This window comes from Candidatus Kapaibacterium sp. (assembly GCA_023957315.1).
In the GTDB taxonomy this organism is placed as follows: Bacteria; Bacteroidota; Ignavibacteria; order Kapaibacteriales; family UBA2268; genus PGYU01.
Map to the genome: position 1 here is coordinate 230,686 of JAMLHE010000004.1, position 57,671 is coordinate 288,356.

Consider the following 57,671-nt stretch of genomic DNA (forward strand, 5'->3'; position numbering starts at 1 on the left):
CGGAGCAAGGACGATAACCACCGGATTGAAAAGGAGTTTCTCAACTTGGAAAAGGCAATAAAAAACTTAGAAACATTGATTCAAGAAGTGCGGCTTTTCGTAGCCCAACAATCAGATAAAAATAACTTTGTAGTAGAGCAATTCAAATTGTTATGGGATAAACATAACGATACTAAAAAAGAAATTGACGATGTAAAAAATAGAGTTTCAGAGTTAGAACATAAGGATAAATATGGAAAATCCAGTAAACAAAACTGATAACATAGGTAAGTTGCTAACAAAAATCAATTCCTTGTTATCATATGCTGATTTGCAAGAACTTGAGGTTGCCGGCAAAGTTGACCTATTGGTATTAAGCAAAGAAATACGCTTGTTGACCATAGCGGCTAAAGAAGAAGCTAAAAACATCACAGATGACCAAGCTGACGAACTTAGTTTGCGGTTTGGCGATGCGTTCTTTAAAATACTGAGAGGCTAACATGACTACGATTGATGAAAGACTAACAGGTCTTGAAGAAAATATTGCCGAAATATTGGAGCATATTAGACCCAAAGTTAGAGCGAAGCAGACCCAAACCAAACATGGATGAAATAGTTGCTATTTCAAACGAGATGGATTTGTTAATTGACGAGGTTAAATCGGTTCGCAAAGATGTTCAAATTGCAATCGAGCAACCGTTTGAGGCATCAGAAGAACTTACCGAAGCTGATAAAAGTTCAACACACGAAGAAACATCTTTGTTATAGGTGGATTAGCCGTAACGGGAGCATTGTCTTTAACTTTTTGGCTCTACTTTCTGCCACTATTCGCGGTCGCAATTGGGTGTTCTTCTCATTTGGGATGTTGGCTCTGGTTTTAGCTTACGATGAATTTGCTTGTATTACCCGGAAACACAATTAAAAGGATAGCACAAAATGCGATTGCTTCCGCTATATTTATTCTTGCTCTTGTTGTCATTATTAGCACTGGCATTCAGGTCGGAAATTCCCTTATCTCTGACAGAAGTCAGAGCGAGAAAGTATCGCCAACCAACTGCTACTGAAAGACAAGCAGAAACAAGAACAGAGCCAAGCATCGGAGACAGCAGGTGAAATACCACTTCATGTTCAGCTTATGCTTGAATGCCTTCATGTTGTTGAACAACCGAAAGGCTCAAATCTGGTGACAGTATTGATGTTTGGCGTAAGTATTTCGGCTTCTTATATCCTGTGCCATGGTGTGGAATTTTTGGGGGATAAAATCAAAAGAGGGCCAAAGCATATCAATCATTATGTCCGCACGTGCAAGAGATTATGCAGTAATTGGGCGTATATGCTTTAAGCGACGTAATTTATGGCAATTATATCCCTAAGCCCGGAGATTGGAGAGTAAAAGAAAGCGAAGAAGACCGGGCGGAGCACACGTTGACACATTTGTTTCATGGGACACTTTAGCACAAGAAGGCATTATTATCGGGGGGAACGTGAATGATGCAGTAAAAATGAGGGAAATCACGCTTAGAGGCATGGTTGCCGATGGCACAACGCATATAACTGATGTTACAAGTTATTATGAATTTTTAGAAGCGGAGACTAAAGATGAGATTCTTGAAACTATGGAAGGCATTGCAACATTCTATTCCGATTATTTCGACGGTCGTAGGACTGCTAATGGAGAAATATATAGGGCAGAAGATTTCACAGCAGCAAGCAAAGAACTCGAATTCGGAACACGAGTTAGAGTCACAAACCTCAGAAACGGAAAAAGTGTCGAAGTCAGAATCAACGACCGTGGACCCTTCGCAAACAATGCAATAATTGACCTTAGCAAAGCGGCAGCCGATTCAATCCAAATACGAAAAGGAAAGGTACTTGTAGAAGTGCTTAATTATTAAAATATATTGGAGTATGTCATGGAATTTATAACAGATTTCTTTAATAATAACATTGTATTGTTTGGCTTCGTGGCTCTCATTGTCATCACATTTGTTGGTATTATGGTGTTGCAATGGTTTAAAAAGAAAACAGGCGTCAATACCGATGCTTTAGTGGATGGATTGAAAGATTTGAACGAAACTGCTCAAGTGGAAACTGCTAAAGAACTGAAAAAGACGGTTGAAAGGATATTGACGAAAAGAGAAGCTATCTTATCTGTAAAAGAAGGCAATCTTGTTGAAATCAAAAAAGATACGAACGGCAATGATTTGTTCATTGAACATACATTTCCTCATGTAGCTGAAAAAACGCTCGACGGCAGTCAAGAACATGAAACTTACGAAAGTTCAAGAGAAGACGGTTCAAAAGTGACTGTCTCAATTGACGGACCAAATGGCGAAACGCAGACTTTCGAGACCGGACCCGATGAAAGTGTGACAATTATTGGCAAAACCAAGAACAAATACGCCGTCCGAGACAGTAATGGAAAGTTTGTCAAAGCTGACGAAACTACTGAAAAGCGTAAAGTAGGACGTCCGAGAAAGGTGAAGCAATGAAAGAACGATTTGTAATATCAAACATACCGACAAAGCTTCCTGTACCAAGTACAATTCTTTACACTTTTTTATTGCATTATTACCAAGTGAGCGGAATATGGTGGGGAGTATTTGTTACGCTGATTTCAATTCTTTGGATAGTTATTGCTGTTGCTAAATGGAACGAAGTAAGCATTGACTTAAATACCGACGAATCAGACAATAAGCGAAATCTTGCAAAAAGCAAATTTATCAAAAAATTGTTGGCACTTACTAAGGCAAAGCAATGAGTAACCGTAAACCGATGCAAACTTGCGTGACTGCTGAAGTTAAAGACAAAGTAGATGAAGCCGCTCGAAAGTTCCAATGCAGTAGAAATGACATTGTGGAAGCCGTGCTTTTGTTCTTCGATACTGACACATATGAACGATGCTTAAAATTTCAAAAATTAGACGAATTTTTAAAGGGAAACCAATGAAATTAATCATATCAATATTGCTATTGTCAGCCATGCTAATAAGTGGCTGTAGCTTGTTTCAATCCTCAGCAGAATACTTAATTGATAACATTGAAATTACATGGAAGCCGGACAAAGCAAAAGAAACAACTCCGGTGGATTCCATTGTTGTGAAGTTTGACCCTGTATATTGGGTGGAAGCACCGTGTGAGGACGGCACAGAAGAAGAAACCGAACTTGAATTTACAAAGAGTGGTTACGGTGTATGGATGCTCGATAATCCTTATGCTAAGAGGTATGAAGTGATTCGCAAAGATACAGTAATATACTTTTATAAGGCTAAGTAAGATGTTAACTGAAATGGTCAGGGGTGCGACTGAAAAGATTCTTTTTGATTACAGTTTGAATGGTGTTCCACAGTCATTGACGGGAACAACAATTGAGCACACTTGGAAAAAGTCACCAAAGGACACCGAGCCTGCTCTAAGCATAGCTAAAACTGAGCATGAAAATGAATACGAATCTCTTATTGTGATAACTTCTGCTATGACAAAAAACTTGGAATTAACGACTTATTATTGGGAGTTTGTCATCATAAAATCTGACGGCACAAGGATTTCACGTAAAAAAGGACTGCAGGGACATCTTGAATTAACTTTTAATTTAGCCCCTATACCGGAATAGAGATGGAACACACTGTATCAGTCAATATAACAACCGAAGTTCACGAAGTTGAATTGAAAGAAACAAAAATCGCTGTTTCGGAAACTGACAGTTCAACTGCAAATAACGATGTTGGTCACAATCATGACGAACGCTACTATACTAAAGCTGTTATTGATGACAAGTTAGATTTGATTCATACAGCAGGCGAAGTAATCAATGGACATAGGTTAGTCTTTTTGAAAAATGGACTTGCATATAAAGCATCAAATGACAATCCTGAATGCTTCAATCGAATTGTAGGGATGTCGGTAAATGCAGCTTCACTTGGGGACGCGGTGACAGTAAGAACCGGAAAGATAGTAAATCCGGGATGGGGATTAACAGCGAACGCAATTTATTATCTTGGGCTTGATGGCAATATTACATTGACTTCACCAAGTACAGGAATATGGCAAATTGTAGGTTACGCATCAGATACAGAAACTTTAATTGTAAATATAGAAATAGGAATAATGAGGTAAATTATGGCACAGAAATATTTAAAAGTAGGTACTACGAACCTTGAAGAAGTAGAAGGTTTAGTTGCAAGTGCAGGTGCAGGAGATGCAGGTAAGATTATAGCAGCGGATGCAACAGGGAAGTTAGATGCAACATTCTTGCCTGTTGGTGTTGGAGCAGATACAAAGTTAATTGCTGCGAGCGAGAATTTAGTAGCAGGTGATTATGTCAATATTCATGATTCTACAGGTGAAAAGGTTCGTAAGGCAGATGCTTCGACAATCACTAAGAAAGCGGATGGTTTTGTTCTTGAAAACGTTACAGCACCCGCAAATGCTACTGTTTACTTAGGTAACAAAACAAACAATGCCAAGTCAGGATTGACAGTTGGAGCGGTGTATTTCCTTGATGCTTCTACTCCGGGTGGAGTTACAACAACTGTTCCTACGACAGCAGGGCATATCAGACAGAGACTTGGGAAAGCTATTAGCACTACCGAGATAGCTACTGAAATCGGTGAACCAATAGTAAGAGCATAAAGTGGCAAAAGCAGTTGGCATAAATGGTAATAATTTGGAAGAGTTTGAAATTGCGTCAAGTGCAGGATTAATAAAATATACTCAAGCCAATTTAACAATTGACTTCAATAATGGGTCTTGGATTGTAGCTACTATAGCAGCAAACGCAAGTTTTTCATTATCGAACGTACAAGAGAATTTTGCATATTTAATTACTGTGAAAAATTCATCAGGCTCCGGTATTGTAATAACCTTGCCAAATACAGCAGATGAATTTCAGAGGGCTACCGAAAGAATTGCACCAACATCGAGTAAAGATTTTTCTCTGATTTATGACGGAACTATTAGAAGATGGTTGGTGAGTGACAATTATTCGTAAAAATATAATTTTTTAGATATGGATGCAAATATAAGAAAAAGGATTTTTGGCAAATCACTACGTATGATGGCATCAGCACATTTAACACGTCTTTGGAGTTATTTGGACGGGGTCTGGACTGAAGAACAACCAACAGGTAATGTGGATAGAAGATGGTTTGGTTGTAGTATAGATGGTGACCAAATGGTTGCTGTCGTGAACAATGTCTATGGCAGAGTGTGGTGCAAATTGGATGGCACATGGGCTGAGCATCAACCGGCTGGGAATGTCAATAAATATTGGATGGGTGCATCAATTCATAAAGGTCGAATATTATTATCAGTAGAGCGGGCCGCCGATGGTAGGTTATATAGTTATGATGGTAGCTCTTGGTCCGAAGAACAACCCGTCGGCGATGTAAGTAGAAATTGGAGACCGGTCGCTATAAATAATGGCCAAATGATAGCAGGGGTGAATGCGACGACAGGAAGATTATATAGTAAATTGAACGGGTCTTGGGTGGAAGAACAGCCTGCAGGAAATGTTGATAGAGTTTGGTGGTCGGCTGATATAAATAATGGTCAAATGATAGCCACTTCAAGGTCCTTGACAAACGGTAGAGTCTATAGTAATTTATCAGGGACATGGGTTGATGAACAAGCGGCAGGCGATGTGAATAGTAATTGGGGGTGTTGTTCTATAAATAATGGTCAAATGATGGCAGGAAATACCACTCGATTATATAGTAAATTAAACGGGTCTTGGGTGGAAGAACAACCTGCAGGAAACGTGAATAAAGATTGGGCAGGATGTGCTATATATGATGATATACTTCTTGCAGGGGTTTGGAACGGTAGGCTATATTATAAATACGATGGCGTTTGGGAAGAAATGCAACCAAGTGGAGATACGAATAGATATTGGCCAAGTGTTTCAATTTCAAAATAAAGAGGAAATAAAATGGTTTGTTACATTATTGATAAGAAAATAATCACCTTTGAAGAAGAGTTGGATTCCATTCTTTACAATTATCAAAAATTGAGTGTAGAAGAAACTAATTTCTATCTTCAAAATCCGACAGCAACAATTGATGAAATTCTAAATCTGGGATTGGCAGTTCAAGTTATAGACTTGAATGAATACAAAGTTTCTTGTATTGCCAAAGTAAGCGAAATGAGTTTCGAGCTAAGGCGAAGAATTTATGATGATTACAAGCTAATGAACGTGCCATTAGGGCTTTATACTGAAGCTGAAAAAAATGAAATTGCTTCAGTATGTGACAGATTCCGAAATGAATTTTACCGACTGAAACAAGCAATTGAAAACGCACAAACAATAGATGAAATTAACACCATAGTTGATAGCCACAAATACTTGGGAATCAGTTAATCATGACCTTAAAACTTGTCATAGAAAAATGGAATATATTGCATCCGGAGAGCGAAATACCTTCGGATATTCCGGCAATAAACTACTTCGATTTTGAAGAAATCTGTCAAGACTTAGGTATAAAGCATTATCCAAGTTTTATGGAATGCAATACCATTTGGAACGAAATGCAGGATAGCATTAAGATTACGGATAAAAAAACATTCGCAATAAAAAGAGCTTCGCAAATGAGTTTTGAATTATGCAAGATTCCAATACACCAACAAATCAATGCAGGTTTAGGACTTTACACCCCCGAACGTTGCTTGTATATCACTAAACGAATTGATAGGTATAGACAGGAATTTTACCGACTAAGAGAGCTTATTCAAAATGCTAGCACTATACAAGAAATTGATAACGTTTTGTTAAATCATCATTACGATAGAATATGAGCGTACCAAAAATACAAGCTGTAAATCCAGAAACAGGCAAACCGTTGTTTCTTGACCCTGCTACAGGTGCACCATCAGGAACAGACGGTCAAACCTTAAGATTCAATTCAGGTGATGAATTAGAAGCAACAAGTGCTATTACGGTAACAATAGCTGAGACATACAAAGAAACGAACCTTACCACCGACATGGACGCTGAAGATAATTACGTGGGTGCATCTTTGCAATTGCGTGGTCAAATCCCCGAAGATTTAGGGTTGGATTTAGAAAACAGCTACAGTAGCGCGAAATTAAAAGTAGAAGTACAAAGACCATTGGAAGGTATTGAAAGTTGTGGCATAGAAATAAAAAGCAGAAATCTTGCAGAACCACAATCCGAAAGTGAGATATTGTTTAGTGGAGACAAGTTCAATGTGAACAATATGCAACTTCATAACGCACTTTTAGAGGCTGTTGAAACTTTGCCGTCAGGCTTGACAATGGACGATGCAGGGCGGATTGTTAGGCTCGGTAGTGGCTTCTATTTCTGGCAAGGATGGCGATGGGTAGGTTTGTCTGATAATAAATATCATTTCAAACCAAGCAATCAAATACTTGCAAAAGACAATATTTGGTATGATGACAACAATATACAGTTTGAAATTGGACCGCTTGAGCTTTATGAGTTTAAGTTGATAGTAGATGTGAAATTGACCACAGAGACGGACATGGTGGCTTATTGGGGGAGGTTTTCATCAAGTGAAACTATAAATGAGATGCGAGGAAGCCGTAGCATGTTCGGTGTAGCAGAATACGACGGAGGTGAAGACCATTGGCATAATATGTTAGCACAGTCCAATTATTTTCACGAGACAAAGAATGCGTTTACCGGGATGCACCATTATATTTTTCATTTCGACGGCATCATTTACGGTGGTAACGCAACAAGCACAATCAAATTACAGCATAAAGCAACGGGAGCGACGGGTATTATTGACGTTCGCCCTTTCACACGCATTATTTTAAAACGAATATATTAGCATTTAGCAATTTATTTTTAATTATTTACAAGGAGAATTATTATGCCAGCTATTCCTTTGCTATACGGAGAACCCACATTTTTAAGACTTGTACCCGGTGTTTTTAGCGCAGGTCAAGCAATTGAAATCGCATCGCTTGGATCGAAAGTTGATTTTCTAAACGCCGTGAAAGTACTTCCGGCTTTTGCAGGTACTTCATCCGGTGATGAAAGTCCAAAATATCATACTACAGAAGGAGCAAACAAGAATCAATATTCTGTTCTGGACGGCTCGAAAAATTATAACATACTTGACGGCAGCGTTATTTCCGAAGATGCCGGAGCAGACAATCAAAACAAATTCGAAGCGAGCGTAATGGCATCACCTGCTCAACGTTCTACTGTAATTACAGCATACGAAAACGGTACACCTGTAATCGCTTCTCGCGAAATTGGAAGAGATTCTGAAACAGGATTGATTGCAGGATACGAGTTCATTCTCGGCAAAGTAACCGATTTCAAAGACAATCCACAGGCAGGACCGCATACAATTGATTTCACAATCATCGGTATTGCGACATTTACTATCAAAGAAACAGTTCCGGGAACACCTGATATTGACCATACGGACTATAACTCGATTGCTACAGGAGCCGGTAATACAATCCAACCAACAAATGAAACTGCTCGTACAATTACTGAAATTGACGGCACGGATTGGACTCGATTATTGGCAGGCAAAGTTGTTACGAAGTTGGTTTAATTAATGCCGGAGATAATAACTTCATATAAACAATCTTACAGTTGGACTGAAAATGATTTCGGTCCAACTGAGATTATTGTTGTTGTTTCCGATGCTTTTGAAGGTCTCTACGCTGAAACATTGACTGCTGTAAATGTTATAGAGTTGGACGGTATTCAGCAGAGCATCAAGGGAAAGAACGGTGGTTTCGAAGAGAATGAGCTCACGATGATAATCAGCGACCTTCTCATTGAAACAGTTGCTGATTCTGACTTCGTACAATTTATGAAAGAAGCTGAGAGTAATGAGGTTCGACGATTTATCGGTGTTTTCTTCGATGATAACACTACTGTAAATTTGTTATTCCATGGTACTGCTCAAAGAGAGATTGAAGCTGAAGATTTAATATGGCATGGTGCCCATTTTAATGCTTCGCCAAATCCTAAAAGAAAGTTGAATTTCAAAGTTTCGCCGTATCGAGAAAGCGTTTTTGGTGCATTTACTGTAACAGAATTGACGGAAGGCAGAGAAACTCCTGCTATTCCGGGCTTCGATAGCTCTTGGGAAGCTGCGAATGTGATAAACGGGAAAGGTTATGCCGATTTCAGTTCATCGCCAAGTATATACGATGTAAGAGTATATCAATTGGTAAACCTAAATGAAGTACTAAGAAAATATGCCGATAATTTGGAAGAAGCAATTTTTAACACGGGCGATGGAACAATATCTATCAAATTTGATTCTGTCGAATTAGACGGTAATTGGCATCCTGCAAGATGGAATCGCCGTACTGCATACGGTTCATCAACTCGCTATGTTTTAACGCCTGGGAACCCTAATTATGTCCCCTTTGAGGTACATAACGATGATTTCAATAGATTAAAAATTAATCCTGACGGCAAACCACTTACTTTTGCAGTAGATGTAGTTGGAATACCGCAAAATTCTGAGACCGCGGCGTATCTCAAAGAATCTCCATTTATTAGTTATGGTTTAGTAAAGAAGATACTTGGAGAGCCACAACCCAGTTTATCAAATGACTTTCGATTCAACAAAATTAAAACGTTTTTTGATTTAATTAGTTCGTTAGCTCAAAATTTTGGACTCTTTACTAAAGCTTATTGGGCTACAAGCACAGAGTTACGAATATCATTTGAAAACCGGAGTGAAAATGTTGGCGATGTGGTTTATCTAAAGACTTCTTTATCCGGAAAATTGCAACCTTCAGGTGACGAAATTAGCGACAAGAAGTATTTAGGCAAAGCCAATTACAACGCACTTGAGGGTTATGATTATTATGACAAAAACAACACCGGAGATTCACCTGTTTACATCAAATCTAAATTTCATGAAAATCAAAGCTTTGAAAACACGAATACTCTATTATTGACAATATCACCAACTGTTGCATTCATATACAAAGCAATCGATAGAGGAATTGATATAGCAGCGGGGCTGCCCCATAATCATTATTTTGTTTCTTCTGCCGATGGTTACTTTTCATCTCGAAATTCTGGACAGGAAACTTTTGGCGTTCATACCGCAATTTACCTTTATGTTGACAAATATGATGCTTTAGACGAGAATGAATCCGAGCATTACTACACTCCGGCAGCTGCAATGTCAATTAAGAACGGTGCTGAAGACTTAACGTTCCATAGACTTGCAGATTTCTTAAACTATTTGTACGGTTTCGATTACGACGCACAATTTTACGAATATACGTTAGAATTGCCGGGCTTTCATACTCTATCAATCAATTCAAGTGGTGTATCGCCTATCTGGAAGAACCATAAACTCCATAATAAGCTATTTCTTGACAATCATTGGTGGAAAATAACCCAAATAAAGTGGAAATTCGCAACAAAAAGTATCGAATTGCTTCTTCATTCTGCTCAAAAATACTCTTTTTCAAACCCGGAGACGCCTGTTTTGTCAACTGATGGCGTTGTAGTGGAGTATTCACCTCCAAATATTGTTGCAAATAGTGGTTATCAATTAATTCTCCTGAATGCGGCAGTCACGAAATTGGAAGTAGTTGCAAGACTTTCAGACGGCACTTACACTAAAGCCTTACCAATCGCCGCGCATTGCCAAAATCTCGCAGGTCTTGCGCTCGTTGATGGTATAACAGACGAGTATATTCAAATCAAAACAGAAGGCGAAATCAGCGATGAATCATTTCCGGATTTGCCGATAAATACTCTTATGTTCTTGCGTAAAAACGACGTAGGTATCAACATATCCAACATTCCTTTGACTGTACCAACTGTGCAAGAGCATCTTTATGCGATAATTGGAGTTTATGTAGGATTTAAAACAATCAAAATATTCGAAGGATTTCCGCAACAATGGATTTATCACCCTATTCCGGTTGAGGCTTAAATGAATTCAATCTTTTTAAAATACGGCAATTTTGTTGACGGCGAAATATCTTGGAGTTCTGCTGTCGAATTCAAGCCTTCGAAAATCGAGGACATATATTCTACAACTCGGATAAGTGGTCGAGACCTGCGAGACATTCCATATAATCATCTCGTTGCTAAGAGGAGCAATTCCATTGCCATAACATTAACTCCAATTGATTTAATGCTATCTGCAAAAATGACTTTCTTGATAGCATTCTACGGCGCCATGGCATGGCAATATAACTTGACAAATACTGACTGGGAAACCGAAGCTGTTCGAGTAGTTCTTGAAGAAAACGGTAATATGCCATACGAAATTATTCAAAAGCATAAACAATTGAAAAAAGTTACTTTAAATCTAATACAAAAAGAGCCTGACTAATGGCATCAACAACATATAATGACTGGCAAAAATGGAAAATCATTCCAATCCAAACACTCCAAATCAGTTTTGCGAATGGTAATGATTATACTTTTGGCACTCTTGAAGCCGGGAGTGCTTTTAGTATTGACTTTATAACTGAAGAAAACGATTCAGGTGGTGAAGATATTCAGTTGGTAGAACTTACGGCATCCGCAATCGTAGTGCAAAATAATTATGGCGATATGTACACATTTTTAAACGATTGCAATAAGCAAAAAGTTACGAATTTCAATCTTAAATTAAAAAACAATCCAGGACAGCTAAACCCAGGTGAAATTTGGATACATCCTCTCGGTTTTGAGCTTGATCCGCCTCTGACATTTACAAATTATCAGTTAAAATGGAATATTAAACAATCAGGCATATCGCCTAAACTCACCCTGAATCTCAGAGCATTGCTAAGTATAGATGCTTTCGATACGGTTGCGGGTGGAATTTTAGTAATACAAACAGGAGCAAGTTAATGACTCATGAATTCCAAGTGATTCGAACCAATAAACAAGGTAAAGCTGTAAAAAATTCAGCAGATGAACCTGTATTTGACAAGTTTATATACGATTTTGAGAAGCTCTCAATTGACCGCATATTGAGTGCAAGAAAGCTGTTTCATCTAAGTACAAAGGATTATGCTCAATCACCTAAGCAAAATGATGAACTTGAAGTTCTTGTCAAGCGCGAAAGCGAACGATTGGCATTCGGGGCTATCATTATCAAGGTTGATGATGAGGGAAATTTAGAACCTTATGACCCATATAACGCAGCATCTAACAAATTTGCTGAACGATTGACTGGTTATGACAACTTCACAAAGTTAATGGAGTGTCAGTCGGATTTTTTTCAGAAAGCGGGGCTGCAATCCGTCGAATTGATGACGCAGTCGGCAGATATAATGCTGCAATCGCTAAACATAATGAAAGAATTCAAAAATCTCGAAGGGTCGTTGGGGGGAAACATGTCGGAAATGATGTCGGGGATTCTGTCGGCAGCTCAAAATATGTCTATAAAACCAGAGAAGAACTCCACAGAGAGTATTACTCAAAAGAATATTTCTCCAGAGAGCAACGAGAACCCTACAATTGGAGAATAGTTTGGTTAGCAGCCAAATTTGAGGGGGTAAGGAGAAACGAAATTCTAAAATACCCGGTTATCGAATTTATTGAAATTATTGAACAGGCACTTGAAGAAAAGGCAGTAGAGTATGGCGCAGGAACTTAGTATTAAATTAAAAGCAGATGTTGACCTTGAGGCAGTTATCAAGCAATTCAACGTTTTATTAACCCAATTACGGTCATCACTTGGCGCATTCGGCGAGACCGTTTCTTTGCTTGATGTAGATAAAATCAAAAGTGAGATGAATTCTATAAAACAAAGCTATGATTTACTCGGCGATAAAGCAAAAAAGGCAGGAGAAGAAGCTGACGGTTTAGCAGATGGACTGGAAAAAGCAAGAAAGAATGGTACATTGCTAAGTAAAGCGTTTCAATTCAATCAAATGGCGCAGTCTGTTAATATGGTCGTTGGAGCTCTTGACAAATTCGTACAACCTTTCGTAGAGCTTGACAAGCAAGTTAAAAATATCGGCACCTTGGGTGTAAAGAATTTCGAAGAGTTTGCATCATTAGCTACCCAATTGAGCAAAACCGTACCAGATAGTGCAGCCAACATTGCCTTAGGTGTTTATCAAGCAGTATCGGCAGGTATATCAGGAACAAATCAAGAAATTATAAAGTTCACCGAAACAGCCGCTAAAGTTGCTGTTGCAGGTGTGGCTACAACTGAACAGGCTGTGAATGGCTTAACAAGCGTTCTGAATGCTTATGGACTAAAAGCATCGGAAGTATCTGGAGTTTCAGACGGCTTCTTCGCTGCGATTAAGTTGGGTAAAACAACGTTCAATGAATTGAATGCTTCATTAGCAAATGTAATACCTGCGGCAAGTGCTGCGGATGTAAAGTTTGATGAGGTTGTGGCGTCTGTTGCTCAAATGACTGCTTTGGGTGTTCCAACAGCACAAGCAACTACTCAAATCCGCTCTGCTCTTATAGAATTGCAAAAACCTACAGGACAATTGGAAGCGTTTATGAAAAAGCTTGGTTTGTCAGCTCAAGATATGCAAGAAAAACTCTCAAATCAAGGTCTAATTGCTACATTGCAAGAACTCGAAAAATCGGCAACTGCTCAGGGCAAACCGTTCAATCTTCTGTTTGGCTCTATGGAAGCCGGATCTGCTGCTGCCTTATTGACAGGAAAGAATGCAGAACGTGCTACTCAAACATTAGCAAGTGTACGCGAGGAGATTGAAAAAGGGGTTTCAACCGAAGCGTATGATGTTGCAGCCCAAAGTATTGATGTTAAAACCAAGATATTCCTTAATAAAATTCAAGCAGGTTTTTCTCAAGTTTTCGATACAATTGGCACCGGAGCCGTAACAGCTATAAATACTTTCTCTCAAATCGGACCGGCAATTGCGTCGTTTGCAGGTTTTAGTCAACTCCTGCCATCAAAAGCGGAGATGACTGAGGGTATTAAGGATTTTCAGAAAACATTAAATAATAAAACTTTGCCTGCAATAAAAAGTTTCTCTACATCAATAACAAACTTAATACCAGGACTTGCTACCTTTGGGACCTCAGCGTCAACTTCTTTTGGTGCGGCAGGTGCGGCAGGTGCAGCAAGTGGAACTGCAACATCGGCAGCTTGGATGACAGCATTGGCTCCTATAGTAGCAGTTATTGCGGCTGTTGTGGCCCTTGGTGCACTTTTCTTGTATCTTTATAACAATGTTGAGGGATTCCGAAACCTGATAAATGGTGTTTGGGAAGTGGCGGAGTATGGTTTCACTCGGCTGTGGGATATTTTAAAGAGAGTAGGCGATATATTTCTTTCATATGGGGCAGCAATTTTCGAAGGTATGGTTCTGCCGTTTAGGTTAGTGATTGATGTAATTTCCGGCATCGTGGAAGCTTTCACAGGCATGTCTGGAGAAGCAATAACTGTTGAAGACGTGATTAATGCTTTGGGTGTCGCATTCGATTTTGTGACCAATCAACTAACTTTGATGAAAGCAACAATAGACGGCTTTGTTGCAGGGATAAAATCTGTCACCGGTTCAGTTTCGAATATAATTAAAGCAATTTTTTCAGGCAACATTGGCGAAGCAGTTAAAGAATTCGGCAATATGGGCAGCAATGCCGGTAAAGCGATACTTGACGGCGCAAATGAGTCGTTGCGAGATGCTAAATTTGAAGATATAACAAAAGCATTAGAAGATAAATTTGCTGACGGCATCAAAATCAATGCGAAAATTCAGGAAATTGAAGGTATTGATACTTTAATTGAAAATTATCAAGACACTACTTTGCAAATCAAAACTTTGCAGGCGAAGCCTGAATCAGATTTGACAGAAGATGAGCGTAATCAACTTCAAATGCTCGAAGAAAAAGCTAAACAAACGGCTGATGCAATCGGCAAAATCGTACCTGAAGCAAGAGAAAACTTCAGAAGGATTACTGATGAATCGGGTAATCTTGTAAAGGTTTACGATATCAACATTGATAAAACAAAAGAACTTGCTGAGGAGCGAGAAAAAGCATACAAACAGCAACAACTTGATGACCAAGCAGCATATACACAAGGCTTGACAACTCAATCCGATAGACTTGCAGACCAGACTCAAAAACTAAAAGAAGCTGAAGCAGAAGCTAAAAAATTATATGCAGCCGGCAATAAGGATGCGTTTGCTCTGCAAAATAAAAAAGTAATTGAGTTAAAAGATGGAATTCAAGCAACGCGTGATTCTATGGTAGATTCATTTACCAAAGGAGCTAAAGCAGGTTTGCTGACAAGTGATGCAACTGAGAAAATCGGCAAACAACTTGGGCTCAATAGTGCAAGTATCGTTGATGCTAAAACCCAACAAGGCGCATTTACTGCCGAAGTGGAAGGCACTGGCGAAGCAGTTAAAAGCCTTGGGGAATCGTTCTCGGAAGCCATGAATAAAGCCAAAAAAGGACAAAGTGAAGCAATAAGCGCGTTGGCTGAGTTGGCAAGACAGCTTAAAAATAACGAGATTACGCGTGAAGAATACGAAGAAAAGAGAAAAAATGAATTGATTGCCGGCAAAGCAGCGAACAAAGAAGTGTTGTTTTTGACTGAACTCGAAAAACAAGCTAAAAAAGACTTAGGAATCCTCGAAGGTCAACGAGCCAAAACAACAGCAACAAATCTTCAGAATGCAAAAAAACTATTCGACACAGAAAAGAAAAGCATCACTAACGCGCTTGAGCAAAAGCGTATAATTGCTGAAACTTCACGCTTGGAATCGGGTCGTGAAAAAACAATAATTGATGATATTGCAGCACAAAAAGATGCGATAAAGGCTTTGCAACAAGAGAAGGATGTTCTTCAAGAAATTTACAAACTCAAACTCGATGCGAATGGTGTTGTGGTTGATGTAGGAATTAAACTTGGTAAAGATGAGAAAAAATCAGACGTAATTGATGGCATAAATGACCAAATTACTCAGCTCAACAACTCCATTTCCAAAGAAAAGAATAAGGATATTGAGCTAAATTTAAAAGCTAAATTGGAAGATGAAGAATTCGTAAAAAAACTCGACGAATTGGCATTATCTGAGTTGCGTTATGAGATCGAACTCGGAATTAAACTTCCAGAGGATTTAGTTGCTAAATTAAAAGAAAGTCAATCTAAAATTACAAGCACTATTGTTGAAGAACAAAAAACTATTGATGCTTTATTATCGGAATTAGGCTCTGAAAAAGGAGAAAATCAACTGACAGCCGAACGTCGTGCTGAAATCGAATCCGAAATTAAGGACCGTAAAAGCAAGTTAGTTGATTTGAAAAAAACAGAGTTAGACGGTAGAAAGGAGATTAATTCTGAAGAAAAAGCCATACGCACAAAACGTATGCAGGACTTGCAAACACAGCATCATGAAGAAATGCAGTTGATTGAAAAGCGTAAACAGGCTGAACTTGAATTAAATAAAGCAATTATCGGCTCATCATCCGGCGCACTCGACAGAATTTCTGATGTCAGACATAAAAATCAAATCGAGAAATTGGAGGAGATGAAGGAAGCTGAAATCATTACAGAAGTTGAGTATAATAAACGCAAGGAAGATTTAGAAAGAGAGCATCAAAATAATAAAAAGGCGATTCAGGATGCCGCAAGAGGTGCAGAGATTGAAGCTCAGAGACAACATGATTTAGCTTTACTAAATGAACAAAGAGCACGGGAACAGGCTATACTTAATGCTATAGACCCAACAGATACAAAAGCCATTGAAGCCCAAAGAGCGAAATTAGAAGGGATGGATAAGGTAATTGCTGAGAAGGGAGATATTTTATTGGCATCTGCTGAAGCGTTGCAAGGAAGTATTGGCGATATTTTCGTCAATCTTTTCGATGGCGGAGAAGCAATGAAAGATTCCGCCAGGACAATGTTGGCAAATATGGGTGGTATTTTGAAAGCAGCGGCAAGTGCTGCCGTCTCAAAACTAATAATTGATTCTTTGTTTACATCCACGACCGGATTTTGGGCTGTATTGACAATTCCTATGATTAAAGGGTTGGTTACCGCTGCTATGAATACCATTTTAGGACCGGCATTATCTGCACTCAGTAGTTTTCATACCGGTGGGCGCGTGGATAGTCCAACTGTAGCAATCGTGGGTGATGCATCTCAAGGACGTCCGGGGGACGATACTGAATGGATATTACGCGATGACCATCTTTGGTTGATTGTAACAGAAGCCGTTCGCCAACAAGAGCATCATTTAATGAATGCAGTTAAGTTGTTATCATCAGATTTCTCGCAAGAAATGCAAAAAATGGCGAATAATTTAGATTTAACTGCTATTATGGGTTTAATGGAGACAGATGTAACTGTAGAAAAGCACCTAAGACAACTCGAAATAGTAAATAAAGGACTTTCTCGAATTAATGAAGGAGTTAATTCCCTCGAAAAATCCTTAAACACTCAATTGTCGCCTGATAAAACAATTAAATTATTGTCGGAAATGTCAAAAATGATGAAAATACAAGTTGATTATCAGACCGAAGTAACAGATGCAGATGAATATTTACAACAATACGGTCAACAAGAGCTAAAAATTCGTTCTTATGCAGGAGGTAGTGGGTTTTTGACCAAACCTGAGTTGGCACTTGTGGGCGATGCAGGGAGTAATAACCCGGAAATCGTGTTAAATAATCCTCAGCTACAAGCGTTGATAAGCGAAGCATCGAAATCAGGAAATGAAATGTTAATCCGGAAGATGGATCAATTAATTAATGTTGTTGAAAGTCTGGATTTTGATGTATATTTGAATTCACAAACTGTAACTGATGAAGTAAATCGTGAAAATAATCGCCGAAAAAGGAGAACAACTATATCATGACAATAATTAAAGCAGATGGTGTTTATTTACTTAATAATAAGATATTGCGAAAGCGATTAATTAAGAGCCTTGAGAAGAATCAAAACGACGGCAAAATCACATTAAGAAAAACTTTGATGGATGAAACCGAAAAAATGATAAAAGAGTTGAAATATGACTGACTTTTAAAATCATTTTGCACGCATTTTGCACACGACCACTACGAAAAAAGCCTCGACACAGATGTATCAAGGCTTTTCGGTTTTCACTTGTGACCCCGGCAGGGTTCGAACCTGCGGCCACTTGATTAAAAGTCAAGTGCTCTACCGGCTGAGCTACGAGGTCGAATGATTTTTCAATCATTACAGACTACAAAAATAATAATAATTTTCGAGATAGAAAAAAGAAATGTTAATGAAAGATTGCTGATTTGATTATTTGTGATATTTCTTTTACCTTTTCAGCAATTCCGACTGAGTCTAAAGCCAATTCTCTGAGTAACTCGGCTTGTGTGGCATGGTGGATGAATTTATCGGGGATGCCCATTATATGAAGATGTTTGTTGTTGATATCGTTATTGACCATGAATTCTGCGATTGCTGTGCCGAAGCCTCCCATTGCTTGTCCATCTTCGATTGTGACGACGTGGTCGAATCGTTCGAATGTAGATTTTATAAGTTCGGCATCTAATGGTTTGACAAAGCGCGGGTTGATAACTTCTAAGCTGATTCCTGTTTCGGAAAGTATTTCTGCTGCTTTGAGTGCTTCGTTGACCATTGTACCGACAGCCATTATAGCTATATCGGTTCCGGATTTGACTATTTCGCCTTTGCCCAATGTTAATTCTCGCATAGGCATCAGTGTGATTCCCAATCCTTCGCCACGAGGAAATCTAATGGCTACGGGTCCTTGGGTATATGCAAAAACTGCGGAATAGAGCATATCTCTGAGTTCTTGTTCATCTTTGGGCGCCATTATGACCATATTTTGAACAGGTCGTAAATATGTCAAATCGAGCACTCCGTGATGAGTTGCGCCATCTGCACCGACTAATCCGGCGCGGTCTATGGCGAACACTACGTGCAATCCTTGAATGGCACAATCATGAACCAAATGGTCAAATGCTCGTTGCAAAAATGAAGAATAAATTGCACATACCGGTATTAATCCCTGAGAAGCCATTCCGGCGGCAAATGTTACTGCATGACCTTCAGCTATGCCCACATCGAAATATCTGTCGGGGAATTCCTTTTCCATCTTGACAAGTCCTGTGCCTTCCCCCATTGCGGCTGTTATTCCGACAACACTTTTGTTCATTTTGCAGATTTCAGCCATTGCGTTTCCGAAAAAAGCGCTATATGAGGGTATGCCCGTTGTTTTTTTTGCTAATGCTTTGCCAGTCAGCTTATCTACTGTGCCAATTGCATGAAGATTTTGCGAATCAGCTTCAGCAGGTGCGTACCCTTTGCCTTTTTGGGTGATAATATGCAAAAATACGGGTCCTTTCAAATCCTTGGTCAGTTGCAACATTTTGATAACTTTCTGGATATTGTTGCCGTTTATCGGACCAAAGTAATTGAATCCAAGTGTCTCGAATAAAACGCCCGGAGTGATAATTGCTTTGACGCCATCTTCCAATCTCGATGCGTATTTCCGTAAGCGGTCGCCGAGATTATCCATTCTCCCTGCCATTTCCCAAATTCCTTGGCGGACGGAATTGACAGCAGGAGATGCGAAAAATTCGTTAAAATAATTTGAAAAGGCTGATACGTTTGGTTCGATTGAAATATTATTATCGTTTAGAATTACAATCATGTCGCGTTTTTGGACTCCACAATTGTTCATGGCTTCGTAAGCAAGCCCACCTGTCATGGCGCCATCACCAATAACGGAAATGACTTTGAAATCTTTACCCTGAATATCGCGAGCTGTGGCTATGCCTAATGCTGCTGAAATGCTTGTGCTGGCATGACCTGCACCAAAAGCATCAAATTCGCTTTCACTACGTTTCAAAAACCCTGATATTCCACCTTTACGGCGGATGGTTTGCAATAATTCGCGGCGTCCGGTTAATATTTTGTGAGGATAGCCCTGATGACCTGTATCAAAAACAATTTTATCTTCAGGAGTATTGAATACATAATGCAAAGCCACAGTCAACTCGACTACGCCAAGTCCGGCTCCAAAATGTCCACCAACACGTGTGATGGTATCAATCATGAAATCTCTGACTTCGTTGGAAACATCACCCAAAGCATTCTTTGGTAACTTTCGCAAATCATAAGGAGAGTTGATGTCGTTAAGATATTTGTAGTTTATTTGTTCGGTCATCAAATTTAGATTTACATTTCACATAAAACAATGTGACGTAAAAGCACCGCTGATAATATAATTCACCAACAAATACTTTTACGTCACAAATTAAAAGCTAAAATCCTTAGTTTTTCGGAGTTATTACGTAAATTTGAACAGTACGGCTTAATTGTCTGCCGGCTGTTTTGTTATTATCGTAAACTAAAACCGATTCACCTACTGCATAAGTTTCGTATTTTGCATCTCTAACTTTAGATTGCAATAGTTTCAATACGCTTTCTGCTCTTTTTCCTGCCAATTCCTTATTGTACTTTTCATCGCCGATACGGTCTGTATAGCCATAAATTTGTACAGTTGAATTGAATTTAATATTCGGAACGATGTTGTTCATTACGATTCGTTTGTCAGATTCTGAGACTTCCGGGCTGTCAAATCCGAATACTACAAGCGAATATTTTGAAATTGTTCTATCAGGGCGTTCTTCAGATTTTTTACGAGTAATCGAGAAATATTCTACCGGTATCGAACCGCTGATAGTCTTCTTGTTGTCTTGGCTGTCCCAAACGTGGTAAGTATAATCAACCGGAATTTCGGATGCAGCCAATTCATTTGGCATGATTCCCCATTGAATATCTTCTACTTTGCCTTGTCCGCTCAATCTCTTGATAATTCTACCTGCTTGTTTGACTTCGAGTTCCCAACCACCAATTTCGTTGCTTGATTCTACTTTTGGTGAAAATTCTACGATTGTAGGTTCGGCAATGCGTTGTCTATCGCTTTCAATTATGATTGGGTCAAGAAGAGTCGAGTTTGTGTTGATTGGGTAGATTTCAACACGACGATTTTCTTGAACGCCTTCGGGGTCGCGTGATGATGATGGTCTTGAAGGCAATCCTGTTGTTTCGACAGTGATTCTGTTTGCTTCGATTCCATAATTTGTAACAAGGTAATTTTTAACAAATTCAGCACGTCTTTGAGCCAAACCTGAGCCTGCTTTTTCGTTAACATTGTCAATTGTACCAACCAATTTGATTGAAGCATTTTTATCTTTTTTCATTCTCGAACCGACGATATCCAATGTTGACGAATTGATTTTCAAGGCATCAGGCTCGAGGCTTTCAGTAGTAAAGTTACCAGCTTCGCGACTTCCTGCAAGAGTTTGAGTTTTCGGGTCGGGAACATCGCTATTTTCATTGAAGAATACATAAGGTAAAAGTGGGAATAATTCAGTGTATTGCGTTTCTTCTAAGGAAATTTTGCGTAAATCGCTCTTGTTACCTTGTCTGTCAATGCCTTTTACTGAGTTCATACCAACATTTAAATACTGGTCAGCTTCTTCTTCAACAACATAATCAGGTTGCTTGCTTAGACCAAAAGTCAAAGCCAAGCCCAAACGTAGTTGTGGTACTTCCCATGTTTGGTATGCTTCATTGTCACTAACTTCAGTAAATGGTAATCTAAACGAAATTTCCGGTGAAAGAAATATATTATCGGAAACCTCGAACATCCAGCCAACTCCCAAAGCCAAAGCTATTCTGGTTGTAGCGTCAGGGATATCAGCTTCCGGAACTACGTTGGTGATTTCAATATCACCATCATCATAATCTACTGTCCTTGATGCAGACAAAGGGATACCAAATTCGATACCGCCAAGAAGATACAATCCGGTGCCTGATATTAAATTGTGAACTTGTACGCCCGGAGTAAATTCTATATAATCTAAATTTGTAGTCCAAGTATTAAAAGATGTCGAGTCCACAATTTCGCCACCAGCCATATTATATCCCAATCTTCCGGTAATTATGAACATATGATTAATCGGGATATTTGCTATAAGTCCAAAATGCCCTCCGAGACTTGTTTGATTATCTTTGTAACGGATCGTAGCTGTTGGGTCATTGACAGCCCCAAATGTCATATCAGGTGTGTGCATATTAAAATTCAAACCACCGAATATGCCTATGTTAAAAGGAATTTCGTCTTCTTGCGAGAAAGTCTTTGATGTAAAAACAAAGGCGATTAAAAGAAACACGTAAAAGAATCTCTTCATTGTAAAACTCCCATAATTGAATAATGTAACTTATTTCAGAATATAACGTAGTAAACGTAAAAATGTTTAAGTGTGAAATTTATTTTAACTAATAACGTTTTAAAAACTTTGATAGAACATAAATGAAACTTATATTTCTCATATCGCTTTTTTCCCTCTCAATTCATAGTTTGTCGGATGCCCGAGAAACATCTTTTTGGTTTTATGGCGGTATGTCACTCACCGAACAGCAAACGAACAGAATCAATTCGGACGGATTTCTGACCTTGTTTGATTCAGCTCAAACGAAGGGCACGTTCGTTTACCCCGACATGAATCCAGGGTACTCTTTAGGGTTCAAACTTGGAATTGATTTGTCTGAAAACGCAATATTTTACGGTGGATTTTCATTCATCAAATTTCCAAAGTCTCGAATAATGCTGATGAATGAAGCAACAAATGATACTTTGGCAATTTTTGGGCTGCAAAATACCGTGATTCCGATTGCAGCAGGCATCAAATATTATCTAATCAGGACTTTCGGCGATTTTTATGCCGATTTTTCATTAGCTTATAATTTCATATCCTTAGCGATTGACCATGAAAAATACAACTCAAACGTTCCCTTAAGTGCGATTGATACTCAATCGAGACTCGGATTTAGTGTCGGAGCCGGAATTGAGATTCCAATAGATGTTTTCATAACATTTCTAGAAGTTAACTATTCTCAGTTGAATTATATTGCGCGAACTGCCAACGAACCGGAGCGCATTGCATTAAATATCATTCTTGGATTAAGATTTTAGCTGAAATATTTTTTATGCCATATTGACAACATCAATATCAAAAATATCTCATTGTGAAGTTTGAATTTTCCGCTTTTGTGCAATACAAATAATTTTTCAATAAAAACTTTATCAAAAACTTTTTCCTTGACGAAAAATGAATTCATAATCTCGTCTCTTGCATAATCATACCATTCGTTCCGCAACCATTCTTTCACCGGAGCGGCAAAACCTTGTTTTTTGCGATGAATGATATTCTCGGGCAAAATCCCTTTTAGGGCATTTTTCAGCAAAATTTTGGTGTCGCTTTGGTTTGGAACTTTCATTTTGTCGGGCAAATTCATTGCGAATTCGACCAAACGGTGGTCTAAGAATGGCACTCTCGCTTCGAGGCTGTGAGCCATCGTGATTTTATCAACTCGCATCAATAAAATATCTGAAAGCCTGTGATAAAGCTCCAAATATGTCATTCGTTGCAAGTAAGTTGAATTGGGATTTTCATCAATCGCAGATTCATGCATTGATTTGGCGAATTGATATGGTATTGAACCTAAGTGCTGATATTTTTTGTTCAATAAATTTTCGAGCATCGTTGGCGAAAATCTTGATGCTCCGCTCCAATAAAGCTCCTCGCCACTTGTGCCGCGACGAAAATATTCAGAAATAATATATTGATTCATTCCATGTAGGATAGGTTTCATGCCGGAATAAATCAGTTTCCGTGCGAAAGTGGGCAATCCCGTGTAAAATTTCCAATATGAATTATGGAAGTTATAATCGCGCAACATCCAATCGTAGCCGATAAATTGTTCGTCGCTTCCTTCGCCAACCTGAATTACGGTAGTGCCGCTTTGGCGGGTCAATTTGCTCAAATAATACAGCGGAATGCAAACGGGGTCACCATTTGGTTCGTCCTCATGCCAAGCTAAAGTTTCTAAAACTTCAATAGAATCGCGTTGGTCAATCAGGATTTCATGGTGATTGGTTTTGAACAAGTCTGCTATTTGATTTGCATATTGCAACTCATTGTATTTCTGCAAATCCTTGAAACCAACTGTGAATGTGTCCACAGGGCGGTCCATTAGTTCGCACATCAACGCAACATTAGCGCTCGAATCAATTCCGCCGCTCAGGAAAACTCCGAATGGAACATCGCTCATCATTCGGTCTTTGATTGATTGGCGAAGCAAAGTAATGATATTCTCCTGAACGTCGCCTTCAGACATTGTTCCAAGTTGCATTTTATTTCGCAATGGCGACCAATAGCGTTTGATTTGCAATTCACCGGTTTTATCCAATGACAGCCAATGTGCTGCGGGTAGTTTGTGAATATTCCGAAATAATGTAGAATGCGACGAACTCATCGAATAATTCAGATAGTTTGGCAATTCGTCGAAATTAAATTCACGCTTTACTTCAGGATGCTCGAGAATTGATTTAATTTCTGACCCAAAAATGAAAATTCCATTTTTGAAATAATAATAAAATGGCTTGATACCGATTCTGTCTCTGCTTGCAAACAATTTTTGTTCTTGATTATCCCAAATTGCAAACGCCCACATACCGACAAATTTTTCGATAATATCAAATCCAAATTTTTCAAAGCCGTATAAAATTGTCTCAGTGTCGGTTTCCGAATTATATTTAAAACCGGATTTAATCAACTCTTCTCGGACGATTCGGTGATTGTAGATTTCGCCGTTGAATACAATTGTGTATCTGCCATCGCGAGTCGTCATCGGTTGATTGCCCGAATCGCTCAAATCTATGATGGCAAGTCGGCGGAAACTCAAGCCACAGCGATTACTTTCCGAAATATACATACCATCGGAATCGGGACCGCGATGGGCGATGACATCGCTCATTTTTTTGAGCAAATCACGATTTACGGAACTATTGGAATTAGTATCAAAAACTCCGGCTATACCGCACATATTATTTACCGCTTTGCAATTTGGCGTTTCGCATCGCGGCTAACATTTCACGAACAGCCGCATCCAATCCGACGAAAACAGCACGGGAAATGATCGAATGTCCGATGCTTAGTTCGTGTATTGTAGCAATTTTTGCGATGGGATGCACATTCAGGTAGTTCAAACCGTGTCCGGCAGCCACTTTCAAACCATTTGTCACGGCATATTTTGCAGCTTTATCAATTTTGGCTAATTCGCGGGCAATATCTTTTTCACTTCGAGCATTTGCGTAAACTCCTGTGTGCAATTCGACCATGTCAGCGCCACAAGCTACCGAAGCGTCAATTTGTTCATTGTCGGGTTCGACAAAAAAGCTGACTTCGATGCCATTGTCGTGCATTTTCGATGTCAAATCTTTGTAACGAGTGATTTCTGCTGCGAGGTTCAATCCGCCTTCGGTTGTCAATTCTTCTCGTTTTTCGGGAACAATCGTCACGAGTTGGGGCTTAATATCGAGTGCAATCTCGATAATGTCATCGTGGGCAGCCATTTCCAAATCGAATTTCGTTTGGATGACTTGTTTGAGCAATCGAATATCGCGGTCATTTATATGGCGGCGGTCTTCTCGGAGATGGGCTACAATGCCGTGGCAACCTGCTAACTCGGCAATCATGGCTGCAGCAACAGGGTCCGGTTCCACTCCGCCTCGTGCATTTCTGACTGTTGCGACGTGGTCAATATTTATATTTAAAGTCATCATTTTTTAGAACCTCATTAAAGTATAATTTCAAAAATAAGCATAAATTTATAAAAAAAGAGCCAACCCATAAGGTCGGCACCCATAATAAACTTTGAATTTAATAATTCCAATTTCATGATTTTCCATTTGCAAGGAGTTCCATTAACTAATATTTGATTCTTACTCAGAAATAATTTCGAATTCAACGCGGCGATTTTTCTCTCTGCCTTCTTCGGTGTTGTTGTCGGCGATTGGGCTTGCGCTTCCTAAGCCACTAATTCTGATTCGATTGGCATCAATCCCATTTTCAATCAAATACTGTTTGACAGAATTAGCCCTATTCTCCGATAGTAATTGATTCCTGGCATCATTACCGATAATGTCGGTATGTCCTTTGACAAGTATCATCATTTGCGGATTTTTATTCAGAATCTCTTTGAGTCTGTTCAATTCGATAAACGAATCATTGAGTAGCTCGTATTTGCCGAACTCGAAGAATATATTATTAATTCGGACTGTCTGCCCCTTTTCGATAGGCACTAAGTACAAATCAACGTTCAATTCTCCATAATCAAATACTTCTCGTAAATCCAAATTTTGATTTACAGCTACAAATCCATCTGCAACGGCATAATATCCGTACTTCTTGCCGCTTGGCAATACAATTCTATAATCGCCTGTCAAGGCATTGGATGTAGCAAAGCCTGCTTCGTTTCCGTCGGGCAAGGTCTCATATTTAATCGAAGCAGAAACGGGTTGCTCATTTTTTGAATTTAAAACTTTTCCACGAATAAGATAAACAGGTTCAGGAGTAATTTCCTCAGGTAATTCAAGCCTGAAAATATCTTCGGTTCCGATTGAATTTTCACTTGAAACGAAATAGGCATATTTCCCATCGGCACTTATTGTGTAGTAAGCATCCCAGCCTTGGGTATTAATTTCGGAGCCAAGATTTGTCGGCTCTGTCCAATTTGTCCATGTATCGTCCAAACGCTTTGAAATGAACATATCGTTATCGCCATAGCCCGGATGCCCACCCGTCGAGAAATATAATGTTTTCCCGTCAGACGCCAAGAAGGGAGATACTTCCTCTGCAGCGGTATTGATTGTATTGCCCAGATTTTTCGGTTCAGACCAAGTGCCGTCAACAAGCAGAAAACTTACATAAATATCCATGTAGCCATAAGAGTCGTCTCTTTCAATAGCCAAAAGCATAGTTTTACCGTCGGAGGATATACTAAAGCTGCCACTTCGGGAGCGATTATAATAATTACGCACATTCATTGATTCAGGCATTGACCAGTTTGAACCATCGAATACACTTTTCGAGAATCCTGAAATATTTTTTCCGTCGGGTAAATAAATATGACCCAAATACAAGACATTTCCATCAGGTGATATCGCAAAAGAAAAATTAGAATTTTCATTATTTATTGGGGGACCAATATTCTGTGCCAAGGAAAAATTCCCGTTGCTATCTGCCTTTGAATACCAAATATCCTGAAGACGCAGACTTCCTAAATTGTCGGGATGCCCTTCGCGAGTAAAAAATAGAGTATTGCCATCTGAACTTATTATCGGGGCTAATTCACGCCATTTTGAATTGACATTTGGACCTAAATTTTCCTTTACAATCGGCATAGTTGTTGCATTTTCAGGTAAATTTACTTCAATTGGAATTGGCTCGATTGAGCTTGAAATCGCAACAGCATCAATTTGATAATCTTCTAAATAGTTAAATAAATTAAGTTCTATTTTCAATTCTTTGCTTCGAAAATTTACTTTATCAATGAAAAACCTCGAGGGCGATTTGCCATTTTGTTTTGGCATTGGAGAATTATTATTATAAACTTGGTGTCCTCTACCAAGCGAATCGTAGTGAATAATCCTGACAATTGCTCCGGGATTGAAATTCTCGTTTACAAGGATTTGTTTGATGTAAATCGGATTTGCAAATTCAAGTCTTATCCATTCAGTCTTACTCGACGGGTATTTTACTAACCATGCAGCGGGAGATTTGCCGAAATCGGGCATTACGGAAGGTTTGCCCAAAATTTCTCGGGGAGAAAACTCACGGTTACCGTATTGGTAAGAAAAATCAACCACACGGCTTGCCCATTGACAGTCATTTGCTTGTGCATATACTGAACACAACATGAAGATGGTTATTAGTATTGATACTATTCGCATAGACTTCATGACGTTGATATGATATTCACTATTGGATAGCTGAAATCTACCACCACCATTCGTTTTTTGAAGTTCGGGTCATCAATTCTTTGATTGCTTCAAGCGGCTCAACATCATTGAATAATATTCGATAAATTTGTTCGGCAATTGGGATTTCTACATGATGCTTAATTCCCAAATGATAAGCAGATTCTGTAGTTTTTACACCTTCGGCAATCATTTTCATTTCTTCGATGATTTGATTTAGCTTCTTCCCGCGTCCAATCATCTCTCCAACGTAGCGATTACGGCTGTGTTGACTGTTGCAAGTTACAATCAAGTCTCCCAAGCCCGAAAGCCCTGAAAAGGTAAGCGGATTAGCACCCATAGCAATCCCAAGACGTGACATTTCTGCGAGCCCGCGAGTGATTAATGCAGCCTTCGTGTTATCCCCTAACTCCAAACCATCAATTATTCCGGCGGCTAATGCAATAACATTTTTTAGCGAGCCGCCCATCTCGCATCCGACGACATCATTGCTGGAATAGACTCGAAATTTATCATTGCTGAAAATTTCTTGAATCTTGTTCGCAAATTCGATATTTTCCGATGCTGCTACCACAGTTGTGGGCATTTCCCTCGATACTTCTTCAGCGTGGCTCGGACCGGTCAAGATAGTATAATTATCAGCGTCAGTTGAAGCAGCTTCTTTGAAAATTTCAGAAATTCGTTTCAAAGATTCTGTTTCAATCCCTTTAGAACCATTAACAATGGGTTTATTCTGTATTGGTAAGGAGAAATCATTAATTGTGGTGCGTATATATTGAGTGGGGATAGTATTCAGAATTAAATCGCAACCTGATAATCTGTTTGCATCATTTGTAGAAGAAAGAGATTGGGGCAGAATTACATTTGGGAGATAATCCTTATTGACATGGTATCGGTTAATTATGTGTGCGAGATTTTGGTCATGAGTCCACAGAAAAACATCGTGCCCGTTTCGATTAAGCACTAAGCCTAAAGCAGTGCCCCAACCACCGGCACCAATTATACCTATTCTCATAGAATTCATTTTTCACTTTCGTTATTTTTAGTGATTGGTTTATTTTCTCTATGTTTCAACCTAATCAGATGCAATTTTGAAAATCTATTCTCTGTTCCCTTAATCAATCTTTTAATATTTGCACGGTGAGTGTAAATCACTAACATCATTAATCCTAAGGAAAAATATATTAGAAGGTGGTAACCTTCGATATTTGCACCAAAAATATTATAACGCACAAGCATTGAAGATGGAATTGAAAACGCAGCGACAATCGAACCCAATGAGACATAACCCGAGAAAACAACTGCAAGAATGAAAGCTGCGGCTGCAATCGTAACGTCCACCGGTACAAGCCCTATCAACATTCCGGCTGCAGTATTGACACCTTTGCCACCTTTGAATCCGACAAAAACTGACCAAATATGTCCACAGACTGCCGTGACACCGGCAATCATTTTAATGATAGTCAAATCCTCGAAGAATGTGGCATTTGGTATTGATATCCCTTTGCCTAAAATCCCGGCAATCACTGCTACTGCAATGAATCCTTTGGCAAGGTCAAAAATTTGGACAAACAAACCCCATTTCCATCCCAAAGTACGGAAAGCGTTCGTCGAACCCATATTGCCACTACCTTTGATACGCAAGTCGAAACCGAAAAACAGCTTACTCACGATAACACCGGTCGGAATCGAACCTACAAAGTAGCTCAATATGATTATGACAGCAATACTCAGAATTTCATTCATGATTTATCTTATGTTTTAATATGTTGTATCAAAAAAACCTAATTACTCTTCAGTAATACAAAATTACTGAAAAATTATCATATAGAATATAGACGTATGAAATAGCTTAGAAATTTGATAGGTGGTACATCGCTATAGATGCTGCAACTGCAACATTAAGCGATTCTGTACGACCTTTGCCTTCGATTTTGAATTCGCCATCAAGTATTTCGATAGTCTGTTCGCTTATGCCGTGGGATTCGCTACCCAGGACAATACCATACAACTTCTTGGGTTTGATGCTTTGTAGAGCAGTATCTGCTTTAGCGGAAGCACCATATATTTTATGTTTGGGGAAAGTCTCTTTCAAGTATTCCGCCAGCTCCGGCTCGTAAATCAAATGTGTCTTGAAAATCGCGCCCATCGTTCCGCGAACGGTTTTGGGATTGAAAACATCAGCACAATCCTTTCCAAGTATCACCTGTTTGAAGCCGAACCAATCAGCAGTTCGGATTATTGTCCCAACATTACCCGGGTCGGATATACCGTCCAAAGCAATGAAAGGCTCATTTTTTAGCACTTCTCTATGTTTAATATTTACGACTGCCAAAACATTTTGCGGCGTTTTCGTATCGCAAATTTGGTCGAATTGGTGCTTAGGAGCAGTATAAATTGGTGTCCCTTTTTCGGAGAATTGTTCGATGCAATCTATGATGTCAGATGACGGTGCATCTTTAACAACAATAAGCTCCGGGTGAAAATCGCTTATTAGTAATTCGTTGGCTAACTTTTCGCCTTCGACTAAAAATAAACCGTTCTGGTCTCTAAATGGCTTTTGGTGCAATGACTTAATAAGTTTTTTAAGTCTTTGCGAAATTGGCATTGCGTAGTGCATCATTATTTTACTAAATTTGAAATTATATTTATACAAATTAACAAAATATAAATTACAAAACATATTGCTAATAACAATAAACTAATTTTATTTTCTTAAAAAAAAATTGAAAAAATGCTGATTTCGGAGCTACTAAAAAAGAAAAGAGAAGGATATAACCTGACCGCAGAGGAAATTCGGTACTTCATTCGGGGTTTGATAAATAATTATGTTTCCGATATTCAGGCTGCAGCTTTTTTGACTTCTGCATGTATTCATGGTTTGAATCGCGACGAAACAGCCGCAATGACTTTCGCAATGCGGGATTCGGGTATGAAATTCGATTTTTCGGATATAAAATTACCAAAAATTGACAAGCATTCTACCGGCGGTGTTGGCGATAAAATTTCATTATTGCTCGTACCGATTTGCATGTCAGCCGGAATTGCCGTTCCTATGATTTCCGGTCGAGGGCTTGGTCATACAGGCGGAACGGTTGATAAATTGGAGTCTATAGACGGTTTCAATATGCAACTTGATTATGACGAATGCAGGAAATTGCTACTCCAGAATAATGCATTTATGACATCTCAAACGCCCCAAATTGCTCCTGCAGACGGGATTTTGTATCATATCCGAGACGTAACGGGTAACGTAGAATCTGTCGGGCTGATTACAGCTTCCATTATGAGCAAAAAATTAGTCGAAGATTTGGACGGATTGGTGATTGACATGAAAACGGGCAATGGTGCATTCATGCAAGACATAGATGAAGCCAAGCAACTTGCGGAATCAATGTTGGCAGTCGCTTCGGATATCGGGCTTAAAATGAGAATTATTTTCAGTTCGATGGAGCAACCACTTGGATATGCAATCGGAAATTGGCTCGAAATTGAAGAAACGATTGAATCGCTTAAAGGAAATATTCCGCCGGATATCGAAGAGTTAACCTTGAAATTGGCAGATTCGATGGTCTTGGCATCGGGAATAAACGATAATGTTGATGATATTCATACCAAAAATAAGGAGATTCTAAAAAGCGGACAAGCTTACAAAAATTTCTTGAAAATGGTCGAATCACAAGGCGGCAACTTAGAAATTTCGAGAAATAATTTTCTAAATACGCCAACATTCGAGATTAAATCCGACGTTGACGGCTATGTAAGTCAAGTTGATACGATAAACGTCGGTATTGTCGGAATTATGCTTGGTGCCGGCAGACAGAACGTCTATGACAAGATTGACTATGCGGCTGGAATTGAACTTAGGAAAAAGATTGGCGACAAAGTGTCAAAAGATGAAACTATCGCCGTCTTATATGCGTCAGACAGTACAAAATTTGCAGATGCAGCAGAATTATTGAAATTTTGCATTGTAATTAAGGAGAACGATGAGATTTTGATACCAAAATTAATAATTGATGATTGGTATAATTAACAAGGAACAAAATGAAAATTGCACTTACCGGCGGAGCCGGATTTATAGCTTCTAATATTGCTGACGAATACATTGCTCTTGGTCATGAGGTACATATTTTTGATAATCTTTCCACAGGAAAATTGGAAAATGTCAATCCAAAAGCTAAATTTCACGAAATTGACATCCGTACTCCCGAAATTCGACGTATCTTCGAGCTTGAGCAATTCGATATTGTCAATCATCATGCGGCTCAAATGGATGTCCGCGTATCAGTCGGCAATCCGGCATATGACGCAGGTGTGAACATTATCGGCAGTATAAATGTCTATGAAGCTGCTGTAGCAACGGGTGTGAAAAAGATAATTTTTGCCTCGACAGGTGGCGCAGTGTACGGCGAGGCTGATATACTCCCCACAAGCGAGGATTACACGCCCAAACCATGCTCACCATACGGCATTTCAAAATATGCGAACGAGAAATATTTGTATTATTATTCGGAAGTTCGTAAAATCGAAACAGCCATTTTACGATATTCCAATGTTTACGGTCCTCGTCAAAATGCTCAAGGCGAAGCAGGTGTGGTGGCTATCTTCATCGGGAAGATGCTCCAAGGCGAGCAACCCTATATTTATGGCGATGGTCTCAATACTCGCGATTACGTTTTTGTGAGCGATGTTGTCAAAGCTAATGTGCTGGCACTCAGCGATGCCTATAAAGGGGTTTACAACATCAGCACAGCAATCGAAGTAAACGTGAACGAAGTTTTTGATAAAATCAAAAGTATTACTGAAGCCAAATGCGAGCGTGCACATCTCGAAGGCAAACAGGGCGAGCAAAGACGCAGCTGCTGCTCATATGATAAAATCAAGCGTGAACTCGGCTGGTCACCGGATATTGATTTGGATATGGGGCTAAGACTTACAGTTGAATATTTCCAAAAGAACGTTCTAAGCAAATGACTCTAACAATTGCGGATTTGGTAATCGTCATTGCCTATTTTGCAATAGTGCTTTATGTAGGTTTTGTAATTGCATCTCGCAAAGAAAAAAAGTACGGCAACTCGCCCGAGGAATATATTCTTGCCGGACGCCGCCTGACTTTACCATTTTTCATCGCTACTCTTGTTGCAACTTGGTACGGCAGCATACTCGGTGTTGGCGAATTTGTTTTTAACTCCGGTGTGGTGGCTTGGGTTTGTTTCGGCTTGCCTTATTACGTCGCAGCGGTTCTGTTTGCAATATTTTTTGCCGGAAAGATTCGCGATGCAAACGTGATGACGATTCCTGACCAGATCAGGAGAAATTACAACGGGACAGCAGGTGTAATCTCCTCCATAATAATTTTGTTCATCACCGTTCCATCGGCATACATCCTTATGCTTGGGATTCTAATCCAATTGTTCACGGGATTTGAACTATGGATTTCGATTATTATTGGTTCGATTGCATCAATAGCCTATCTTTTCACAGGCGGATTCAAAGCCGACGTTTATACAAATGCCATACAATTTGTATTCATGTATATCGGATTTGCCGCATTGCTTATTTTTTCGATTCTGACACTTGGTTCGATTTCGGAAATGACGACGCTTTTGCCTGATAAACATACTACAGCTACCGGAACTTTGAGTTGGCAATATATTGCGGTATGGTTTATAATTGCGTTGCAAACTTTTGTTGACCCGGGATTCCATCAACGATGCAGCGCTGCCACAAATAGCAAAACAGCCCGAAATGGCATTCTAATTTCCGTTGTCTTTTGGGCGATTTTCGACTTCCTGACCTTGTTCACAGGGCTTTATGCTCGTGCTTTCACATCTCCGGACAATGCTCTGATGGCATTTCCGGTTCTGGGTGAACTCGTGTTGCCACCAATTTGGAAAGGAATTTTTGTGATTTCGATGCTATCGGCAGTAATGTCAACGCTGGATAGCTATGCTTTCATAAGTGCCACTACAATCGGCAATGACATACTAAAAAAATTCAAGGGTCTCAAACACATTGCCGCCGACAAATTAACCAAAGTTGGTTTGATACTGACGTCAATTGCCGGAGTGACAGTAGCAATAGCAATACCATCGGCAGTCGAAATTATTTACAAAACTGCATCTGTGACTGTGCCGGGATTGATTGTACCTCTGACATTGACAATGATAAAACCCCTGAAAATCAATTCCCGACAGGCAATCATCATAATGATTCTTGCATCATCAATCTCATTACTTTGGATGATTATACCCGGATTTGGCATAGAAATATTAAGCAATATCGAACCAATGTTTCCGGGAATTATTTTAAGTGTTATTTTAGCAATAATATTTTTGGCGATTAATAGAAAAAATTATGAACTTGTCTAATATTCTAAGCATTTCAAGAATTATTATGGCATTGCCTGCAATGTATTTGATTCTGGAAGGGTACTACACAGCAGCAATGATAGTTGGTGTTATTGCGGGATTGACAGACTTTTTAGATGGATATATAGCCCGAAAAACAAATACAATCACCGAAATGGGCAAAATACTCGACCCGATTGGTGATAAAGTATTCCTATTCCTCTTTGCCGTTGCGATGGTAATCGCCGGAATTATGCCATTGTGGTTTCTCGTGGCTTTTGCCGTTCGTGATACCCTGATACTGACCGGAGGCTTATACGCCAAAAGTAAGCTGAATTATGTCATGGCATCCAATTTCGAGGGTAAGGTCACATTTGTACTCATGCTCGTAACGATTTTGGCTGTTTTGCTTGGTATAGATTTCGCTTCGCGATATGGATATTATCTATGTTTAGCTGCAATGATTTATTCTTTCGCACTCTATCAAATCAGGTGGATTCAAGCTCTGAATAATAAGGGAAATCAAAAACTAAATTCTTAATTTTATTAGCAATTAAGTATATTTGTAGTCCTATTATTTACAAAATTTAGATAAATCAGTTATGAGCTTCTTTTCAAAACTTAAAGATAAGTTTAACACACAAGTTGATAAAGTCTCCGAAAAAGTTAATTCCGTTATTACACAAGCCGGAACTGCTCTCAAACTTGATAAAGTTAAGACAGGACTTGACAAAACCCGTAAAACTTTTCTTGATAAATTCAAAAGTGTTCTTGGCGTTGGTAGAAAAATTGACGAAAAATTGTTGGACGAAGTTGAGGAAATCCTCATCACGTCCGATATAGGCGTCACTACATCCGAACAAATCATAAGCAAACTACGCGCTCGCGTCAAAAAAGAGGGCTACGAAAATTCAGAAGAGCTCTATACCTTGCTCAAAGAAGAAATTCACGAATTGCTTTTGCTTTCTTCATCAGCAAATAATGATGCAATTTTTGAAATTGATGCCTCAAAGCGCCCACATACGATTCTTGTGATTGGTGTAAATGGCGTCGGCAAAACGACTACAATCGGAAAATTGGCATATAATTACAAAAATGCAGGCAAAAAAGTAATCATCGGTGCTGCAGATACATTCAGAGCCGCCGCTAACGAGCAACTCGAAATTTGGGCTGAGCGTGCAGGAGTAGAAATCGTTCAACATGCTCAAGGTTCAGACCCGGCTTCAGTAGCATTTGAAACTCTTAAAAAAGCTAAAGAAAATGATTTCGATGTCGTAATAATTGATACTGCGGGCAGATTGCACAACAAATTAAATTTGATGCAAGAATTAGAAAAAATCACTCGTGTTCTCGGCAAATTAAAAGCGGATTCACCGGATGATGTGTTTCTTGTTCTCGATGCAACAACAGGACAAAATGCTATCCAACAAGCTAAGGAATTTTCCAAAGTTTCAAAGGTAACGGGCATAGTTCTGACCAAACTTGATGGAACTGCCAAAGGTGGCGTTGTAATTCCAATTGCAAACGAATTAAAAATTCCGGTAAGATACATCGGCGTAGGCGAAAAAATTGACGATTTGCAAGTGTTCAATCCGACTTATTTTACCGAAGCCATTTTTGGAATCAGAGAAGAAGACCTCGAAGAGGATGATTAGAAATTGACAAAAGTATCAAATTTGATGCTGTCAATGAGCCAAGTAATAAAAAATTTCCGAGCATAATTGAAAAAAAAGATAATATTCGAATGTAGCGACTGTGGCGCCAAAACTCCGCGATGGGCAGGAAGATGCTCAAATTGCGGTGCTTGGAATACATTGCTCGAAACAGTCGAAGAGAGCCAATCTGTCACAAAAAAAGAACGGATTTCAAATTCTTCGACCCCTCAGAGACTTTCGGAAATCGAGACCAAAAGCGACCACAGAATCAAAACCGATATTGTCGAATTTGACAGAGTTCTCGGTGGCGGTATTATGCCCGGCTCCTTAATTTTGGTTGGAGGCGACCCGGGTATCGGCAAATCAACACTTTTGCTCCAAACATGCGGAAGATTGAAAAGCAATTCAGCTTTGTATATCTCAGGTGAAGAATCGCTCAAGCAAATCAAGCACAGAGCGATGAGGATGAAGGATATTAACGAAGATTTGCTGCTTATTGCCGAGAATAATCTGGAAAATATTGTTCCCCACATCAAAGCGTCTGAATGTGAAATTATTGTGATTGATTCGATTCAATCTGTTTATACAGACAAAATTGATGCATCACCGGGCAGTATTTCGCAAGTTCGCGAGTGTACCGCCGAATTGATGAACATTGCAAAGCAATCGGGGAAATCAATTTTTATCGTTGGTCATGTAACAAAAGATGGTTTTATTGCCGGTCCAAAGGTGCTCGAACACACAGTTGACACGGTATTGCAATTTGAAGGCGAGAAAAATTATTCGTTCAGAATTTTAAGAGCTCTCAAAAATAGATTTGGATCGACAAATGAAATAGGCATTTTTGAAATGCGTGATGACGGGCTGCACGAAGTGCTGAATCCATCGGAGGTGTTTCTCTCGTCAAGCCACGTAAACGAACCCGGAGTAGCAGTTGTGACTACGCTCGAAGGCTCGCGACCACTGCTGATTGAAGTTCAGGCATTGGTCACATCCACAAGCTATGGAGTGCCTCAGCGCAGTTCCAATGGCTTCGATTTGCGACGACTGCAAATGATTTTGGCTGTGTTGGAAAAAAGGCTTGGAATGCAATTCCGGCAGTATGACGTTTTTGTAAATGTGGCAGGTGGAATTTATCTGAACGACCCATCGGTAGATTTGGGAATTGCCGCAGCAATCGTAAGTTCATTCAAGGATTCGCCGCTTGACCGTTCGCGAGTGCTGATTGGAGAAATTGGTTTGACCGGCGAAGTTCGTCCGGTAGCCCGAATCGAACAAAGGCTCAAAGAGTCCGAAAAACTTGGCTTCAGTAGCGCCGTAATACCAAAGCAGAACTACGACAAGCTGATTTCTAAATATGATTTTGAAATAGAATGGGTGGACAGAATTTCCCTTGCTTTGTCAAAGATTTTGCTCAATTCGTGAAATTGATTTATCTTGCTTAATTAGAGTTGACATTTTTGGAATAATATTCGATATTTTTATGATTGATGATATAATTGAAGAAAAACAGAGCGAATTGCTCGATTTATTACCGGTAGCAGACAAATATGAACTTTCGTATTTGTTAGGGTTCGATTTCGGTGATGATTTTGTAAATAATTTTGTCAAAAACGAAACTAAACGTCTTATTTTCAATGAATTTGTAAAATTTGAATTATTATCTGACGGGTTCTTGCATTACGATTTGACTCTCGAAAGTTATGACAAATTTTGCAACTTTTTCATCGAAAATTGTCTAATCAGCAATGATTCTGCTCGAACGCTGATAGAGCAAGCTGTCGAATTGAAGTTTAATTATTTGTTGAAACCTCTCGAAACACTCGAAAGCGTCATTTTCAGAGGTGATGCGACAAAAATGACCTTCGATATATTATTGGGGCTTCAATTGTTTTCGCAATATCACGTACACATTTTGTATTATTCGATAACAGAATATGAAGAACTGTCTGCGAAAGACATGACGGCAATTATAAGCGCCGCCCAATTTACAAAAATGATTAGAGCCTTGGACGAACAGTTTCACAAAGATAATTCCATTGAGGAATTTGTAGAATTTTTAGCTCCAATATTTGAAATTTTTGGAGATGGCGAGCCGCAGAAAATTCAAGTAAATTTGATAAACGAAATTTTGCGTGATAAAGGCTTGTATTTGGCAATTGAACTAATTGAAGAAGATTATATCGAATCGGACTTGATTAGCAAGGAACAATTAGCAATTCAAATGAGCAAAGTTGAAGATGGTAATGTTGAACCAATAGAATCCATTTTTGACGAAAACGAAGATGTAGATTTCCCGGGATTGGAGAATAATGACTTGATTCTCGAATCCAAAGAAGAAGTTACCGAAATAAGCTCGGAAGCAGATGAAGATTTTTATCTTAACCACATAGAACAAATTGATACAGCGGATGATTTTTATATTGTAGATTCGGATAAAACTGATGAAATAGAACAAACTGATAAAATGGAATAAAAAATGAAATTTATAGATATAGCAGCAATTTTTGTAAAAGCAGGTGACGGTGGCGACGGGCATCTTAGTTTTAGGACTGAAAAATTTGTACCCAAGGGCGGTCCTGACGGTGGTAATGGCGGCAAAGGCGGAGACGTAGTTTTCAAGGTGGACCCTCATAGCAATACGCTTGTTGATTTTAAATTCAAAAGAGAATTTCTTGCCTCAAATGGCGCTCATGGTGGCAAATCACGCAAAACCGGTCGTGATGGTAAGGATATAATTATCAAAGTACCACTTGGAACTGAAATCAAGGACATTGACGGCAATATCATTGCTGATTTGTCCGAGCCTGATGACGAATTTGTACTCGCTCGCGGTGGCAATGGAGGCTGGGGCAATGCGATGTATGCTACTGCGACCAATCGAGCACCTCGCAGAGCAAATCCCGGGCAACCGGGACTTGAAATGGAAGTGATTTTAGAACTTAAATTGCTCGCTGACGTTGGGCTTGTAGGATTTCCAAATGCCGGCAAATCTACCTTAATTTCCGTTTTGTCATCTGCCAGACCTAAGATAGCCGATTATCCGTTTACAACGCTTGTCCCAAATCTTGGGATAGCAAGTATTGAGGTCGGGCAAAACTTCACAATTGCTGATATTCCGGGTTTGATAGAAGGTGCTGCAGACGGCAAAGGGCTGGGGATACAGTTCCTTCGCCACGTAGAGCGATGCCGATTGCTCGTTTTCTTAATTCCTGCAGACAGTCCGCACCCTGAAAAAGATTATATGATATTACGAAAAGAACTTGAAAAATATAATCCTGAAATGAGTTTCAAAAAAAGGATAATTTGCATCAGCAAAGTTGATATGGTTGACCAAGATAGGATTAAAGAGCTTAAAGCCTTGAAATTTAAAGAGAAAAACACAAAAACGATGCTCATATCTTCGGTTGCTCATACAAACACTACCGAGTTAAAATTGGCAATGTGGAATGAATTAAGCCAAATGTAAAAAAAATCTTCAAACCATTGTGACGTTTTACAGTTTGAAGTGTCTATTAAGTATGTACAACAATTATTTTTAAAAAAATATGAAATTTGTTATAATAGCAATCGCATTTATGTTCTTTTCGATTACAATCTTAGCCGCCGACAAGTACGAATCAGCCAACAATGCCATGTTTAGTGGCGATTTCCAAAAAGCTTTAGAGCTTTACACAGAAGTAATTAAGGGTGGAAAGCAAGATGCCGAAATCTACTACCGTCGCGGAATGGCTTATTTATATCTTAACCAATTTGATAAAGCACTTGCAGATTTTAGCTTGGTGATAGATAAAGACAAGAAAAATGCAGATGCTTACAATAACAGAGGTCTGTGCCATAGTTACATGGGCAATGTTGATATGGCGTTCGATGATTTTAGTGTAGCAATCAAATTAGACCCCAAGTTCGCTCAAGCATATATCAATAGGGGCTCTGCACTCGTTTCAAAAGGCGAATTCGACCAAGCAATTGATGATTTTGACAAAGCTGTCAAAATTGACCCCAAAAATCCCGAGTTGTATCTTCAACGTGCGGGATTGTACTACTATTTTGGTGATTACGCCAAGTCTGTCGAAGATTATGATAAAACAATCGAGTTGGGTTTAGTAAATTCCAAAATTTATTTTAATCGCGGTAATTCACATTTCAAAAATGGCGCTCCAACCAAAGCAATTGGTGATTTGACAAAAGCTATCGAACTTGACTCTACCGATATTGAAGCTTTGATGAATAGGGCTTATATTCATAATTTTCTGGGGGATTCGGCAAAAGCCGAATTAGACAAAGCTATAGTTGAAGATATCAAATATGGAAAATATCCTCCTGTTGAAGATTTGAAATTTGTTACTTATTCAAATGCAGCTAAAGACTTTTTTATGGATTTGCCCGAAGGTTGGAATCTAATCGAATCTGATACAGCCGGTGGTATGATTAATTTCTTCATCACTCCTGAAAATATCACACTCGAATCAGAAGCAATGCTTATTGGTGTGACTGTTGGAATTATGAAAAACATGAGTTCGAAATATGACGTTCAGAACGAATCGGATATTCTTGATTTTTGGAAAGGTAGTCTTGATTATAGCAACGAAGATATGAAGGAATATACTATTCAATGGCAACGCCACCAACAATTGCACGACCACGGTACGATTTTGAACCTTTCCACAGTGCAAGTTGATGAAAACTATTTGAGATTTAATATGTACGAGTATGCAATAGCTTGGGGTAATAATCTGATTTTCGTCTATTTTCAAGCACCTGAAGATACTTTCGGATATTATCGCAAAATATATGACATAGCACTCAAAACAATTAAAATCGGAGAAGATTACAAATTGGACTAAATTTTTTCCAATTTTGCATATTCCAGCATTAGATTTTTATTACCAATTGAATCAAATTTGATTACAGCTTTGAGTTGCTTACCTACTCCGCTGAGGTGCATGATTTTGCCCTTTCCGAAGTGCGGATGCTTGATAATATCGCCAACTTTGAACGACACATTTACCGGTTCTATTTGTGAGTAATAATCTTGCTCGGGAATTTGGCTGAAATTTCCAAACGAAGTATCCTCTTTCTTCGCAAATAACTTTGGCTTAGGGGCTGTAAACGATGTTGCAGGTTTGCGATATTCGGGACGATTAATCAAATCCGGATTGATTTCCCTCAAGAAATTCGATGGTGATTGCTCGCTTACATCGCCAAATCTTGCTCTGCGGTCAGCATACGTCAACAAGAGTCTTTCTTTGGCTCGAGTAACCCCAACATAGAATAAACGTCTTTCCTCTTCTTCCTCTTCTTCGTGCATGTCTTGGCGTTGCAATGGGAAAAGCCCGCGTTCCATGCCCGAAATAAATACAATTGGGTACTCTAAACCCTTTGCAGAGTGGACTGTCATCAAAGTCAAACTACCGGATTTCAAATCCTTCTCGTCAATGTCCGACATCAGAGAAATTTGTTGGATATAATCAGCAATTGTCAATTCAGGATTTGTCTTGAAAAAGCTTTTAATATCCGATAAAATTTGCAGCACATTATTCCAACGGTCCAAGGATTCCTCCGTATTCATCTCCTTGTACATCTCGAGCAATCCCGTCGTGTCGATAAATTCCGCTATTACATTTGCAGGATTTTCTTCATGAGAGATTTTTTCTCGATAAACATTCAAAAATGCTTCGAAATCCCGAATAGCAATAATTGCCCTTTGTTGCAAATCACCAATCTCGGTGATTCGTGAAAATGCATCACTCAAGCACATTTGCTTTGATGACGAAAAATGCCGTACGTGCTTCAAAGTCGTCTGACCGATTCCGCGTGGAGGCTCGTTTATAATGCGGTAATATGCCTCGTCGTCCTTAGGATTGACCAACAAACGAATATATGCCAGCACATCCTTGATTTCCTTGCGCTTGTAAAAGGAGATTCCACCTACGATAATATAAGGAATATTTGACTTTCGCAAAGCATTTTCGAGCACCATAGATTGGGCGTTTGTGCGGTACAAAACTGCAATATCATTCAGCGAATAGCCGTTTCTGCTGAACATATCCACTCGAGTTGCAATTTTTATCGCTTCGTCAAAATCGTCGTTGCACCGTAGCAAGTCAATTTTTTCACCTTCGGGATTATCAGTCCACAAAGTTTTATGGATTTGATTTTTATTACGCTTGATAATACAGTCTGCCGCTGCGAGAATTGTTTTTGAAGAGCGATAATTTTGCTCCAATCTGATGATTTTCGAGTAAGGATAATCCTTCTTGAAATGCAGAATATTTTGAATATCTGCACCGCGCCAACGATAAATGCTCTGAGCATCATCGCCGACGACGCAGATATTTTGGTGAGCCTCTGCCAACAGCTTGATTGCAATATATTGCGGGCGGTTAGTATCTTGGTATTCGTCCACCAAAATATATTTGAAACGATTTTGGTATCGCTCCAACACTTCGCGGTCTTGACGCAACAGCACGATTAAATTAATCAACAAATCGTCGAAATCCATCGAATTATTCAATTGCAAATAATTTTCGTATTCGTTGTAAATCAAAGCCAATTGCTTTTCTTGAATCGAAGTAGCCATCTGAGCGTATTCCTTGCGAGTCACCATCTTATTCTTGGCGCTCGAAATTGCGTTCCGTGCTACTTGGTGGCTGACTTGTTGGTTCGAGATGCCAAGATTTTGCATCACACGCTTCACCGCACCCATCGAATCATCAGTATCATAGATAGTGAAGTCGCTCGTATAGCCGATTTTGGACGCTGTTTGGCGTAAAATTCGGGCAAAAATCGAATGAAAAGTTCCCGCCCAAACTCTTTCAGCAAGGTGTGGAGCGACGAGCGATGAAATCCGTTCCTTCATCTCCTTAGCGGCTTTGTTCGTAAATGTCAAGGCTAAAATTTTGTCGGGCGAGACATCGTGCTCAAGCAAATAAGCAATCCTATGGGTCAACACACGTGTTTTGCCACTACCGGCACCTGCCACAATCATCACCGGACCATTCATGGAAGTAACGCCTTTTTCCTGCTCCGAATTCAGCCCTTTCGTAATTTCTGCAATTCTATTATTCATCTTCAACTAATATTCAATTCAATCTCGCAATATAAGGCAAATTCGGCAAACTTTTTGCCCAAGATTTGCACAAAATGGGATTGTCATGAACAGGATTATCAAGATTTCAGGATGGACAGGATAAATACAATTTAACCGCAAAGGGCGCTAAGAGTTGAATTGGTCATTCTGAGCCGCAGGCGAAGAATCAAGTTTTCATTAAAGGCATGGATTCTTCACTTCGTTCAGAATGACAAAACAAATTGAATTGGTCATTCTGAAGCCGCAGGCGAAGAATCAAGTTTTCATTAAAGGCATGGATTCTTCACTTCGTTCAGAATGACAAAACAAAGCACATTAATCATCAATTTTACAAATTCCCTGAGATAAATTTCGTGTTGATGTGTTTCTTATAATAAGGATTATACAATTTATAAAAAATATTAAAGAGAAAGAAAATGAAATTATTATTCAGCATCATTTTAACAATCACTTTTCTATTCACAGAATTAAGAGCTGAATGGAATGATTGTCATGGACCTTTTGATGGGAAAGTTGAGTTAATTAAAATTTTAGATAACGGAATATACTTTTGTGTAACACCGAGTTTATATGCAACTTTCAATGATGGTTTGACTTATGGAGTAAACAATTTTCGCGTTGGAAATGATACTACTATTATAAGGGATATTGCAAAATCTGAGGTGGACTGGGAAAGTCAAAGATTTTATTATGCTACAAACGCTGGATTGTATGAGGAGCGGGGGATTGATGTGCGAAACATATCCTATCCCGATTATTATAGTTATCCTTGGGATTGTTATAAAATCACCGGAACTTCACACTTCATAATTTTGTCGGCAGAAGGCATATTTAGCTACAATCGTTATGATGAATATGAAATGAGACGTGTAAAAGATATTAATGCTTTTAATTACATTCATATTGGGACTGAAATTTTCGCCGCTACACGAGATGGAATTTACAAAATGCTCCAAGATGATAAATGGGATATTATAAAATTTGATAAGAGCTTTATTGTTAATGATTTCAAATATTTTGGTACTAAAGTTATAGCTGGAACAAGTGAAGGATTATACTACAGTAACGATTCTTGTAAAAGCTGGTGATCTTCCCCCAGTTTTGTGTACACAAATATAAGAGATTATTTGTTACTAAAATTGTTGTTCAAATTTTAACAGATAAATATCATCCAAACCATAATCATATTCAGCTATAGAATACTTATTGTATACTCAATATCATCATCTTCAGCTTCACCTCTGTTTTAAATCGTTTGGTAAACTAATTCCATTTTTAATGTATGGAAAAATGTTTCTGTTATTGTTATTTCTTCTACTCATGCTACTTGCGATATATGATTATTTTCAGCAGATTGCGCACTGTTGCTGGTGGCGCCAATACCTCATCTGAGGAAAAATCAATCCTTGGCTTGGGCTTCCTTTCCGCATTGACCTTTCATCGCATCGCAGCAAACGCTTATTAATCTAGTCAACTGCTAGCCGATTATCTGTTGTCTTGTAAATATGTCAATTACAACGACTAGATAAAGCCAGCTCTCCGTGTCCAGATATATGTTATATCCGGGATGCCCATACTTTATTTGGGCTTTTATTGCTGTAAAAATTTGCTTTAATTGATTCTCAGCCACCGGAAGACTATGATTTGAATTGGTAGAAGCGTTTTTAAATTTTCGCTACGATCGGATTTTAAAGATTGCTCTCGTCAGTCTTGCAACCTTGTTCTTACCTCATCATGATGCTCTTTGTTGATGCAATGCCCAGGTTATTCTTAAGTGACCCTGTAGTCTGTAGTTATTCTTTTCAAATATCTCCTTTATTTCTTTATTAATTAATTTTGACCATCTGATTGCTTGTTTTACCTTGCTTGTATTTATAAAGATTCTACGTCTTCGGCATATTCTCAATACTGCATATTCTGAGCAGTGCTTTTCCACAGCGAGTATTTATTCTATTCTTTGAAAATATGCCGAGTGCTTTTTTTAATATGTTCCTGCTCTTTAAAACCTCGATTCTCTCGCTTAAGCCTTGTGTTTCGAATCAGGGCTGGTGTCCTTTATCAATGCACTCTTCAAATATCTTTCAAATACCGTTGCTTCCAGATGCAAGGTATTTCTTTTGTTTTATATCAAGTTCTTCTTGATAATCTTTATTCTGCTTTTGTTTGCTTAATATCAGTTTTACAGTATTTATTTTAAATTTTGTCGTATGTTCTTTACTTTTTCCATTTTTGACCTCCGTTTTTCTCAAATCTAACTAGTTTTCTATATATCTCTTTTCCTAATGTCCACTCTATTGGGGGAAGGTCATGGCATTTTGAAGAAACTTTAGGCAAAAAAAATGTGAATGTATTGTATTACAGTGAATCTCGTATATATGCCGGAACGTCGGCAGGATTTTTCAGTTTTGATGACAATTTGGAAAACATCACAAATCTTAGTGCAAATCTAACATTTTTGGATGTTTTGAGTATGGTTATCAGTAAAAACAAAATTTTTATCGGAACAAATGGTGCAGGAGCTTATTATAGAGAGTTGGATGAAACAGAATGGAAAAATACTGGTGACTTTACTAATATAAACAGACTCAGACATTTTAACAACTTGATGTACTCTTGTAACCGAAGCGGCTTACATATAAGTAATGATAGTGGTTTAAAATGGCAAATCTATAGCTTTATCGGTCATGATGTAAAGGATTATTACCAACTCAATGATGTTTCTTTTGTTCTATTTTCCGAAGGGGTCTATAGGAAGAACCAAAAGGACGATGAATGGAGCATAATTTTACGAAGTGCTGATTTAGAGTCGAAAATAAAATTCACATGTCTAACTGGAAACAATGATAAACTCTATCTTGGTACTAATATGGGATTATATTCGAGTGATAATTTGGGTGAATCATGGATAAAGGTATCCAAAGAAATCAATATTTTAAACACAATTATAGATCAAGACGAAATATTTGTTATCGCATCGGATGGATTATACAAAGCGAACATTCAATCAGATTCTTTTAGTTTGAGTAAAACTTTTTCATCATCATGGATCAAGTCAGTAGCTTCCCACATGAAGAATGTGTATCTATCAAATGGAACTAGATTATACAAATCAAGTGATAGAGGTATTACATGGGATGAGATAACAAAATCCGATGTAGTTGGTTTCTATGATATATCAATAACGGAAAACTGTATATTTGTCGGGTCAAATTATGGTAAAATCTTGCTAAGTTATGATAATGGAAATACTTGGCATATTGACAGTAGTCTTGCAAATGAAAAATATCATACATCATTTACATATGGTTATGAGAACTACATTTTTACTTCATATAAATATCAAGGTCAAATTAAGCACCTTCGACGGGCAGAATTATCTTCGATCGTTTCCGGGATAAAGGAAAATTCACCTTTACATCAACCATATTCCATCCACCCCAATCCCGCAAGTGAATATATTGAGATAAGTTCCCCACATATCAACCCTACGGTTAACCGTAGGGTTGATGAAGGTTCAGAAATTAAAATCTACAATACATTGGGGGAATGCGTTCTTACCGAACCAATTCATCCGATGACTCTCAGTCATCGGATGAATGTAGAATCTCTGCCTCGTGGAGTGTATTACCTCCGTATCGGCAATAGGACGCAGATGTTTGTGAAAATGTAAAAAAAGATGTGCCACACCTCCGAGGTGTGGCACATCTGAACCAAAAAAATGCTATATAATAATCTATTGTTTGCTGATTAGTTCCATCGCTTGTTTGATTGTTGCTTTGACGTGTTCGGCTGATTTGGTGAACATTGCTTGCTCGTCGGAAGTCAATTTTAGCTGAATGATTTCTTCAATGCCATCTTTGCCGATTTTAATCGGAACACCGACGCATACATCGCCAATGCCATATTCGCCGTCTAATAAGACTGTACATGGCAAAATGCGCTTTTGGTCTTTGATGATTGCTTCTGCCATTTCGACTGCGGCTGTTCCGGGAGCGTAATATGCAGAACCGGTTTTCAAGAAGTTCACGATTTCGATTCCACCGTTGATAGCACGGTTTACGATTTCGTCAATTTTTTCCTTCGATAACAATTCTGTGACAGGGATTCCGGCAACTGTTGTATAGCGTGGAAGTGGAACCATTGTATCGCCATGACCGCCGAGCAATAGTGCTTGGATGTCGCGCATCGAATAGCCCGTAGCCATCGAAATAAATGAGCGATAACGCGCTGTATCTAAGATTCCTGCCATGCCGATTACTTTGTGTTTGGGCAATCCTGTCACTTGAAGCGTTACGTATGTCATTACGTCAAGTGGGTTTGAAACAACGATAAAATACGCATCAGGTGAGTATTTGACTGCTTGGCTGACGCATGACGAGACGATTGCGGCATTTTTGACCAACAAGTCATCACGGGACATTCCGGGTTTGCGAGCTAATCCCGCAGTCATGATTACGATATGCGAACCGGCAGTTTCAGCATAATCGTTAGTGCCGTGAATTCTGGCGTCTGATTGCAAAATTGGCATAGATTCGTACATATCCAAAGCTTTCCCTTTGGCAATTCCTTCATCAATGTCCACCATGTAGATATCGTTTGCTAATTCTTTGTTTGCAAGGATTTGAGCAACTGTTGCGCCTACGTTTCCGGCGCCGATAACTGTAACTTTCATTTTATTCTCCAAATGTATAAAAATGTAAACTAAATAAGTCTTGTTATTACTTCAATTTCACTGCTCTTTCGGCATAAGCATCTTCAGTTTCGTAAACTCTGATTTTCAGCGAGTGAAGATTGTCGAATGATGCGAATTCCTCTCGAGCAATTTCGAGGAAAAATGTGACGATATTCTCGGATGTTGTCAGATAATCTATGACATAATGTTTGAATCCTTGCGATTTGAGAAAATTTATGACTTCAACATCATCTTTGTCGCACAAAAAAGCGTGGTCTAATTGCTGCAAAATTGGCTTGAAAATCTTGTCTATTTCATAATAATCCACTACCATAGCCTCGTTGACTAAAGTGCCTTCCAATTCGATAATCAATTTATAAGTATGCCCGTGAATGTTTTTGCAAGGACCTTCGTGGAACGGAAGCCTATGGCTCATTTCCCACTTATATTCTTTCCCGATTTTCGTCAGTTCCAATTTTTAACTCCTTTTGTAATTCGCTTTGATGGTGGATGTCATCCCACCGCGAGCCTTCCATTCAGTCACGATTTCCATCTCTTTGGGGTTGCAAGCTGCAACCAATTCATCAAGGATAAGGTTTGTGACTGCTTCATAAAAGATTCCTTTGCTTCTGAATTCGAGAAAATAGTATTTCAATGATTTCAATTCCAAGCAAATCCCATCGGGAATATATTTGATAGTCACTGTACCGAAATCCGGCAAACCTGTCTTAGGGCAAACTGAAGTAAACTCCGGATTGACGTGTGTAATTTCGTAATTACGATTTGGGTTTGGGTTTTCGAAAGTTTCAATAGTCATGTAAACTCCAATAAATAAAATCTTGTTAAGCAATATTATATATAGCAAATTTATCACAATTTGTAGATATTATAAAATTAATCGGGCAGAAAAATCAATTTATTACAAAGAATTTTCGAACTGCGGTGTAAGGACCTGAACTCATCGTAACAAAATACATCCCGCCGGAATATCTTGATAGGTCAATTAGATGTGTATAGAAGCCTTTTTTGAGAACATTATCTGCAATAGTTTCAACTAACTCACCGGTTGAATTGTAAACTCGAACTTGTGTTTGGCTTTCAATAGCAACGGTATAATTCAGTTCAGTTCCCCCACTATTCTTTAATACGACTTGTTCAGTCCATATATCGTAAACATGATTGGGGATAATAAGATTGCGAATGTGACTGCCACAATAGGACATATACATTTGTCCGGGATTGAGCTTATATACAGTACAAGAATCCGTTGCATAGAAAGTGGCGTCATAAATATCAACATCTAAAATGCCGGAATCACCAAGCATCACTATAAATCCGGGCTTAATGATATCATCGCCAAAAAGCAAATCACGGTCTCCCTCCCCCCAAATATGCAATAAATTATATTTATCATCAAGTGGGATAAGTTTTGCGTTGAGTGTATGCCAATCAGCAATGCCTATGCCGGGCTCCACTTGGTCAATATATATCAAATCGTTTTTGCCGAATTTAAGGGTTATATCAAATTTCCTAATCCCCAATTCCGCTAAATTATCAGAAACCAAGGAAATCGGAAATTCGCGATTCATGGGGAATTTCTCTCTGAGCAAAGTCAACATTCCCGGAACAACATTGTTGAGTGTATCGAGCTTGACGGCTAAATCATATTTCCGTGTAGTTGCTTTCAGTATTGCTGTCGCAGTATCAACATCTGAGAAAACCCTAACTACAGCTTCGAAATTATTTTTGAAATAGACATCAGGTTTGAAAGTTACATCAACTTCGTAGTTGTCGCCGGGTTGAAGTATCACAAATTCATTATCAAATTCTTCTAAATCAAGTTCAAATGCACCAATATCACCGGAAATAATTTTCATATCCAATATAAATGCTTCTTTATCGGTGCTGATATTACTAAGTTTCAATTTCCCGGTTGATTCTGCACAATGAATAACATTATCAAAAAGCAGATTTTCGAATGCAAGCACTTTGTTATAGCCCTCGCCTGTGAGATAGACAATGGTGGTATCATATCTCAAGGGGTCAGTTTTACCTATGTATGCATCGTGATAGATGACAACTTTGATGCTGCGATGCCCTGCACCTTCAGGACGGAAAACCACAGGTAGCCGTAAGGAACTGTTGCGGTAAAGGACAATATCTCTCGGGAAAGCAAAAGTAAATATAAAATCATTGATTCCCTGAAACTCAGTCTTTTCGATTTCGATTTTTTTTATTTTTAGGTCAGCGGTCTCTGAAAAAGAACGTATATATACAAATCCGGTATCGGAGCTAACATTATTTACAAGAGTTCTTTCGGCAAAATTATATCCTTTCGCAAATAATTTAGGCAAATATGCACTTCCCCGAACATAATTAAACATCGGGATGCTCTTAACACCTTGTGTTGTAGTCTCCAAATTGATGCGGATTTCTGAATAACCCTCATTCACTGGTGTATATTGAACCGGAATCAGCAATTCGGTTATTTTATCTGTTCCCGATGTGTTTTTAGGATAAATTGTGATAGGCTTGTTTGAAGTTGGGAAAAGCGACGCTTTTTGAGATAAAATCCTAAACTCGGTAGAAGCTTTGTCGAGGAAAACATTTGTCAAATCAATAGGGTTCTCACTATCGTTGCGTATGACAATGAATTTTTCTAATGTATCGCCAACTCTCAATGAGCCAAAGTTGACAGCTAAGAAATGTACTCCCGGGAAATAGGCAATTGCTCTTAATTTGCAAATGCTGTCAGTCCCGGTGGCATTACTTCTGAAAACAACTTCATCGAAGAATTCGCCCTGCTGAGTAGGTTCGAAACAAATTGATTTGAAATAGATTTCTGATGTGGGTATAACGACCCGACCTTTGATTGGAGAAGCCATCGTTTCCACAACATGGTATGGACCATCAATGTCGGGCGGTAAATAATCTTTGATTATTAAATGTCCGTTACCTCGATTATAAATTCTAATTCCGGGCGCTAATGGTGGCTCATCATTACATAATTTTGAACCGATTGCTACGGCTCCGAAATCAATATCGTCAACTTGAATATAAGGCTTGACGCCATAACCGAACATTTCGGTAACGAACTCAAGGCAATTTGTTTTAACAATTAGAGAGTCAAAATCAAAATCATAAGAATTCGTATTTTCAACAGGGCTATATTCAATTTTGATTTTTATAGTTTCATTAGCTTCTATAAATCGAATATCCGGCTCTATAGATACAATTTTAAAAACTGTGCTGTTAAGCAATCGTAGTTCTTTAATTTCGATTGGAAAATCGCTGATATTGGTCAACTTAGTTTCTAATTGGGCACTATTTCCGATAAAAACATTACCAAAGCTCAAATTCGTCGGAGCTAATTCTAATAATTCAGGTATATATCGTACTGAATCGAATATGAAATTGTTATTTGGGGAAGCATCGTCATACACAGCAAAAACTGCATGTGCTTTCTTATACTTATTATCAACTGACATTGTGAATGAAAAGCGTGTATTCTTTTTGCCGGGTATGAAGTCCGAATTTAGTTTAATTTCGGAAATATTTTCTGACACTGTACGAAAAAGAATTGGCTCGTTACTAATCCCTGCGTCGAGATTGAAAGTATCGGCATTCAGTGGGAAATTACGAATCTCAGTGACTACTACGGCAAACTCTCCGCAACCGGAATTTTTATGTATTTGGGGTGGAAGTATGTCAACAGTATCAATTTGAGACACAAGAATGGTGCTTGGCAATACGAACAAAGTTGCCAATATTTGCAGATGCAAACTTTTTAACCACGATTTCAGTTTGCTAAACATTTTTACCACTCAGTATGTTATATATAGTATAAACACATGAAAGTGAAAAAGATTACACTAAAAAAGGAAAAATCACAAATATTTTTTCAATAACTCTATCAAATCTTGAATTTCGAATGGTTTTGATATGTAATCATCACAACCGGCAGCAATAGCTTTATCTCTATCTTCCGAAAAAGCATAGGCTGTGACGGCTAATACAGGAAGTCTATATCCGGCACTACGAATATGGTGAACTGCTTCATAGCCTGTCATAACCGGCATTTTCAAATCTAACAGTAGAATCCAAAATTTATTGTTGCTTCCAACTAACTCAACCGCTTCTTTGCCATTATGGGCTCTGATGACTTCCGCACCAAGTTTGATAAGAACACGTTCAAGAAATTTATAGTTAAACTCTTCGTCTTCCGCTATAAGAATGGTTTTACCGTTCAAATCTATCATTATTTGCTCCCGAGTCATTTTTTTCTAATTCAAAACTATTTCAATTACAAAGTTAATCAAAAACTTCTGAAATCAAGCCTATTATTCGATTTAAAAATGAGCGAAAAAGATAAGTTATGAGACTTCATTCTGTACGAATTTTAATCATAAGTTTGAAGATTAGAAAATAAGTACGCAATGTAGGCAATATAAATCAAAAGCAACACTGCACCATTCATCCTGCTTATTCTCATTCCCATCAAAGCCATTGGAACAATAATAACCGAAGTGGCAATCATAACACCGTAATCCAAGTAGCTGATACCGCTTGTATTGATTGAATAAAACAATCCGGTAACGCCGAGTATCATAAGTAAATTAAAAATATTGGAGCCAATTGCATTTCCAATTGAAATATCTCCTTCATTTTTGATTGAAGCCACCACTGAAGTTGCCAATTCGGGCAAACTTGTACCAAAGGCTACGACAGTCAATCCTATCACAGCATTCGAAGCGCCAATATACTTGGCAATCCTGATAGCACCCTCGAGGAAAGTATGAGCACCCAGCATTAGAATAACCAAGCCTGCAATGATGAGTAGTATATCCAAAATGGGCTTATCAGTTTTAGACTTGGGAATATCGAGGTCGTCTAATTCAATTTTTTTATTATTTTTCTTAGAAAGCCAAACATTGTAGTAAATATAGGCAAAAAGTAAAATCACAAGTATTACACCTTCAAATTGCGAAATTTCACCATCAATTATGAAAAAAAACACTAAAATCGAAAAAGCTATCATAATCGCAATATCGGTTTTGATTAATTGCATTTTGACTTGAATTGGTCTGATTAATGCCGCAACACCAAGTATGAGTGCAATATTGCATATATTTGAGCCGATTACGTTGCCAATTGCTATTTCGCTACTACCTTGATAAGCAGCTGATAAACTCACAACTAATTCGGGGCTGCTGGTGCCAAATGCAACCACAGTCAGCCCAATTATCAGGGGTGTAATCCCAATTCGGAATGCAAGTTTGACAGAGCCTTTGACTAAGCCCTCTGCCCCATAGTACAACATGACAGTCCCCAAAATCAATAATGCAATTGCAAACGGAATCGAATCAGTAGATATATCCATATTATTAAGTGTTTTTTAAATATATAGTGACGAAATTTTGCTTAAATATTACTTCACTCAGCAAGTTTGCGAATTCGTTCGACAACCGGCGGATGTGAATAATTCAGCAAAACATAAAAAGGATCTGGAACCGGGTTTGACAAATTATCCGTACTGAGTTTTTTCAGAGCTTCGATTAGATGCGTACCTTTGCCAATCAACTTTTTCGCAAAATTATCAGCTGCAAATTCATTTCGGCGCGATAGTGAATTCATCGCAACTGATAAGATGCTTTCAATCGGCGAAAACAGTATTCCGAAAAAAATCAACCCGGCATAGATTGGCATATTTGTCATATAAAAAGCGGAGTACAGCATTTCCGATTGTAAAATTTGCCCCAAAAGAAAAAACAAAACGAAGGTATGAACTATACCGATTGCCATACCTTGAGTGATATGCTTCAGTTTGTAATGTCCGATTTCGTGAGCTAATACTGCCACGAGTTCCTCTTCAGAATGATTTTGAATCAGTGTGTCATAAAGAGCAATTCGTTTGTTCTTGCCGAACCCTGTGAAAAATGCGTTCGATTTGGTTGAGCGTTTGGAACCATCAATCACGAAAATATTCGTGAGTGGGAATTTTGCCTTTTCAGCCATAGCAGTAATTTTATCACGTAGCGAGCCCAATTCGAGCGGTACAAATTTGTTGAAAAGTGGCATAATCCAAGTCGGAGCAATATATGACAAAATGAATGATATTGCCGTAACAAGCAAAAAACCGATTAGCCAAGCACTATTGCCAAGTTCGCCAAACACCCATAATATCGCTGCGAGAATAGGCAAACCGATTAGCATAGACAGCAACGTTGATTTGAGCAAATCAAGTACGAATGTTTTGGCTGTCATTTTGTTAAATCCATATTTGGCTTCAATCACAAAAGTTGAATATATGGAAAATGGCAATCCGATTAGAAATTGGGCAAAAACCAGGATGCCGATGAATAGCAACCCGCGATAAATTTCGGAATCTGTAATGCCTGATACGACAGACTCTAAATACGGGAAACCACCCATAAACCAAAATAGAGGGAAAGCAATCAAGCCCAAAGCATCGGATACTGAAGACATATTGAGCCTATCGGAGTAATATGACTTCGCTTTCGAGAATTGCTCATCAGTATATATATCAGCTAACTCCGGAGGGACGACCGAAGCAAACATCTTCTTTTTGTTCAAATGCTCAGAAACGAGCGAAATAATGAAATTTACAACTAAAGTTACTAAGATTATAACAGCAATTATGTTCAAAATAAAACTCCGATAAAAATAAATTTGACTATTACAGAAAAAAATGTTAAAATTAAATTCGTTACAAATGTAAAACTAAGAAAACTATTTAAAATGATGCAAAAATTACGAATAATTCTATTATTGATGTTAATCCCAACAGGCATTCTAACTGCCCAAACACCTGATTGGCTTGAAGACATTACAAACAAAGTTGGGCTCGATGACGTTTCAGTATCACGTATATGGGTAGCCGATATTGATGGCGACAACTATCCGGATTTGATTTTAGGCGGACCAAAGGCAACGCACAACACATTGAGAGTGTTCTTGAACCGCCCGGGCACAGGTTTACCCGGTGACCCGAGTAGAATTTTTGTAGAGTTTACCGAGGAATCGGGTATCAATCAAACGCGCGACGGAAGCGACCGTTTGCGGATTTCCGATGTTGCTGCATTGGCAGACGTGAACAACGACGGGCATATTGACATTGTAACAAGCATATATTACCACAGATTCACAGGATATAAAGGTGAAAATGACCCGGGCGATAGAACCGAGGTATTATTAAACGATGGAACGGGGAAATTTACACTTTACAAATTATCGGGTTTGAATACAATTCAATTAGACCCGATTTTGCCACAAGGCTTGATAAACACTTCGGGAATCGCATTCCTTGATTACGATTATGACGGCAATATTGATATGTACTTTTCGACTTGGTTTACCGATTATTACGCGAGTACAGCTGATGTGAAACAATTGGATGTGTTGTTTAAAGGCAATGGCGACGGTTCGTTCACTCGTGTTAATGATGCTGCTATTAATTCTGTTCGTGAGCCGATGTATGGAGTAAATGTCACTGATTGGAATAATGACGGTTGGCAGGATATCATCACATCGCCGTATTGTCGCAGCACAGGCAGCATATTCGCTAACAATGGCGACGGAACTTTCCGCGATGCAACATCAGAAGCAAATTACAGCGCCCAACATTTGCTACGGAACGGTCCCGGACTTTTGTGCCAATGGGAAGCCAATCCCGCAGATTTTGACAATGACGGCGATATGGATTTACTACAAGTTTTAGTTCATGGCGGTTATGGAGCCGGAGTGGGTAGAACTACAATTGCTGTAAACGGTGGTGCAAAAAATGGTTATAGATATGAATGGGATGTGAATTTGCTAAAGCGAGATGCGCCACTAAACTCACATCTCGGTGACATGGGTGCTACGTGGTTCGACATTGATAATGATGGCAAACTCGATGTAGCAATCGGTCAGATGTCATACCCACAAGCGAATCTCGAAGGACAAGAACGCCTTTATATACTTCAACAAAAGGAAGACAAGAGTTTCGAAGATATTTCCAAGAAGCTGGGGATTTTCTTCAGCATGAAGGAAGGGCATTCGATGGAGCCGATTGATTTCGATTTAGATGGCGACCAAGACTTAATCGTAACTCGTCAGGCTCGCGATACTTTGCTAATTGATACAGTCATAAATGGTCAAGCTCAACAAATAAAAGTGCCACGAGCATATATGGCAATCGTTTTACTTGAAAATAAAATTGGGAATGCTAATAATTGGGCAGGGATAAACCCCAAGATGCCTGCGGGAGTCAATCAATCAGGCATCGGTACTCGAGTAACGGTTCACTCCGGAGAGTTGAACCAAATGCGTGAGCTACAAGCAGGTCTGGGGCATTTTTCTAACCAACAACCATTTTTGCAAACAATCGGAATGGCACAAAAAAATAGAATTGATTCGATTACTATTCGATTGCCTGAGAAAAATTTACAAACTGTTAAAGTTTACAATCCACCGATGAATTTGAATTTGGATATTTTGCCAAATGGTACTTACAATATTATAAAAACTTGGGCAGAACCACAAGCTATCATTGCCTTCAAACAAGCAAAACTTGATTTCGGGACAGTCAATGAAAATGAAAATAAAAGCTCGGAATTAGTAATTCAAAATATTGGTGATGCGGATTTGGTGGTCGAAAATTATTCAATTTCAAAGTTGTCGCCAATCTACGAGTTCACTAAAGTTCCGGCTGGGTTTACATTAGCTCCCGGAGAGGAACTAAGCATCGGCGCAAAATTTAATCCCGATAAGCGGGGCTTGTTTATAGGCGAAGTCGAATTCATTTCAAATGCTATAAACGGTACCCGCCGTGGCTACGATTTGGAAGGATATGGGTTTGCTGACCAACCAATGATTGCCGTTAATCAAAATTCTGTAGATTTCGGAATAGTTCATATAGACACACCCCGAGTGATGGAATTAATAATTGAAAATTTCGGAGAAATAGCATTAGAAATTGAATACATAGATATACTCGGCAACAAAGATGCTGTGTTTGAGGTGCTCGACGGGCAAAGTTTTGTGGTAGAAGCCAAAAGCGAAGAAATAGTTCGAGTCAAATTTTCGCCAATTGAATATATTGATTACAATGCAAGTTTGAAAATAGGTTCAAATGCCTATAATCATAATGAAGTGTCAGTGAGTTTGAGCGGAACAGGCGACGGACCGCGACCGGATTTGGCTGCTGAAGAATCATATGATTTCGGGACGGCTGAAATAGGCAGTTTCAAAGACATGGATGTGCAGTTAGGGAATTCCGGAGGTGGAATATTAACCATCGAGAAAATTGATATTTTATTAAACAATGGCATTTTTGAACTGCTTGATTTCAATCCACCATATGATTTGGGAGCGAACGAAAGTATGAACGTAAAAGTTCGATTCAAACCCAAACAAGCATCATCAATAAGCAAACCTGTGGATATCACTACTACTTCATTCTTCCAGAAAGTTCGCAGAGTGTCATTCACCGGCATAGGTTATGACCCGTCGTCAGTTGAAGACCATTGTTGTTCGCACGAATTAAACATAGAATATTATCCAAACCCGACAGTCCAAGCCGGTTTTGTCCAGATTCACAATGCAAATCCAAATTATCCGATTGAAATCATCATAAGCGACGAAAGCGGACGTTTTGTTAGCCAATCAACTCATAATGCGATGGGAAGCGGGCTAATTACGCTAAATACCGAAAGCCTAAGTTCGGGAGTATATTATATCCAAATTTACAATGGCATCAAAAACGAAACACTGAGAATGGTGAAGGTGAGGTAGAATAAAACTATGCTTACACAAGAACTTGCAATAGAAAAGGTAAAATCCTTCGTAAGAGAACTTATCGAAAATGGAGTTCATATCGAAAGAATCTATCTTTACGGTTCATATTCGAAGAACTGCCAAACAAAAGATTCAGACATAGATTTAGCCTTAGTATCGGGTGAATTTACAGGATTCGGATTTGAAGACAGAAAATTGTTATCCTCAGTCGGTATTAAGAAAGATTATCTTGATATTGAAACCAAGACATTTTCAACAGAGTCATTTACCAATGGTAATCCTTTCTATGAGGAAATAATTGCTACAGGAATTGAAATCGTTGTCAATTGAACAATTAATCCCCCCACCATCAATACTTATTCGGCA

Annotated in this window: 55 protein-coding genes and 1 tRNA gene (2 of these 56 only partly in view); 38 read left to right on the top strand and 18 right to left on the bottom strand. The window is 38.7% G+C overall.

What is annotated here, in order from left to right:
- From M9949_06165 to M9949_06280, 24 genes are all read left to right on the top strand, one after another.
- Nucleotides 1–258, top strand: partial view of a hypothetical protein gene (locus M9949_06165; GenBank protein MCO5250990.1) — the 3' portion only. 138 nt of this gene lie to the left of the window's left edge; only the last 258 of its 396 coding nucleotides appear in the window; the start codon falls outside the window, past its left edge; its stop codon occupies nt 256–258.
- Nucleotides 233–478 (top strand): hypothetical protein, encoded by a 246-nt coding sequence (locus M9949_06170; GenBank protein MCO5250991.1) that lies wholly within the window; start codon nt 233–235, stop codon nt 476–478. Before M9949_06165 ends, M9949_06170 begins: the two co-directional genes overlap by 26 nt.
- 104 nt (nt 479–582) lie before the next feature.
- Nucleotides 583–747 carry a hypothetical protein gene (locus M9949_06175; protein ID MCO5250992.1) on the top strand — a complete coding sequence of 55 codons (165 nt, stop codon included), beginning with the start codon at nt 583–585 and terminating at the stop codon, nt 745–747.
- A gap of 168 nt (nt 748–915) precedes the next feature.
- The gene (locus tag M9949_06180; protein MCO5250993.1) at nt 916–1,092 is read left to right on the top strand and encodes a hypothetical protein; all 177 of its coding nucleotides are present in this window, start codon (nt 916–918) and stop codon (nt 1,090–1,092) included.
- A gap of 269 nt (nt 1,093–1,361) precedes the next feature.
- Entirely contained in the window at nt 1,362–1,874 is a 513-nt protein-coding gene (locus tag M9949_06185) for a septal ring lytic transglycosylase RlpA family protein (GenBank protein MCO5250994.1), read from the top strand.
- An 18-nt stretch (nt 1,875–1,892) separates the two neighbouring features.
- Nucleotides 1,893–2,471: a hypothetical protein gene (locus M9949_06190; GenBank protein ID MCO5250995.1), complete on the top strand. Its 579-nt coding sequence runs from the start codon at nt 1,893–1,895 to the stop codon at nt 2,469–2,471.
- A complete protein-coding gene (locus M9949_06195) occupies nt 2,468–2,740 on the top strand; it encodes a hypothetical protein (GenBank protein ID MCO5250996.1) in 273 nt (90 codons plus the stop codon). The genes M9949_06190 and M9949_06195 overlap by 4 nt, the downstream gene beginning before the upstream one ends.
- Nucleotides 2,737–2,928, top strand: a complete 192-nt coding sequence (locus tag M9949_06200; protein ID MCO5250997.1) for a hypothetical protein — start codon at nt 2,737–2,739, stop codon at nt 2,926–2,928. Before M9949_06195 ends, M9949_06200 begins: the two co-directional genes overlap by 4 nt.
- The gene (locus tag M9949_06205; protein MCO5250998.1) at nt 2,925–3,254 is read left to right on the top strand and encodes a hypothetical protein; all 330 of its coding nucleotides are present in this window, start codon (nt 2,925–2,927) and stop codon (nt 3,252–3,254) included. The genes M9949_06200 and M9949_06205 overlap by 4 nt, the downstream gene beginning before the upstream one ends.
- Before the next feature lies 1 nt (nt 3,255).
- On the top strand, nt 3,256–3,591 hold the full coding sequence (locus tag M9949_06210) for a hypothetical protein (GenBank protein MCO5250999.1): 336 nt from the start codon (nt 3,256–3,258) through the stop codon (nt 3,589–3,591).
- A gap of 2 nt (nt 3,592–3,593) precedes the next feature.
- Nucleotides 3,594–4,094 (top strand): hypothetical protein, encoded by a 501-nt coding sequence (locus M9949_06215; GenBank protein ID MCO5251000.1) that lies wholly within the window; start codon nt 3,594–3,596, stop codon nt 4,092–4,094.
- A 3-nt stretch (nt 4,095–4,097) separates the two neighbouring features.
- Nucleotides 4,098–4,610: a hypothetical protein gene (locus M9949_06220; protein MCO5251001.1), complete on the top strand. Its 513-nt coding sequence runs from the start codon at nt 4,098–4,100 to the stop codon at nt 4,608–4,610.
- Nucleotide 4,611: 1 nt separating this feature from the next.
- Nucleotides 4,612–4,968 (top strand): hypothetical protein, encoded by a 357-nt coding sequence (locus tag M9949_06225; GenBank protein MCO5251002.1) that lies wholly within the window; start codon nt 4,612–4,614, stop codon nt 4,966–4,968.
- A gap of 18 nt (nt 4,969–4,986) precedes the next feature.
- On the top strand, nt 4,987–5,895 hold the full coding sequence (locus tag M9949_06230) for a hypothetical protein (protein ID MCO5251003.1): 909 nt from the start codon (nt 4,987–4,989) through the stop codon (nt 5,893–5,895).
- Nucleotides 5,896–5,907: 12 nt separating this feature from the next.
- Complete coding sequence (locus M9949_06235) at nt 5,908–6,336, top strand: hypothetical protein (GenBank protein MCO5251004.1); 429 nt, start codon at nt 5,908–5,910, stop codon at nt 6,334–6,336.
- Between the two features lie 2 nt (nt 6,337–6,338).
- Nucleotides 6,339–6,770, top strand: coding sequence for a hypothetical protein (locus M9949_06240; protein ID MCO5251005.1), 432 nt, complete (start codon nt 6,339–6,341; stop codon nt 6,768–6,770).
- Nucleotides 6,767–7,789: a hypothetical protein gene (locus tag M9949_06245; GenBank protein ID MCO5251006.1), complete on the top strand. Its 1,023-nt coding sequence runs from the start codon at nt 6,767–6,769 to the stop codon at nt 7,787–7,789. Before M9949_06240 ends, M9949_06245 begins: the two co-directional genes overlap by 4 nt.
- A 42-nt stretch (nt 7,790–7,831) precedes the next feature.
- Entirely contained in the window at nt 7,832–8,530 is a 699-nt protein-coding gene (locus M9949_06250) for a hypothetical protein (GenBank protein ID MCO5251007.1), read from the top strand.
- Nucleotides 8,531–8,533: 3 nt separating this feature from the next.
- Nucleotides 8,534–10,894 carry a hypothetical protein gene (locus tag M9949_06255; protein ID MCO5251008.1) on the top strand — a complete coding sequence of 787 codons (2,361 nt, stop codon included), beginning with the start codon at nt 8,534–8,536 and terminating at the stop codon, nt 10,892–10,894.
- Nucleotides 10,895–11,299 carry a hypothetical protein gene (locus M9949_06260; protein MCO5251009.1) on the top strand — a complete coding sequence of 135 codons (405 nt, stop codon included), beginning with the start codon at nt 10,895–10,897 and terminating at the stop codon, nt 11,297–11,299.
- On the top strand, nt 11,299–11,805 hold the full coding sequence (locus M9949_06265) for a hypothetical protein (GenBank protein ID MCO5251010.1): 507 nt from the start codon (nt 11,299–11,301) through the stop codon (nt 11,803–11,805). Before M9949_06260 ends, M9949_06265 begins: the two co-directional genes overlap by 1 nt.
- Nucleotides 11,805–12,428: a hypothetical protein gene (locus M9949_06270; protein ID MCO5251011.1), complete on the top strand. Its 624-nt coding sequence runs from the start codon at nt 11,805–11,807 to the stop codon at nt 12,426–12,428. Before M9949_06265 ends, M9949_06270 begins: the two co-directional genes overlap by 1 nt.
- Nucleotides 12,429–12,539: 111 nt before the next feature.
- Entirely contained in the window at nt 12,540–17,759 is a 5,220-nt protein-coding gene (locus M9949_06275; protein MCO5251012.1) for a phage tail tape measure protein, read from the top strand.
- On the top strand, nt 17,756–17,920 hold the full coding sequence (locus M9949_06280) for a hypothetical protein (protein ID MCO5251013.1): 165 nt from the start codon (nt 17,756–17,758) through the stop codon (nt 17,918–17,920). Before M9949_06275 ends, M9949_06280 begins: the two co-directional genes overlap by 4 nt.
- Nucleotides 17,921–18,010: 90 nt before the next feature.
- On the opposite strand, the gene M9949_06285 is transcribed toward M9949_06280, so the two are convergent.
- From M9949_06285 to M9949_06295, 3 genes are all read right to left on the bottom strand, one after another.
- Nucleotides 18,011–18,083, bottom strand: a tRNA-Lys gene (locus tag M9949_06285).
- A gap of 66 nt (nt 18,084–18,149) precedes the next feature.
- Entirely contained in the window at nt 18,150–20,069 is a 1,920-nt protein-coding gene (gene dxs, locus M9949_06290; protein ID MCO5251014.1) for a 1-deoxy-D-xylulose-5-phosphate synthase, read from the bottom strand.
- 106 nt (nt 20,070–20,175) lie between these two features.
- Nucleotides 20,176–22,101, bottom strand: coding sequence for an OmpA family protein (locus M9949_06295; GenBank protein ID MCO5251015.1), 1,926 nt, complete (start codon nt 22,099–22,101; stop codon nt 20,176–20,178).
- A 122-nt stretch (nt 22,102–22,223) separates the two neighbouring features.
- On the opposite strand from M9949_06295, the gene M9949_06300 reads away from it, so the two are divergent.
- A complete protein-coding gene (locus M9949_06300; GenBank protein ID MCO5251016.1) occupies nt 22,224–22,886 on the top strand; it encodes an outer membrane beta-barrel protein in 663 nt (220 codons plus the stop codon).
- Here the strand turns inward: M9949_06300 and asnB are convergent.
- From asnB to M9949_06330, 6 genes are all read right to left on the bottom strand, one after another.
- On the bottom strand, nt 22,883–24,799 hold the full coding sequence (gene asnB / locus M9949_06305) for an asparagine synthase (glutamine-hydrolyzing) (protein MCO5251017.1): 1,917 nt from the start codon (nt 24,797–24,799) through the stop codon (nt 22,883–22,885). The genes M9949_06300 and asnB overlap by 4 nt on opposite strands.
- Nucleotide 24,800: 1 nt before the next feature.
- On the bottom strand, nt 24,801–25,538 hold the full coding sequence (locus M9949_06310) for a pyridoxine 5'-phosphate synthase (protein MCO5251018.1): 738 nt from the start codon (nt 25,536–25,538) through the stop codon (nt 24,801–24,803).
- A 159-nt stretch (nt 25,539–25,697) separates the two neighbouring features.
- The gene (locus M9949_06315) at nt 25,698–27,707 is read right to left on the bottom strand and encodes an OmpA family protein (protein ID MCO5251019.1); all 2,010 of its coding nucleotides are present in this window, start codon (nt 27,705–27,707) and stop codon (nt 25,698–25,700) included.
- A gap of 46 nt (nt 27,708–27,753) precedes the next feature.
- Nucleotides 27,754–28,749, bottom strand: coding sequence for an NAD(P)H-dependent glycerol-3-phosphate dehydrogenase (locus tag M9949_06320; protein ID MCO5251020.1), 996 nt, complete (start codon nt 28,747–28,749; stop codon nt 27,754–27,756).
- A 5-nt stretch (nt 28,750–28,754) separates the two neighbouring features.
- Nucleotides 28,755–29,480, bottom strand: coding sequence for a glycerol-3-phosphate 1-O-acyltransferase PlsY (gene plsY, locus M9949_06325; GenBank protein ID MCO5251021.1), 726 nt, complete (start codon nt 29,478–29,480; stop codon nt 28,755–28,757).
- Nucleotides 29,481–29,586: 106 nt separating this feature from the next.
- Complete coding sequence (locus M9949_06330) at nt 29,587–30,357, bottom strand: RNA methyltransferase (GenBank protein MCO5251022.1); 771 nt, start codon at nt 30,355–30,357, stop codon at nt 29,587–29,589.
- Between the two features lie 111 nt (nt 30,358–30,468).
- Between M9949_06330 and M9949_06335 the strand changes: the two genes are divergently transcribed.
- From M9949_06335 to M9949_06375, 9 genes are all read left to right on the top strand, one after another.
- Nucleotides 30,469–31,770, top strand: coding sequence for a thymidine phosphorylase (locus M9949_06335; protein ID MCO5251023.1), 1,302 nt, complete (start codon nt 30,469–30,471; stop codon nt 31,768–31,770).
- Nucleotides 31,771–31,781: 11 nt separating this feature from the next.
- Complete coding sequence (locus M9949_06340) at nt 31,782–32,711, top strand: NAD-dependent epimerase/dehydratase family protein (GenBank protein ID MCO5251024.1); 930 nt, start codon at nt 31,782–31,784, stop codon at nt 32,709–32,711.
- Nucleotides 32,708–34,108 (top strand): sodium:solute symporter family protein, encoded by a 1,401-nt coding sequence (locus M9949_06345; GenBank protein ID MCO5251025.1) that lies wholly within the window; start codon nt 32,708–32,710, stop codon nt 34,106–34,108. The genes M9949_06340 and M9949_06345 overlap by 4 nt, the downstream gene beginning before the upstream one ends.
- Nucleotides 34,095–34,628 (top strand): CDP-alcohol phosphatidyltransferase family protein, encoded by a 534-nt coding sequence (locus M9949_06350; GenBank protein MCO5251026.1) that lies wholly within the window; start codon nt 34,095–34,097, stop codon nt 34,626–34,628. The genes M9949_06345 and M9949_06350 overlap by 14 nt, the downstream gene beginning before the upstream one ends.
- 61 nt (nt 34,629–34,689) lie before the next feature.
- Entirely contained in the window at nt 34,690–35,742 is a 1,053-nt protein-coding gene (ftsY, locus tag M9949_06355) for a signal recognition particle-docking protein FtsY (protein MCO5251027.1), read from the top strand.
- A gap of 66 nt (nt 35,743–35,808) precedes the next feature.
- On the top strand, nt 35,809–37,167 hold the full coding sequence (radA, locus tag M9949_06360; GenBank protein ID MCO5251028.1) for a DNA repair protein RadA: 1,359 nt from the start codon (nt 35,809–35,811) through the stop codon (nt 37,165–37,167).
- A 58-nt stretch (nt 37,168–37,225) separates the two neighbouring features.
- Nucleotides 37,226–38,218 carry a hypothetical protein gene (locus M9949_06365; protein MCO5251029.1) on the top strand — a complete coding sequence of 331 codons (993 nt, stop codon included), beginning with the start codon at nt 37,226–37,228 and terminating at the stop codon, nt 38,216–38,218.
- A 3-nt stretch (nt 38,219–38,221) separates the two neighbouring features.
- Complete coding sequence (gene obgE / locus M9949_06370) at nt 38,222–39,211, top strand: GTPase ObgE (GenBank protein ID MCO5251030.1); 990 nt, start codon at nt 38,222–38,224, stop codon at nt 39,209–39,211.
- 79 nt (nt 39,212–39,290) lie between these two features.
- Complete coding sequence (locus M9949_06375; protein MCO5251031.1) at nt 39,291–40,589, top strand: tetratricopeptide repeat protein; 1,299 nt, start codon at nt 39,291–39,293, stop codon at nt 40,587–40,589.
- Here M9949_06375 and M9949_06380 read toward each other — a convergent pair.
- Nucleotides 40,586–42,814 (bottom strand): UvrD-helicase domain-containing protein, encoded by a 2,229-nt coding sequence (locus tag M9949_06380; GenBank protein ID MCO5251032.1) that lies wholly within the window; start codon nt 42,812–42,814, stop codon nt 40,586–40,588. The genes M9949_06375 and M9949_06380 overlap by 4 nt on opposite strands.
- Nucleotides 42,815–43,251: 437 nt before the next feature.
- Here M9949_06380 and M9949_06385 point away from each other — a divergent pair, with 437 nt between their 5' ends.
- On the top strand, nt 43,252–43,923 hold the full coding sequence (locus M9949_06385) for a hypothetical protein (GenBank protein MCO5251033.1): 672 nt from the start codon (nt 43,252–43,254) through the stop codon (nt 43,921–43,923).
- A gap of 1,262 nt (nt 43,924–45,185) precedes the next feature.
- The gene (locus M9949_06390) at nt 45,186–46,505 is read left to right on the top strand and encodes a T9SS type A sorting domain-containing protein (protein MCO5251034.1); all 1,320 of its coding nucleotides are present in this window, start codon (nt 45,186–45,188) and stop codon (nt 46,503–46,505) included.
- Between the two features lie 63 nt (nt 46,506–46,568).
- Here the strand turns inward: M9949_06390 and mdh are convergent, their stop codons facing one another.
- The 7 genes from mdh to M9949_06425 form a co-directional block, all read right to left on the bottom strand.
- On the bottom strand, nt 46,569–47,507 hold the full coding sequence (mdh, locus tag M9949_06395; GenBank protein ID MCO5251035.1) for a malate dehydrogenase: 939 nt from the start codon (nt 47,505–47,507) through the stop codon (nt 46,569–46,571).
- Between the two features lie 46 nt (nt 47,508–47,553).
- Nucleotides 47,554–47,982, bottom strand: coding sequence for a 6-carboxytetrahydropterin synthase (locus M9949_06400; GenBank protein MCO5251036.1), 429 nt, complete (start codon nt 47,980–47,982; stop codon nt 47,554–47,556).
- Nucleotides 47,983–47,985: 3 nt separating this feature from the next.
- Nucleotides 47,986–48,324, bottom strand: coding sequence for a preQ(1) synthase (queF, locus tag M9949_06405; GenBank protein MCO5251037.1), 339 nt, complete (start codon nt 48,322–48,324; stop codon nt 47,986–47,988).
- 94 nt (nt 48,325–48,418) lie between these two features.
- Nucleotides 48,419–51,322, bottom strand: coding sequence for a hypothetical protein (locus M9949_06410; protein ID MCO5251038.1), 2,904 nt, complete (start codon nt 51,320–51,322; stop codon nt 48,419–48,421).
- 72 nt (nt 51,323–51,394) lie between these two features.
- Nucleotides 51,395–51,766 carry a response regulator gene (locus tag M9949_06415; GenBank protein ID MCO5251039.1) on the bottom strand — a complete coding sequence of 124 codons (372 nt, stop codon included), beginning with the start codon at nt 51,764–51,766 and terminating at the stop codon, nt 51,395–51,397.
- Nucleotides 51,767–51,906: 140 nt separating this feature from the next.
- Nucleotides 51,907–52,887, bottom strand: a complete 981-nt coding sequence (locus M9949_06420; GenBank protein MCO5251040.1) for a calcium/sodium antiporter — start codon at nt 52,885–52,887, stop codon at nt 51,907–51,909.
- Between the two features lie 53 nt (nt 52,888–52,940).
- Nucleotides 52,941–54,173: a M48 family metallopeptidase gene (locus tag M9949_06425; GenBank protein MCO5251041.1), complete on the bottom strand. Its 1,233-nt coding sequence runs from the start codon at nt 54,171–54,173 to the stop codon at nt 52,941–52,943.
- A 93-nt stretch (nt 54,174–54,266) separates the two neighbouring features.
- Between M9949_06425 and M9949_06430 the strand changes: the two genes are divergently transcribed.
- Both M9949_06430 and M9949_06435 read left to right on the top strand, forming a co-directional pair.
- On the top strand, nt 54,267–57,302 hold the full coding sequence (locus M9949_06430; GenBank protein ID MCO5251042.1) for an FG-GAP-like repeat-containing protein: 3,036 nt from the start codon (nt 54,267–54,269) through the stop codon (nt 57,300–57,302).
- Between the two features lie 9 nt (nt 57,303–57,311).
- Nucleotides 57,312–57,635 (top strand): nucleotidyltransferase domain-containing protein, encoded by a 324-nt coding sequence (locus M9949_06435; protein MCO5251043.1) that lies wholly within the window; start codon nt 57,312–57,314, stop codon nt 57,633–57,635.
- Nucleotides 57,636–57,654: 19 nt separating this feature from the next.
- Here M9949_06435 and M9949_06440 read toward each other — a convergent pair whose 3' ends face one another.
- On the bottom strand, nt 57,655–57,671 hold the end of the coding sequence (locus M9949_06440; protein MCO5251044.1) for a serine protein kinase PrkA. Its footprint extends 2,269 nt past the window's final position; the window shows 17 of its 2,286 coding nt (coding positions 2,270–2,286); its start codon lies beyond the right edge, outside the window — the gene reads right to left on this strand; it ends in the stop codon at nt 57,655–57,657.

Excerpts from the sequence above, each read along its gene's own strand:
- M9949_06170 (MCO5250991.1), top strand. The coding sequence starts at position 233 with ATGGAAAATCCAGTAAACAAAACTGATAACATAGGTAAGTTGCTAACA.
- M9949_06175 (MCO5250992.1), top strand. The coding sequence starts at position 583 with ATGGATGAAATAGTTGCTATTTCAAACGAGATGGATTTGTTAATTGAC.
- M9949_06180 (MCO5250993.1), top strand. The coding sequence starts at position 916 with ATGCGATTGCTTCCGCTATATTTATTCTTGCTCTTGTTGTCATTATTA.
- M9949_06190 (MCO5250995.1), top strand. The coding sequence starts at position 1,893 with ATGGAATTTATAACAGATTTCTTTAATAATAACATTGTATTGTTTGGC.
- M9949_06195 (MCO5250996.1), top strand. The coding sequence starts at position 2,468 with ATGAAAGAACGATTTGTAATATCAAACATACCGACAAAGCTTCCTGTA.
- M9949_06200 (MCO5250997.1), top strand. The coding sequence starts at position 2,737 with ATGAGTAACCGTAAACCGATGCAAACTTGCGTGACTGCTGAAGTTAAA.
- M9949_06205 (MCO5250998.1), top strand. The coding sequence starts at position 2,925 with ATGAAATTAATCATATCAATATTGCTATTGTCAGCCATGCTAATAAGT.
- M9949_06210 (MCO5250999.1), top strand. The coding sequence starts at position 3,256 with ATGTTAACTGAAATGGTCAGGGGTGCGACTGAAAAGATTCTTTTTGAT.
- M9949_06215 (MCO5251000.1), top strand. The coding sequence starts at position 3,594 with ATGGAACACACTGTATCAGTCAATATAACAACCGAAGTTCACGAAGTT.
- M9949_06220 (MCO5251001.1), top strand. The coding sequence starts at position 4,098 with ATGGCACAGAAATATTTAAAAGTAGGTACTACGAACCTTGAAGAAGTA.
- M9949_06230 (MCO5251003.1), top strand. The coding sequence starts at position 4,987 with ATGGATGCAAATATAAGAAAAAGGATTTTTGGCAAATCACTACGTATG.
- M9949_06235 (MCO5251004.1), top strand. The coding sequence starts at position 5,908 with ATGGTTTGTTACATTATTGATAAGAAAATAATCACCTTTGAAGAAGAG.
- M9949_06240 (MCO5251005.1), top strand. The coding sequence starts at position 6,339 with ATGACCTTAAAACTTGTCATAGAAAAATGGAATATATTGCATCCGGAG.
- M9949_06245 (MCO5251006.1), top strand. The coding sequence starts at position 6,767 with ATGAGCGTACCAAAAATACAAGCTGTAAATCCAGAAACAGGCAAACCG.
- M9949_06250 (MCO5251007.1), top strand. The coding sequence starts at position 7,832 with ATGCCAGCTATTCCTTTGCTATACGGAGAACCCACATTTTTAAGACTT.
- M9949_06255 (MCO5251008.1), top strand. The coding sequence starts at position 8,534 with ATGCCGGAGATAATAACTTCATATAAACAATCTTACAGTTGGACTGAA.
- M9949_06260 (MCO5251009.1), top strand. The coding sequence starts at position 10,895 with ATGAATTCAATCTTTTTAAAATACGGCAATTTTGTTGACGGCGAAATA.
- M9949_06265 (MCO5251010.1), top strand. The coding sequence starts at position 11,299 with ATGGCATCAACAACATATAATGACTGGCAAAAATGGAAAATCATTCCA.
- M9949_06270 (MCO5251011.1), top strand. The coding sequence starts at position 11,805 with ATGACTCATGAATTCCAAGTGATTCGAACCAATAAACAAGGTAAAGCT.
- M9949_06275 (MCO5251012.1), top strand. The coding sequence starts at position 12,540 with ATGGCGCAGGAACTTAGTATTAAATTAAAAGCAGATGTTGACCTTGAG.
- M9949_06280 (MCO5251013.1), top strand. The coding sequence starts at position 17,756 with ATGACAATAATTAAAGCAGATGGTGTTTATTTACTTAATAATAAGATA.
- dxs (MCO5251014.1), bottom strand. The coding sequence starts at position 20,069 with ATGACCGAACAAATAAACTACAAATATCTTAACGACATCAACTCTCCT.
- M9949_06295 (MCO5251015.1), bottom strand. The coding sequence starts at position 22,101 with ATGAAGAGATTCTTTTACGTGTTTCTTTTAATCGCCTTTGTTTTTACA.
- M9949_06300 (MCO5251016.1), top strand. The coding sequence starts at position 22,224 with ATGAAACTTATATTTCTCATATCGCTTTTTTCCCTCTCAATTCATAGT.
- asnB (MCO5251017.1), bottom strand. The coding sequence starts at position 24,799 with ATGTGCGGTATAGCCGGAGTTTTTGATACTAATTCCAATAGTTCCGTA.
- M9949_06310 (MCO5251018.1), bottom strand. The coding sequence starts at position 25,538 with ATGATGACTTTAAATATAAATATTGACCACGTCGCAACAGTCAGAAAT.
- M9949_06315 (MCO5251019.1), bottom strand. The coding sequence starts at position 27,707 with ATGCGAATAGTATCAATACTAATAACCATCTTCATGTTGTGTTCAGTA.
- M9949_06320 (MCO5251020.1), bottom strand. The coding sequence starts at position 28,749 with ATGAGAATAGGTATAATTGGTGCCGGTGGTTGGGGCACTGCTTTAGGC.
- plsY (MCO5251021.1), bottom strand. The coding sequence starts at position 29,480 with ATGAATGAAATTCTGAGTATTGCTGTCATAATCATATTGAGCTACTTT.
- M9949_06330 (MCO5251022.1), bottom strand. The coding sequence starts at position 30,357 with ATGATGCACTACGCAATGCCAATTTCGCAAAGACTTAAAAAACTTATT.
- M9949_06335 (MCO5251023.1), top strand. The coding sequence starts at position 30,469 with ATGCTGATTTCGGAGCTACTAAAAAAGAAAAGAGAAGGATATAACCTG.
- M9949_06340 (MCO5251024.1), top strand. The coding sequence starts at position 31,782 with ATGAAAATTGCACTTACCGGCGGAGCCGGATTTATAGCTTCTAATATT.
- M9949_06345 (MCO5251025.1), top strand. The coding sequence starts at position 32,708 with ATGACTCTAACAATTGCGGATTTGGTAATCGTCATTGCCTATTTTGCA.
- M9949_06350 (MCO5251026.1), top strand. The coding sequence starts at position 34,095 with ATGAACTTGTCTAATATTCTAAGCATTTCAAGAATTATTATGGCATTG.
- ftsY (MCO5251027.1), top strand. The coding sequence starts at position 34,690 with ATGAGCTTCTTTTCAAAACTTAAAGATAAGTTTAACACACAAGTTGAT.
- M9949_06365 (MCO5251029.1), top strand. The coding sequence starts at position 37,226 with ATGATTGATGATATAATTGAAGAAAAACAGAGCGAATTGCTCGATTTA.
- obgE (MCO5251030.1), top strand. The coding sequence starts at position 38,222 with ATGAAATTTATAGATATAGCAGCAATTTTTGTAAAAGCAGGTGACGGT.
- M9949_06375 (MCO5251031.1), top strand. The coding sequence starts at position 39,291 with ATGAAATTTGTTATAATAGCAATCGCATTTATGTTCTTTTCGATTACA.
- M9949_06380 (MCO5251032.1), bottom strand. The coding sequence starts at position 42,814 with ATGAATAATAGAATTGCAGAAATTACGAAAGGGCTGAATTCGGAGCAG.
- M9949_06385 (MCO5251033.1), top strand. The coding sequence starts at position 43,252 with ATGAAATTATTATTCAGCATCATTTTAACAATCACTTTTCTATTCACA.
- mdh (MCO5251035.1), bottom strand. The coding sequence starts at position 47,507 with ATGAAAGTTACAGTTATCGGCGCCGGAAACGTAGGCGCAACAGTTGCT.
- queF (MCO5251037.1), bottom strand. The coding sequence starts at position 48,324 with ATGACTATTGAAACTTTCGAAAACCCAAACCCAAATCGTAATTACGAA.
- M9949_06410 (MCO5251038.1), bottom strand. The coding sequence starts at position 51,322 with ATGTTTAGCAAACTGAAATCGTGGTTAAAAAGTTTGCATCTGCAAATA.
- M9949_06415 (MCO5251039.1), bottom strand. The coding sequence starts at position 51,766 with ATGATAGATTTGAACGGTAAAACCATTCTTATAGCGGAAGACGAAGAG.
- M9949_06420 (MCO5251040.1), bottom strand. The coding sequence starts at position 52,887 with ATGGATATATCTACTGATTCGATTCCGTTTGCAATTGCATTATTGATT.
- M9949_06430 (MCO5251042.1), top strand. The coding sequence starts at position 54,267 with ATGATGCAAAAATTACGAATAATTCTATTATTGATGTTAATCCCAACA.
- M9949_06435 (MCO5251043.1), top strand. The coding sequence starts at position 57,312 with ATGCTTACACAAGAACTTGCAATAGAAAAGGTAAAATCCTTCGTAAGA.